At 65.6% G+C, this 56,226-nt stretch carries 54 protein-coding genes (1 of these 54 running past the window's edge); 17 read left to right on the plus strand and 37 right to left on the minus strand.

Annotated elements, in window-relative coordinates:
• Positions 1–91: 91 nt before the first annotated feature.
• The 4 genes from J0A90_RS13125 (at position 92) to J0A90_RS13140 (ending at position 5,349) form a co-directional block, all read left to right on the plus strand.
• On the plus strand, positions 92–937 hold the full coding sequence (locus J0A90_RS13125; RefSeq protein WP_233076766.1) for an ATP-binding cassette domain-containing protein: 846 nt from the start codon (positions 92–94) through the stop codon (positions 935–937).
• A 236-nt stretch (positions 938–1,173) separates the two neighbouring features.
• Positions 1,174–1,929, plus strand: coding sequence for a dipeptide/oligopeptide/nickel ABC transporter ATP-binding protein (locus J0A90_RS13130; protein WP_233076805.1), 756 nt, complete (start codon positions 1,174–1,176; stop codon positions 1,927–1,929).
• Positions 1,926–3,536 carry an ABC transporter substrate-binding protein gene (locus tag J0A90_RS13135; protein WP_233076767.1) on the plus strand — a complete coding sequence of 537 codons (1,611 nt, stop codon included), beginning with the start codon at positions 1,926–1,928 and terminating at the stop codon, positions 3,534–3,536. The genes J0A90_RS13130 and J0A90_RS13135 overlap by 4 nt, the downstream gene beginning before the upstream one ends.
• Positions 3,496–5,349, plus strand: a complete 1,854-nt coding sequence (locus J0A90_RS13140; protein WP_233076768.1) for an ABC transporter permease subunit — start codon at positions 3,496–3,498, stop codon at positions 5,347–5,349. Before J0A90_RS13135 ends, J0A90_RS13140 begins: the two co-directional genes overlap by 41 nt.
• Before the next feature lie 34 nt (positions 5,350–5,383).
• Here the strand turns inward: J0A90_RS13140 and J0A90_RS13145 are convergent, their stop codons facing one another.
• The 15 genes from J0A90_RS13145 to J0A90_RS13215 form a co-directional block, all read right to left on the minus strand.
• Positions 5,384–6,079, minus strand: coding sequence for a FadR/GntR family transcriptional regulator (locus tag J0A90_RS13145; RefSeq protein ID WP_035475432.1), 696 nt, complete (start codon positions 6,077–6,079; stop codon positions 5,384–5,386).
• Between the two features lie 53 nt (positions 6,080–6,132).
• A complete protein-coding gene (locus tag J0A90_RS13150) occupies positions 6,133–6,885 on the minus strand; it encodes an SDR family NAD(P)-dependent oxidoreductase (protein ID WP_207036564.1) in 753 nt (250 codons plus the stop codon).
• 17 nt (positions 6,886–6,902) lie between these two features.
• The gene (locus J0A90_RS13155; protein ID WP_207036566.1) at positions 6,903–7,736 is read right to left on the minus strand and encodes a sugar phosphate isomerase/epimerase; all 834 of its coding nucleotides are present in this window, start codon (positions 7,734–7,736) and stop codon (positions 6,903–6,905) included.
• Positions 7,733–8,641 (minus strand): NAD(P)-dependent oxidoreductase, encoded by a 909-nt coding sequence (locus J0A90_RS13160; RefSeq protein WP_207036568.1) that lies wholly within the window; start codon positions 8,639–8,641, stop codon positions 7,733–7,735. The genes J0A90_RS13155 and J0A90_RS13160 overlap by 4 nt, the downstream gene beginning before the upstream one ends.
• Before the next feature lie 9 nt (positions 8,642–8,650).
• Positions 8,651–9,910: a TRAP transporter large permease gene (locus tag J0A90_RS13165; RefSeq protein ID WP_207036570.1), complete on the minus strand. Its 1,260-nt coding sequence runs from the start codon at positions 9,908–9,910 to the stop codon at positions 8,651–8,653.
• The gene (locus J0A90_RS13170; RefSeq protein WP_207036572.1) at positions 9,907–10,470 is read right to left on the minus strand and encodes a TRAP transporter small permease; all 564 of its coding nucleotides are present in this window, start codon (positions 10,468–10,470) and stop codon (positions 9,907–9,909) included. Before J0A90_RS13170 ends, J0A90_RS13165 begins: the two co-directional genes overlap by 4 nt.
• Before the next feature lie 15 nt (positions 10,471–10,485).
• On the minus strand, positions 10,486–11,469 hold the full coding sequence (locus J0A90_RS13175) for a TRAP transporter substrate-binding protein (RefSeq protein ID WP_207036574.1): 984 nt from the start codon (positions 11,467–11,469) through the stop codon (positions 10,486–10,488).
• 148 nt (positions 11,470–11,617) lie between these two features.
• The gene (locus J0A90_RS13180) at positions 11,618–12,628 is read right to left on the minus strand and encodes a transketolase family protein (protein WP_207036576.1); all 1,011 of its coding nucleotides are present in this window, start codon (positions 12,626–12,628) and stop codon (positions 11,618–11,620) included.
• On the minus strand, positions 12,625–13,425 hold the full coding sequence (locus J0A90_RS13185; protein WP_207036579.1) for a transketolase: 801 nt from the start codon (positions 13,423–13,425) through the stop codon (positions 12,625–12,627). Before J0A90_RS13185 ends, J0A90_RS13180 begins: the two co-directional genes overlap by 4 nt.
• A 573-nt stretch (positions 13,426–13,998) precedes the next feature.
• Positions 13,999–14,670 (minus strand): GntR family transcriptional regulator, encoded by a 672-nt coding sequence (locus J0A90_RS13190; RefSeq protein WP_207036581.1) that lies wholly within the window; start codon positions 14,668–14,670, stop codon positions 13,999–14,001.
• Between the two features lie 104 nt (positions 14,671–14,774).
• Positions 14,775–15,908, minus strand: a complete 1,134-nt coding sequence (locus tag J0A90_RS13195) for an alpha-hydroxy acid oxidase (RefSeq protein WP_233076769.1) — start codon at positions 15,906–15,908, stop codon at positions 14,775–14,777.
• Positions 15,909–15,965: 57 nt separating this feature from the next.
• Complete coding sequence (locus J0A90_RS13200; protein WP_207036585.1) at positions 15,966–17,246, minus strand: TRAP transporter large permease; 1,281 nt, start codon at positions 17,244–17,246, stop codon at positions 15,966–15,968.
• Entirely contained in the window at positions 17,243–17,761 is a 519-nt protein-coding gene (locus tag J0A90_RS13205; RefSeq protein ID WP_207036587.1) for a TRAP transporter small permease, read from the minus strand. The genes J0A90_RS13200 and J0A90_RS13205 overlap by 4 nt, the downstream gene beginning before the upstream one ends.
• A 63-nt stretch (positions 17,762–17,824) precedes the next feature.
• On the minus strand, positions 17,825–18,766 hold the full coding sequence (locus J0A90_RS13210) for a TRAP transporter substrate-binding protein (RefSeq protein ID WP_233076770.1): 942 nt from the start codon (positions 18,764–18,766) through the stop codon (positions 17,825–17,827).
• A 364-nt stretch (positions 18,767–19,130) separates the two neighbouring features.
• Positions 19,131–20,222 (minus strand): GTP-binding protein, encoded by a 1,092-nt coding sequence (locus J0A90_RS13215; RefSeq protein ID WP_207036591.1) that lies wholly within the window; start codon positions 20,220–20,222, stop codon positions 19,131–19,133.
• Between the two features lie 201 nt (positions 20,223–20,423).
• Here J0A90_RS13215 and J0A90_RS13220 point away from each other — a divergent pair, with 201 nt between their 5' ends.
• Positions 20,424–21,608, plus strand: a complete 1,185-nt coding sequence (locus J0A90_RS13220; RefSeq protein ID WP_207036593.1) for an S-(hydroxymethyl)glutathione dehydrogenase/class III alcohol dehydrogenase — start codon at positions 20,424–20,426, stop codon at positions 21,606–21,608.
• 105 nt (positions 21,609–21,713) lie between these two features.
• On the opposite strand, the gene J0A90_RS13225 is transcribed toward J0A90_RS13220, so the two are convergent.
• The 6 genes from J0A90_RS13225 to J0A90_RS13250 all read right to left on the minus strand — a co-directional run bounded on the left by J0A90_RS13225 (position 21,714) and on the right by J0A90_RS13250 (position 26,152).
• Complete coding sequence (locus J0A90_RS13225; RefSeq protein ID WP_207036595.1) at positions 21,714–22,517, minus strand: metal ABC transporter permease; 804 nt, start codon at positions 22,515–22,517, stop codon at positions 21,714–21,716.
• 74 nt (positions 22,518–22,591) lie between these two features.
• Positions 22,592–23,386, minus strand: coding sequence for an ATP-binding cassette domain-containing protein (locus tag J0A90_RS13230; RefSeq protein WP_207036597.1), 795 nt, complete (start codon positions 23,384–23,386; stop codon positions 22,592–22,594).
• Positions 23,379–24,302 carry a metal ABC transporter solute-binding protein, Zn/Mn family gene (locus J0A90_RS13235; protein WP_207036599.1) on the minus strand — a complete coding sequence of 308 codons (924 nt, stop codon included), beginning with the start codon at positions 24,300–24,302 and terminating at the stop codon, positions 23,379–23,381. Before J0A90_RS13235 ends, J0A90_RS13230 begins: the two co-directional genes overlap by 8 nt.
• Positions 24,303–24,391: 89 nt before the next feature.
• Complete coding sequence (locus tag J0A90_RS13240) at positions 24,392–24,838, minus strand: nuclear transport factor 2 family protein (protein ID WP_207036601.1); 447 nt, start codon at positions 24,836–24,838, stop codon at positions 24,392–24,394.
• 4 nt (positions 24,839–24,842) lie between these two features.
• On the minus strand, positions 24,843–25,076 hold the full coding sequence (locus J0A90_RS13245) for a hypothetical protein (protein ID WP_207036603.1): 234 nt from the start codon (positions 25,074–25,076) through the stop codon (positions 24,843–24,845).
• Positions 25,077–25,225: 149 nt separating this feature from the next.
• On the minus strand, positions 25,226–26,152 hold the full coding sequence (locus J0A90_RS13250; RefSeq protein WP_233076771.1) for an oxidoreductase: 927 nt from the start codon (positions 26,150–26,152) through the stop codon (positions 25,226–25,228).
• A gap of 161 nt (positions 26,153–26,313) precedes the next feature.
• Between J0A90_RS13250 and J0A90_RS13255 the strand changes: the two genes are divergently transcribed.
• Positions 26,314–26,880, plus strand: a complete 567-nt coding sequence (locus tag J0A90_RS13255) for an HdeD family acid-resistance protein (RefSeq protein ID WP_207036607.1) — start codon at positions 26,314–26,316, stop codon at positions 26,878–26,880.
• Between the two features lie 63 nt (positions 26,881–26,943).
• Here the strand turns inward: J0A90_RS13255 and J0A90_RS13260 are convergent, their stop codons facing one another.
• A complete protein-coding gene (locus J0A90_RS13260) occupies positions 26,944–28,044 on the minus strand; it encodes an MltA domain-containing protein (protein ID WP_233076773.1) in 1,101 nt (366 codons plus the stop codon).
• 314 nt (positions 28,045–28,358) lie between these two features.
• Between J0A90_RS13260 and pdxY the strand changes: the two genes are divergently transcribed.
• The 8 genes from pdxY to J0A90_RS13300 all read left to right on the plus strand — a co-directional run bounded on the left by pdxY (position 28,359) and on the right by J0A90_RS13300 (position 34,914).
• Positions 28,359–29,231 (plus strand): pyridoxal kinase PdxY, encoded by an 873-nt coding sequence (pdxY, locus tag J0A90_RS13265; protein ID WP_035475467.1) that lies wholly within the window; start codon positions 28,359–28,361, stop codon positions 29,229–29,231.
• A gap of 3 nt (positions 29,232–29,234) precedes the next feature.
• Positions 29,235–30,107 carry a DUF72 domain-containing protein gene (locus J0A90_RS13270; protein WP_207036611.1) on the plus strand — a complete coding sequence of 291 codons (873 nt, stop codon included), beginning with the start codon at positions 29,235–29,237 and terminating at the stop codon, positions 30,105–30,107.
• Positions 30,108–30,209: 102 nt separating this feature from the next.
• Positions 30,210–30,614, plus strand: coding sequence for a MerR family DNA-binding transcriptional regulator (locus J0A90_RS13275; RefSeq protein ID WP_207036614.1), 405 nt, complete (start codon positions 30,210–30,212; stop codon positions 30,612–30,614).
• 517 nt (positions 30,615–31,131) lie between these two features.
• Positions 31,132–32,127: a DUF4062 domain-containing protein gene (locus J0A90_RS13280; protein ID WP_207036616.1), complete on the plus strand. Its 996-nt coding sequence runs from the start codon at positions 31,132–31,134 to the stop codon at positions 32,125–32,127.
• Positions 32,128–32,220: 93 nt separating this feature from the next.
• The gene (locus tag J0A90_RS13285) at positions 32,221–33,093 is read left to right on the plus strand and encodes a hypothetical protein (protein ID WP_207036617.1); all 873 of its coding nucleotides are present in this window, start codon (positions 32,221–32,223) and stop codon (positions 33,091–33,093) included.
• A 575-nt stretch (positions 33,094–33,668) separates the two neighbouring features.
• Entirely contained in the window at positions 33,669–34,214 is a 546-nt protein-coding gene (locus tag J0A90_RS13290; RefSeq protein ID WP_207036619.1) for a hypothetical protein, read from the plus strand.
• A 108-nt stretch (positions 34,215–34,322) separates the two neighbouring features.
• Entirely contained in the window at positions 34,323–34,634 is a 312-nt protein-coding gene (locus J0A90_RS13295) for a transcriptional regulator (protein WP_051896297.1), read from the plus strand.
• Positions 34,627–34,914, plus strand: a complete 288-nt coding sequence (locus J0A90_RS13300; protein ID WP_207036621.1) for a DNA-binding transcriptional regulator — start codon at positions 34,627–34,629, stop codon at positions 34,912–34,914. The genes J0A90_RS13295 and J0A90_RS13300 overlap by 8 nt, the downstream gene beginning before the upstream one ends.
• A gap of 73 nt (positions 34,915–34,987) precedes the next feature.
• Here J0A90_RS13300 and J0A90_RS13305 read toward each other — a convergent pair whose 3' ends face one another.
• The 8 genes from J0A90_RS13305 to J0A90_RS13340 form a co-directional block, all read right to left on the minus strand.
• Positions 34,988–35,899 (minus strand): hydroxymethylglutaryl-CoA lyase, encoded by a 912-nt coding sequence (locus J0A90_RS13305; protein ID WP_207036623.1) that lies wholly within the window; start codon positions 35,897–35,899, stop codon positions 34,988–34,990.
• 1 nt (position 35,900) lies between these two features.
• Positions 35,901–38,093 (minus strand): acetyl/propionyl/methylcrotonyl-CoA carboxylase subunit alpha, encoded by a 2,193-nt coding sequence (locus J0A90_RS13310; protein WP_207036625.1) that lies wholly within the window; start codon positions 38,091–38,093, stop codon positions 35,901–35,903.
• Positions 38,090–38,917: an enoyl-CoA hydratase-related protein gene (locus J0A90_RS13315; RefSeq protein WP_207036645.1), complete on the minus strand. Its 828-nt coding sequence runs from the start codon at positions 38,915–38,917 to the stop codon at positions 38,090–38,092. The genes J0A90_RS13310 and J0A90_RS13315 overlap by 4 nt, the downstream gene beginning before the upstream one ends.
• Positions 38,918–38,968: 51 nt before the next feature.
• Positions 38,969–40,576 (minus strand): carboxyl transferase domain-containing protein, encoded by a 1,608-nt coding sequence (locus tag J0A90_RS13320; RefSeq protein ID WP_207036647.1) that lies wholly within the window; start codon positions 40,574–40,576, stop codon positions 38,969–38,971.
• Positions 40,577–40,585: 9 nt separating this feature from the next.
• Positions 40,586–41,755: an isovaleryl-CoA dehydrogenase gene (locus tag J0A90_RS13325; RefSeq protein WP_207036649.1), complete on the minus strand. Its 1,170-nt coding sequence runs from the start codon at positions 41,753–41,755 to the stop codon at positions 40,586–40,588.
• A 147-nt stretch (positions 41,756–41,902) separates the two neighbouring features.
• The gene (locus J0A90_RS13330) at positions 41,903–42,370 is read right to left on the minus strand and encodes a MaoC/PaaZ C-terminal domain-containing protein (RefSeq protein WP_207036651.1); all 468 of its coding nucleotides are present in this window, start codon (positions 42,368–42,370) and stop codon (positions 41,903–41,905) included.
• 31 nt (positions 42,371–42,401) lie between these two features.
• On the minus strand, positions 42,402–44,093 hold the full coding sequence (locus tag J0A90_RS13335; RefSeq protein WP_207036653.1) for an acyl-CoA synthetase: 1,692 nt from the start codon (positions 44,091–44,093) through the stop codon (positions 42,402–42,404).
• A 4-nt stretch (positions 44,094–44,097) separates the two neighbouring features.
• Positions 44,098–45,495, minus strand: a complete 1,398-nt coding sequence (locus tag J0A90_RS13340) for a GntP family permease (protein ID WP_233076779.1) — start codon at positions 45,493–45,495, stop codon at positions 44,098–44,100.
• A gap of 724 nt (positions 45,496–46,219) precedes the next feature.
• Here J0A90_RS13340 and J0A90_RS13345 point away from each other — a divergent pair.
• The 3 genes from J0A90_RS13345 (at position 46,220) to J0A90_RS13355 (ending at position 47,517) form a co-directional block, all read left to right on the plus strand.
• Entirely contained in the window at positions 46,220–46,402 is a 183-nt protein-coding gene (locus J0A90_RS13345; protein ID WP_207036655.1) for a type II toxin-antitoxin system HicA family toxin, read from the plus strand.
• Positions 46,403–46,440: 38 nt separating this feature from the next.
• On the plus strand, positions 46,441–46,851 hold the full coding sequence (locus tag J0A90_RS13350; RefSeq protein ID WP_207036657.1) for a type II toxin-antitoxin system HicB family antitoxin: 411 nt from the start codon (positions 46,441–46,443) through the stop codon (positions 46,849–46,851).
• A gap of 240 nt (positions 46,852–47,091) precedes the next feature.
• Complete coding sequence (locus J0A90_RS13355) at positions 47,092–47,517, plus strand: hotdog fold thioesterase (RefSeq protein ID WP_207036659.1); 426 nt, start codon at positions 47,092–47,094, stop codon at positions 47,515–47,517.
• A 24-nt stretch (positions 47,518–47,541) separates the two neighbouring features.
• Here the strand turns inward: J0A90_RS13355 and J0A90_RS13360 are convergent, their stop codons facing one another.
• From J0A90_RS13360 to J0A90_RS13390, 7 genes are all read right to left on the minus strand, one after another.
• Positions 47,542–49,287 carry an AMP-binding protein gene (locus J0A90_RS13360; RefSeq protein WP_207036660.1) on the minus strand — a complete coding sequence of 582 codons (1,746 nt, stop codon included), beginning with the start codon at positions 49,285–49,287 and terminating at the stop codon, positions 47,542–47,544.
• 55 nt (positions 49,288–49,342) lie between these two features.
• A complete protein-coding gene (locus tag J0A90_RS13365) occupies positions 49,343–50,533 on the minus strand; it encodes an acetyl-CoA C-acyltransferase (RefSeq protein ID WP_207036662.1) in 1,191 nt (396 codons plus the stop codon).
• Between the two features lie 244 nt (positions 50,534–50,777).
• Positions 50,778–51,548: an SDR family NAD(P)-dependent oxidoreductase gene (locus tag J0A90_RS13370; RefSeq protein WP_207036664.1), complete on the minus strand. Its 771-nt coding sequence runs from the start codon at positions 51,546–51,548 to the stop codon at positions 50,778–50,780.
• Between the two features lie 92 nt (positions 51,549–51,640).
• A complete protein-coding gene (locus J0A90_RS13375; RefSeq protein WP_207036666.1) occupies positions 51,641–53,347 on the minus strand; it encodes an AMP-binding protein in 1,707 nt (568 codons plus the stop codon).
• A 40-nt stretch (positions 53,348–53,387) separates the two neighbouring features.
• The gene (locus J0A90_RS13380) at positions 53,388–54,527 is read right to left on the minus strand and encodes an enoyl-CoA hydratase/isomerase family protein (protein WP_207036668.1); all 1,140 of its coding nucleotides are present in this window, start codon (positions 54,525–54,527) and stop codon (positions 53,388–53,390) included.
• Complete coding sequence (locus J0A90_RS13385) at positions 54,524–55,354, minus strand: enoyl-CoA hydratase (RefSeq protein WP_207036670.1); 831 nt, start codon at positions 55,352–55,354, stop codon at positions 54,524–54,526. Before J0A90_RS13385 ends, J0A90_RS13380 begins: the two co-directional genes overlap by 4 nt.
• Positions 55,351–56,226, minus strand: partial view of an acyl-CoA dehydrogenase family protein gene (locus tag J0A90_RS13390; RefSeq protein ID WP_207036672.1) — the 3' portion only. It continues 291 nt past the right edge of the window; only the last 876 of its 1,167 coding nucleotides appear in the window; the start codon falls outside the window, past its right edge; the stop codon is at positions 55,351–55,353. Before J0A90_RS13390 ends, J0A90_RS13385 begins: the two co-directional genes overlap by 4 nt.

The raw sequence follows: 56,226 nt of genomic DNA on the forward strand, positions 1-56,226 counted from the left end.
CACCGAAGCCATGCATACGGCCATAGCGCACCGCTAAATCGTTATGTTATAACTTCGCGCTTCTCGGCCTTTCCAGCAGGAGCGTGGCGTGGTGCCCGAGCCCAATGAGCCCGTGTTACGGGTGGACAATCTGTCGGTGCGTCTCGGCGCGCAGCGCGTGGTGGATGGTCTCGATTTCACGGTCGGGGCGGGTGAGCGCGTCTGCCTGATCGGCCCCTCGGGTTCGGGTAAGTCGCTCACCGCGGCGGCGATCCTGGGCATCACCCCGCCCACGGCGAGCGTCGAAGGGCGTATTCGCCTTGGCGAATTCGATGTCGCCGGCGTGGCGGCGGCCCGGCGACCGCGTGCGCTGCGTATCGGCATGGTATTCCAGAACACCCAGGCGGCTCTGAACCCGCTGGTGAGCGTGGGCGCCCAGTTGAGCGAGCCTTTCGTGCGCTTCCACGGGCTACCGCGCCGGGCGGCGCGGGTCGCCGCCGCCGAGCTGCTGACGCGCATGCGACTGACGGCGGCTAATGAGCTGCTGACGCGCTCGCCCGCCGAACTCTCCGGTGGCCAGCGCCAGCGGGTCTGCGTGGCGCTGGCATTGGCCTGCAAGCCTTCACTGATCGTGGCCGATGAGCCGACCACCGCGCTGGATGCGTTGACCCAGGCAGAGGTGCTGACGCTGTTGCATGAGACCACCGGTGGCGCCGGGAAGCCTGCGCTGCTGTTCATCTCCCACGACATGGGGGCGGCCAGCCGACTGTGCCAGCGCGCGGTGATTCTGGAGCAGGGGCGGATGATCGAGAGTGGCCCGCTGGCGGATCTGGTTGCGTCACCCCGGCAGCGTTTCACCCGCGAGCTGGTGTCTGCGATGCGCAGCGCCGAGATGGCGCCCGAGATGCTGGCGGCAGCGGACGCCTGGCCCGCCGGTGCTGCGGTGGGTGAGCGATGAGACACCTCGATGATTGCCATCCGTCGAAACGCGACGAGGGCGTTCGCCCAGACGCCGATGGCTCTCGTATTAGCGCTGATGGCTCTTCTCTAAACGCTGATGGCTCTTGTTTAAACGCCGATGGCGCTTCTCTAAACGCTGATGGCTCCCTCCTGCGCGTCAGTGGGCTGAGCCGCTGGGTGGCGGGGCCACGGCGCTGGGGCTGGCGGCGCGAGCGGCAGCCGATCTTGAAGGCAGTGGATTTCGCCATCCGCCCGGGGGAGCTGATCGGTCTCGCCGGGGTCTCCGGGGCGGGCAAGTCGACGCTGCTCAATCTGATGCTGGGCCTGACGCGTGCCGACAGCGGCGAGATCTGGTGCCAGGGCCGGCGCATTCGGCCCGGCTCGGTGCGTGCGCTGCGCTGGTATCGCCGGGTGGTGCAGTACATCCCGCAGGACCCGGCGGCCTCCCTAGACCCGCGGATGCGAGTCCGTGAACTGGTGCGCGAGCCGCTGTTACATCTGGGTATCGAGGGCGATCACCGGCGGCGGGTAGGCGAGGCGCTGGCCCAGGTGAGGCTGGATGGCAGCTTTCTCGAGCGCCGCCCCGACTCGCTCTCGGGTGGGCAGGCGCAGCGCGTGGCGATCGCTCGGGCGATCGCGGTGCGGCCCCGGCTGCTGCTGGCGGACGAGCCGCTGAGCGGGCTCGACCTGCCGGTGCAGGCCATGGTCACCCAGGTGCTCAAGTCGCTCAATCATGACGCCGGCATTGGCCTTTTGCTGATCTCCCACGATCTCTCGGTGGTGTGCCGGCTGTGCCAGCGCACGCTGATCCTCGATGCCGGCGAGATCATCGAAGACCGCCCCACGGCGGCACTTTTCCGCCAGCCGGCCCAGGCGCATACCGCAGCGCTGCTGCGCGCCGCCACGACCTTTTCTACTGCCTTGTCCACGCCCGTACCGACCTCGGAAGCCGCCGGGCGCCGCCCCACGACCCAGGAGATCCCCTCGTGACCTTCCCTGCCACTGCGACTTTCGGCATCGCCGCGACGCCCCGGCGCGCCTCGACCACACGCCACCCGGTCAGCCTGCTGCGGCGCGCCCTGACGCTGCCGCTGATGGTGCTGTCGTTCTCTCTCCTCGCCGGCTGCGGGCAGGACGAAGAGACCTCGGCGGCGCGTGACGATGCTCCCGAGAAGACACAGACGCAGGATCGGCGCCTCCGCGTCGCCATGCTGCAGCCGCCGCGCTCCGGGCTCAATCCGCTCACCGATGATGCCTTCAAGCTGTCACGCTGGCGCACCGCCGAGACGCTGATTCGGCTTGATACCAATGGTGATCCGCAGCCGTTTCTGGCCACCGAATGGGATCAGCTCGACCCGCAGACCTGGCGTTTCACCCTCCGCCCGGACGTGACCTTCCATGACGGCACCGCGCTGACCGTCGAGCGCGTGGTGGCCTCGCTCACCGCCGCGACAAACGCCGTGCCCAAACCGCGCATCCTAGACGGGGTCGAGATGCATATCGAGGCGGACGGCGAGAACGCGATCATCGTGCGCACCGCGGATGCCGACCCGCTGGTGCCCAACCGGCTCTCCAGCCCGCAGCTGGCGATCATGGCGCAGCGGGCCTATGCCCAGGCGGGCCACGTCGACCCCACCCGCGCGGGCACTGGGCCCTTCGTGCTCACCGCGATCAATGGCACCCAGAGCGCCACCCTCGAGCGTTACGACGGCTACTGGGGCGAGCGTGCCGAACTCGCCGGCATCGACGCCGACTACGTGCCCGATGGCACTGCCCGCGGCGCCGCGCTGCGCACCGGGGCGGCGGATGTGGTCGAAGCGGTACCGGTGTCGCAGGTAGCGCTGATCGACCCCACGCTGATTCACGAAGTGCCGATGCCGCGCACCAACACCCTCTATCTCAACACCGCCTCCGGTGTGTTTACGGACCCGACCCTGCGTGCCGCGGCACGCGAGGCGCTCGACCGTGGCGCCATCGTGCGCACCGTCTACGAGGGGCGCGCCGATGTCGCCGAGGGGCTGCTGGGACCTGCGGTGGCCTGGGCAAGCGGGCTGCGCCAGCCTGTTCAGCGCCCCGCCGCCGCCGAGCCCAGCGGCGCCCGCATCACGCTGGCCACCTTCACCGATCGCGCCGAGCTGCCTGAAGTGGCCGTGCTGCTCGAACAACAGCTCGAGGCGGCGGGTTTCGATGTCGAGCAGGAGGTGCGCCAGTACGCGCATATCGAGCCCGACATGCTGGCGGGCAAGTTCGACGCCTTCATCCTGTCGCGGGCTACCCTGCTCGACTCCGGCGACCCGGTCGCCTATATGGTCAGCGACTTCTCCTGCGTGGGTTCGTTCAACATCGCTCAACTGTGCGACCCGGCGATCGACGCCGCGCTGGCCAAGGCCGGCGATCTGCCGCCAGGCCCGGAACGGCGTCAGGCGATCATCCAGGCCGAGGCGGCGATCCTGAAAACGGACGCCGCGATCCCCATGCTCCACGAGCGGGTGATCCAGGGCGAAGCCACCAATGTGGTCGGGGCACTGCGCGACCCGCGCGAGCGCGAGCTGATCGATGAGCACACCCACTTCCGTCAGGCTGACGATGCCCGCTAGTCAGACACCAAGTGCGACCCCGCGGTCTGCCGGGGTGGCATGGAACTGGGAGGCATGGCGCTGGGAGGCGTGGCAGCGCCTGCTGCCGACGCTGTCGCGGCTGGTGACGCTGGCCGGCGTGGTGGTACTGGTGGGGCTGCTGCCGTGGCTCTCCGGGCGTGACCCGGCGCTGAGCATTCTGCGTGCCCGCGCCGGCGATCAGAATCCGAGTGCAGAGGCGCTGGATGCCATCCGTGCCCAGCTCGGCCTGGCCATGGGGCCGTTCGAGAAGCTGGGCCACTGGCTGAGCGGGCTTACGCACGGCGATGCCGGTGTCTCCTGGATCTCCGGCACCCCGGTGCTGCCGGGCATGTTGCAGGCGTCACAGGTCTCGCTGACGCTGATGGCGGCAGCGCTGGGCGTGGCGCTGGTGGTCACCCTGCTGCTCTGCCTGCCGACGCTCAAGCGCGGGCTCGCCGGCGAGGCGACGCCGACCTCCGGTGCGCTGGGGGCGGCGCTCACCGCGCTGCCGGAATTCCTGCTCGCGGCGCTGTTGCTGGTGGTCTTTGCCGCCTGGCTCAACTGGCTGCCGCCTTATGGCTGGGGTGACTGGCGCCATCTGATCCTACCGGCGCTGGCCCTCGGCCTGCCCGGCGGCGGGCTGCTCGGGCGGTTGTTCAGCGATGCGCTGACGGCGGCATTCGCCGAGCGCTGGGTGGTGACCTGGCACGTGGCCGGCTTTGCGCGCCGGCGTATCGCCCTGGCGGCGATCCAGCGCACCCTGCCAAGCCTGCTGCCGCAGGTGGGGCTGGTGATGGTGGGGTTGACCGGCGGCGCGGTCGCGGTGGAGCAGGTGTTCTCCATTCCCGGGCTGGGGCGGGCCACCCTGGGGGCCGCCTCGGCCCAGGACCTGCCGGCGCTGCAGACCGGTATCCTGATTCTGCTCGTCATCGCCATCGTGCTGGGTGGCGCCGCCAATCTGTGCCGGACACTGCTGCTGGGGCGCACCCTGCGTGCCGGCGCTGTGCCAGTGGCGATGGCGCCAACTGAACCCGGACGCTGGCGCTGGCTGATACCTGCGCTCGCGGCGGCGGCGCTCGCGCTGATCATCGTCGCGGGGCTTTGGCGTGATCCGCTGAGTTCGGCTTACCTGCGGCTGCAGCCGCCGAGCCTGGCGCTGCCGCTGGGGGCCGATGGGATCGGCCGCGATATCCTGGCGCGGGTCAGCCATGGCGCGCTCTCGACCATGGGCATGGCGCTGCTGGCGGTAGGCATCACCTTTGTGCTTGGAGTAACGATGGGGCTAATGCCGCGTCTCGCCGCCGGGCCGATCGAGATCACCAACGCCACCCCGCCGGTGATCGCCGGACTGATCGTCGCCGGTCTGATGGGGCCGAGCGCCAGCGGTGCGGTGATCGCGATCACGCTGGTGAACTGGGCGCCATTGGCGGCTCACACCGCGGCGCTGGTGACCGAAACACTCGGCCAGCCGCACGTGCGCATCACCCCGATGCTCGGCGTGGGGCGGCTGCGGCTGCTCACCCGCTACCTGCTGCCGGCGGTTGTCGGCCCGGTGTTCCGCCACGCCATGCTGCGCCTGCCGGGCACCGCGCTGGCGCTGGCGGCGCTGGGCTTTCTCGGGCTGGGCCCACGGCCACCGGCGCCCGAGTGGGGGCTGCTGCTGGCCGAGAGCCTGCCCTATCTCGAACGCGCGCCCTGGGCGGTACTGGTGCCCGCGTTGGCGCTGGTGCTGATATCGATCCTGGCGGTCTCGCTCTCCAGCGCCGGGTCGCTGCCGCGGTGGCGTCGGGCGGCAGCGCCGGTTTCAGCCTGAGCGCCTGTGGCTACTCCACTCTGGCGAGTGGGCCTCAGCTACCCGCATACGAGCGCATCGTCTGCTGATTCCAGGTCTCGAAGTGATCGAACATGGCCTGACGCGCCAGGTCGGGGTCCCTCGCCTTGATCGCCGCGACGATGGCGATATGGGTTTCGTTGGTCTTCTTCAGCGACTGCGGGGATTGGCGCGCGAGCACGCGGCGGTGGTGAAGCACTTTTTTCAGCACCGACGAGAGTCCCTGGAAAATGATCAAAATGGCGGGGTTACCGGCCATGATCGCCAGCTGTTCGTGGAACTCGTAGTCGGCCTGGAGACCGTCGTTGATATCCGTGGTGGTGACGATGCGCTCGCAGAGCTGCTCCAGTGTTTCCAACTCCTGGGCGGTGTGATGCGTCGCCGCGGCCTGGATGATCTCGCGTTCGAACATTTCCCGCGCCGTTTCCATATGATCGACGGAGATATAGTTCAACTTCAGGGCCAGTTCGAAGTAGAGCTGGATGAAGACGGGTTCGGGCATTTTCAGGAAGGTGCCCGAACCCTGCCGGCGCTCGATGAATCCCAGGCTCTGGAGCACCGACAGCAGATTCCTGACCGATGAGCGATGCATCGAGAAGCGCTCGCACAGCGTTCTTTCCGGCGGCAGTTTCAGGCGTCCATCGCGGGACAGTTCCGATACCGAAACGAAGTCGTGCAATTTGGCCAGAAGGTCGGAATCAATCTCGCTCATAGGCGTTCCAGTCGCTGCCGTCGGTCGAAAGAGGTCGGCGGCAGCTTAGCATGTCAATGAATGTGCATACCGCCGTTCACATCGATCGTGGCACCGGTGATATAGCTGGAGAGGTCGCTGGCCAGGAACAGGAATGCGTTGGCGACATCGTCGGGCAGGCCGAGCCGCTTGAGTGGAATCCCTTCGAGGATCGGAGCCTTCATTTCCTCGGTCAACTTGCCGGCAGTGATGTCGGTATCGATCAGCCCGGGCGTCACCGAGTTGACGCGAATGCCAAAGGCCCCCAGCTCGCGGGCCATCGCCTTGCCCAGACCCAGCATTCCGGCCTTGGCGGCGCTGTAGTGGGGCCCGCCGAAAATACCGCCGCCGCGCTGCGCCGAAACCGAAGAGGTATTGGCGATCGCGCCACCGCCCGCTGCCTTCATGTGCGGCACCACGGCCTGGGACATGTAGAGCATACCGCGCAGGTTGACGTCTAGGATTCGGTCGTAGCCCTCGGGGTCGATCTCTTCGAACTTCACCGGCTGGGTGATACCGGCGTTGTTGATGAGCACATCGATCTTGCCGAATCGTTCGAGCGCGCGCTCGACCACGTCGCGGCATTCGTCGCGGCGGGTGACATTGGCCACCACCACCAGACAGCGCTCGGGGTCGAACGTCTGGCGTACCGCTTCGCAGGCCGCTTCGTCGATATCGGAAATGACGACGCTGGCGCCGTGTTCGTGGAACAGTCTGGCGGTCTTCAAGCCGATACCACGGGCACCGGCGGCGCCAGTGATGAGGCAAACCTTGTTGTCGAGAAGCATGCGGGTATCTCCAGGCATCATTGAAGGTTGTCGAGCCATTCGAGGGAACGGCCGAGTTTTTCCTCGATCAGATCGAGAGGTAGTGGCTTGGCGTCCCGCCAGGGTTGCGCCTGGGGGTCCCGGTGGAGCCGGAAGGGAAGTTCCAGCGAGAACGACCGCTCGGCGGCCACGAGGGCGCGGAGCACCCGGGCCTCGTCGATATCGCTGTCGCCGAGTTCGGTGAAGTCGTACCCGTCGGCCGTGCGGCGGCAGGGCTTGATATGGAAGTGATCCGCCAGCGGCAGGGCCTGCTCGATATCCGCCTCGGGTGGGCGTGCGGGCTGGTGCGAGAGCAGGTTGCCGCAGTCGTAGTTGATGCCGAAGGTCGCATCATCGAGGGTGGCCATCAGCGCCGGTATATCGCCGGCGTGATCGAGCATGTTGGGTTCGCCGTTGCCGGGGTTCTCGAGCAGGATGCGCACGCCATGGTGGCGCGCGATATGACCCATCCGCTCGGCATTGGCGAGAAAGCGTGCCCGGTTGCCGAGCGTCGCGGCATTGGTGATGACGAACTGGGCGCCGAGTGCCGCGGCGAATCGGCAGCGCGCTTCGAGTCGCGCCGGGGCGTTGTCGAACCCGAGATCGATATGGCCGGAGAAGTAGCGGCAGTGCTGATCGAGACCGCGCATCTCGCGACACAGATCGTCGGCCAGTGCCAGGGTCAGATCGGCATCGGTGAACGCCTCCACGTAGCCGTCGATGAAGGCGAACTCGACTTGGCGCACGCCGCAGCGGGCCAGGGACGGCAGGATGCGGTCGAAGCCGTAACCGTCGTAGGCCGCCGTGCTGACGGAACACGAAAGCGCGCTCATGCCTGGCTGTCTCCCTCGGGGTCGCAGCCGTTGAGCCGGCGATAGGTGCGGATCAACTGGCTGTCGTCCAGACGGCCTTCACCGCTCTCGGCCGTGGCCACGAAGAGCTGATGCGCGCTGTGGGCGAGAGGCGTATAGGCTCGCGACGAAGCGGCGGCGTCGCAGACGATGCCCAGGTCCTTGCAGAAGATATCGATGGCGCTGGTGACCTCCCCCGGCGGCGCGACCATTCGCGGGCCACGGTCGCGCAGCATCCAACTGGAGGCGGCCGACCCCTGGACCAGCTCGAGGGCGACCTGCCGGTCGATGCCGCTCTTCTCGGCCAGGGCCAGCGCTTCCGCCGCCGCTGCGATATGCACCCCGCACAGCAGCTGATTGACCGCCTTCATGGCCGCGCCCTGCCCGGGGCGATCGCCGACCTCGAAGATCGCCTGGCCGAGGATCTCGAACAGCACACGACAGCGCGCGAGTGATGGCGCCTTGCCGGCGGCCATGATGCTGAGCGTGCCGGCTTTCGCCCCCACCACGCCGCCCGACACTGGGGCATCCACGTAGTGAAGATCCGGCCGTACGGCCGCGACCTCGGCGGCTAGCGCTGCGGCATCGGCCGGCGCGACGGTGGACATCTGCACGATGCAGGTGTCCGCGGGCAGCTGGGATACCAGCCCGCCGGCGACGAGAACATCGGAGAACAGCAGCGCGCGAATCTGCGCGGCGTTGACCACCATGATCACCAGCGCCTCGACGCTGTCGATAGCGGCTTTGTGGCCGGACGCCTGGCGGTGAAAGGCGTCGGCACGCTCGCTCAGGGCGTCCAGAGCGAGTACCTCGAGCCCGGCCTGGTCGAGGTTCTCGGCCATGGGCCAGCCCATGGCACCCAGGCCTGCAACAGCGACTCTCTTCATCAGGATTCCTCAGTAAAGGATCAGTGCGGGCACGTACGAGACGAGCAGCAGCACGCTGATCGCGACGAGATAGAACGGAATGAGTTCGCGCACGACGCTGCCGATGCGCTCGCGCGCGATGGCCGAGGCGACGAACAGCGTGGTGCCGATAGGGGGTGTGAACAGCCCGATGCTCAGGTTCACACACATGATGATGCCGAGCTGGACCAGATCCATGCCGATGGCGTTGGCGATCGAGACCAGGGTCGGCCCCAGCAGCAGGATCGCCGCCGGTAGATCGAGGAACATGCCGATGAACAGCAGCAGCAGGTTGATCGCCAGAATGACCAGGATCGGATTGCCGAGGGTGTCCACCGCCCACTGGGCCACCGCCTGGGGCACACCACCGCTGGTGAGGATGTAAGCGATGATATTGGCGGCGGCGATGATCAGCATGACCATGCCGGTCGTCACCACCGTGCCCGAGAGCGCGGCGACCACGCGGGCGAGGGTCAGGTCGCGGTAGATCAGCGCACTGACCACCAGCGCGTAGGCCACGGCGATGATGCTGACCTCCGTGGGCGTGGCGATACCGGTGCGCAGCAGCACCAGAATGATCACCGGCATCAGCAGGGCGGGCAGTGCGGTGATCAGGATGCTCCGGACCTCCTGTGCGGTGTACTTCAAGGTGAGGCGGGGAAAGTTGCGGCGCTTTCCGGTCACGTAGCAGGCGGTCATCATCCCGATCGCCAGCATCAGCGCCGGCAGCACGCCGGCAATGAACAGCGCCGCGATGGAGACGTTGGAGACCGTGGCGAACAGGATCAGCGGGATCGACGGCGGCATCAGACCGGCGATCACCGACGACGAAGCGGTGACCGCGGCGCCGAAGGCCCCAGGGTAGCCCTCTCTCTTCTGCCAGGGGATGAGCATCGACCCCAGTGCCGACGCCTCGGCAACGGCAGAGCCGGAAACACCGCCGAAGATCGTCGAACCGACCACGTTGACCTGGCCGAGCCCGCCGGGGTACTTGCCGACCAGCATCGAGGCGAGCGCCACCAGGCGTTGCCCCAGCTTGCCGGACATCATCAGGCTGCCGGAGAGCACGAAGAACGGAATCGCCAGCAGCGGAAAGCTCTGGGTCGGCTGGAAGATCTTCATCACCACCATGCTCGAGGGCATCGAGCCGAACACCGACAGCGCCGTCCAGCCGCTGATCACCAGCGAATAGCCCACCGGCATCGCCATCAGCATGAGCAGCACGAAGGAGATCAACATGTTGACCGTCATGAGGCTTCCTCCCCGTGGGTCGCCAGCGACTCGGCGACCGGCACCCGGCGGTCGAGCGCGATGAGAACGTTGAGCAGGGAAACCAGTGCCAGGCCAGCGAAGCCGACGATGACCGACCAGTAGGACCACGACATGGCGATGCCGGTAATGGGCAGGCGCTGGCCGCCCGCGATGGCGACCACGTCCAGCCCGTGCCAGGCGATGAATGAGAAGGCGACGACTGCGAGCAGGTTGGTCGCGAGACCGATCACGCGTCGCAGCGGCGGCGGCAGCCGTTCGACCACCGCCTCGATCCCGATATGCTCGTTCTTGGCCGCGGTCGCGACGATCGCGCACATGGTGAGCCACGGAAACAGGATGTTGGGGACTTCCGACGTCCAGTCGAGATTCGTCTCCCACACGTAGCGCACGAACACGGCCGCCAGCAGTGTGGCGAACATCACCAGTAGCGAGAGAATGCCGAGCCACTTGAACAGGTGATGAATCGCGGCTTTCAGGCGCAGCGGGGGCGAACCGGGATGCCCCGGTTCGCCATGCCTTCCTGCGATGACATCAGACATGGCGAACGCTCCCGTTTACTGTGACGCGTTTTTCGCGGCTTCGACGACCATGTCGACCATCTTCGGGTACTTCTGCCGCCAGGCATCGTAGACGCCGCGCGTGGCCTCGATGAAAGGCGCCTGATCCACCTCGTTGAACGCCACCCCCGCCTGCTCCATCTTCGTGCGCAGCTCCTTGTCGGCGGCAAGCGAGGCCTGCCGGTTGTATTTTCCGGCTTCGATGGCGGCGTTCTGGATGACCTTCTGTTGCTCGGGAGAGAGGCCGTCCCAGACGATCTTGCTCATCAGCAGCGGCGTGGACTCGTACTTGTGGCCGGTGAGCGAGATGTACTTCTGTACCTCATAGAGCTTTGACGAATAGATGTTCATCAGCGGGTTCTCCTGGCCATCCACCACGCCCTGCTGCAGCGCGATATAGAGCTCGGAGAAGTTCATCGGGGTTGGTGTCGCCCCCAGCGCGTCGAAGATATCCACGGTCATCTCGTCCGGCGGCGTGCGGATCTTCAGCCCTTTCAGGTCGGCGGGCTTCTCGATCGGGCGGATATTGTTGCTGACGTGACGAATGCCGTTGTCCCACAGCGCCAGCAGCACCAGCCCCTGCTCCTGCGCCAGGCGCTTGAGTTCGTCGCCGACCTTGCCATCCATCACTGTCCAGGCGGTGGGCAATGAATCGAACAGAAACGGCAGCCCCAGCACGGAAAACTGCGGGACGATGCTCGCCACCGGGCCCTGACTGTTGGCGCTGAATGCCAGGCTGCCCATGCGCATCAGGGTCAGCGCTTCCATGTCATCGCCATACTGGGCGTTGCCGCCCACGTCGACGTGGATCTCGCCGTGAGTGCCCTCCTCGACGAGCTTGGCGAAGCGCTCGGAGGCTTCCCATTTGGGATTGCCCTCGGCGGCGTTGTGGGCCAGTTGCAGGGTCTGCGCTGCCAGCGCCGGCGTGTTGGCGGCGAGGGTAGCGGCGAGGGCGGCGGCGAGGGCGGCAGCCAGGGCCATGGTTTTCGGAATCGCTGTCGGAATCGCTTTCAGGATCGCTTTAATCATTGTCGTTGCGCTCATGGTTGCTGACGGGACTTGGGTTTCTTGACGGGATTTGGGTTTCTTGACGAGACGTGGTGAAGCCCTCGCTATGGCGCGTGCCGGCTCAGCTGGCGTAGGTGAGCGAGATGCGCGACGCCAGGGTCTTCACCATTGCCTGGGTCGAGATGCCATAGCGGTCATGCAGGGTGGGCAGTGCGCCGGCGTCGAGGAACGCATCCGGCAGCCCGATCTGGTGGAACTCCGGATGCACGCCGGCATTCATCAGGAGTGCGGCCACGCTCTCGCCCAGCCCGCCGATGACGGAGTGATTCTCCGCCACGTAGACGGGGCGCTGGGGATGACGCCGAATCTCATCGAGAATCGTCTGCGCATCCAGCGGCTTGATGGTGGGCGAGTGAAGCACTCCCACGTGCATGCCGCGCTCGGCGAGGAGGTCGGCGGCTTCGATGGCACGCATGGTCATCAGCCCGGAGGAAATGATCAGCGCATCCTCGCCATCCATGAGTCTGCGCGCCTTGCCGATCTCGAAGCGGTAGTCCGTAAAGCGATCGAGCACGCGAGGCACCTTGCCGCGCAGCAGACGCAGGTAGACCGGCCCATCGTGGGCGGCCATGGCATGGGTGGCCTGCTCGATATCCACCGCATCACAGGGGTCGACGATGGTGAGGTTCGGCATGCCGCGGAAGATCGCCATGTCCTCGGTCGCCTGATGGCTCGGCCCGTAACCGGTGGTGAGGCCCGGCAGCGCGCAGACGATCTTGACGTTGAGTTTCTCCTCGGCGATCGCCATGCAGATGAAGTCGTAGGCCCGGCGTGAGGCGAAGACGCCATAGGTGGTCACGAATGGGATAAAACCCTCGCGTGCCATGCCGGCACCGGCACTCATCAGCAGCTGCTCGGCCATCCCCATCTGATAGTGGCGCCCGGGATAGGCCTGGGCGAAGACGTGCAGGTCGGTGTACTTGCCCAGGTCCGCGGTCATGCCGACGATACGCTCATCGGCCGCGGCCGCCTCGACCAGGGCGTGGCCGAAGGGTGCCGAGGTGGTCGGCTGACCTTCCGCCGCCAGTGACGCGATCATCGCGGATGTCTTGAGTCGCGGTTGGGTACTCATGAGTGCTCGCTCCCTGCGGCGTCGGATGAATGGGCATAGGTATCGTCGAGTTGCTTCAGGGCGATGCGCCATTCGTCTTCGTCGACGCGTATGAAGTGGGTCTTGTCGCGGTCTTCGAGCAGCGGCACGCCGCGGCCCATCAGGGTGTCGCAGATGATGACGCAGGGCTTGCCGTCGGCGCTGTCCAGTGCGCTATCGAAGGCCTCGACCAGCGCGGCGAGGTCGTTGCCGTTCACCCGTAGCGCGGTCCAGCCGAAGGCGCGCCACTTGTCGGCGATGGGTTCATAGCCGAGCACGCTCGACGACTTGTCGTCGGCCTGCTGATCGTTGACATCGACGATGGCGACCAGGTTGTCGAGCTTCCAGTGGGCGGCCGAGGCGGCGGCCTCCCAGGTCGAGCCCTCGTTGAGTTCGCCGTCGGAGAGCAGGTTGAAGATGCGCGAAGGGCTCTGCTTGCGCTTCAGGCCGAGCGCCATGCCGACACCGATTCCCAACCCGTGGCCCAGCGAGCCGCCGGTGATCTCCATGCCGGGGGTGTAGGCCGCCATCCCCGACATCGGCAGCATGCTATCGTCGCTGCCGTAGTTCTCGATTTCGCTCTCGCTGATGACGCCTGCCTCGATCAACGCGGCATAGAGGGCGATAGCGTAGTGACCGATCGACAGCAGGAAGCGATCGCGCTCTTCCCACTCGGGGTCGTCGGCGCGCAGGTTCATGGCACGGAAGTAGGCGACCGCGAGGACGTCGGCGATGCCCAGGGCCTGGCCCACGTAACCCTGGCCCTGCACTTCTCCCATGAGGAGCGCATGGCGACGGATCCGATAGGCGCGTCGTCGAAGGGCGGGGATATCGGCGGGGGCGATCACGCGGTGGGTAGCCGGCTGCATAGAACGGGTTCCGTGAATTGGTTGACCAATTCACGGTAATGAGGGCCTGCAGTGAAAAGAAGACCAACTTTGGTCGCAGCAGCGCCATCATCTGAAGCGGATGAATCGACTCGACCCCGTCTGAACGGAAGAAGCTGCCACGCAATCGATAAAAAATGTTTATGTTTATCAGATGATTACGGGATTCTTGCGTGACGCCTGTCTGTTACGGCGAGGTACGTCCAGGCAGGGGGCTGGAAGGGATCGAATACGGCCAGGCTGAGACTAATGGTTAACCATTTAAGGCGTGCTGGCGGCAGGTACGAGACGAGAGCGCCTCGTGGTATCGATAGGAGGGGAATCGATAGAACTGGCACCGATAGAACCTCGGTGCCGCGGGGCGTTTTTACGTGACCGCCACCAGCACGCTCTTCAGCGCCGGGGCGCTGCCGCGGCGGCGTCGGGCGGCATGAGCGGGCGCGAGCCGGTTGGCCTCGTCTGGGTTCAGCCCTGATACGCCGAGTAATCGTGCGCCAGCGACTCGATGTTGTTGTCCATATAGGCCAGGTGCTCGCGCATGGCGGCTTCGGCTGCTTCGGCGTCGTGCTGCTCTAGTGCCGCGATGATCGCAGCGTGTTCCTGGATCAATGGCGGCACGCGCTGTGTCGATAGAAAGAGCGTTCTGACACGATTGATATGCAGCTGCACGTGGTAGATGGTCTGCCATACGGCGGGTTGGCCGGCGATCTCGGCGATCAGCTGATGAAAACCTTCATCGAGGCTTTCGATCTCGTAGAGCGGACGCTGCTGCTGTTCGACCAGTTGCTGGCGCTGCAGGTTGTGGCGTAGCTCGAGGCTCTGCGTGTCGGTGCACGACTTGGCCGCGTCCCGAACCAGGGCGCACTCGAGCACCGAGCGCGTGTAGTTTGCCGCTCTGACGATATCCGGCCGGATGGGTGAGACATAGGTGCCGCGCTGCGCCAGGATGTCGACGAGTCCATCGTAGCGCAGTCGCATGAGCGCCTCGCGCACCGGCGTGCGGCTGATGCCGAACTCCTCTGCCAGCGCCTTCTCGGAAATCTTCTCTCCCGGCTTCATCATCGTGGTGATGATCTTGTCGCGAATCTCGATGTAGGCCTGGTCGCTTGCGAATCCCTTCGACCACTGGTCTGCCATGCAAGCAACCTCTCTTTCTCGATGATAGGACGATCCGTCTGACAACGCGCCACACCGCGTATGGCAGGCACCCGTGCAGGCCGGGTAGCGCGCGAGCAGAGACCTCAGCGCGCCTCGCGCATGAGCGAATCATCCAGTTCTTCGAGTTTACTGCAACCCAGCAGTCCAAGATCGCGATCCAGCTCCGCATGCAGCAGTCGCAGTGCGCGATCGACACCGGGCTCACCCCCCGCGCCCAGGCCATAGAGCGTGGCACGCCCGAGCATGACGGCATCCGCCCCCAGCAGGCGAGCCTTGAGCACATCGCTGCCGCGCCTGAAACCGCCATCGAGCAGCAGCGTCATGGCATCGCCCACGGCGGCGCGCACCTCGGCGACGAGTTCCATTGGCGACACGGAGCTGTCGAGCTGCCTGCCACCGTGATTGGAGAGCACGATGCCATCGATGCCTTCCGCGCTGGCCTGGCGCGCCTCCTCGACCGACAGGATGCCCTTGATGAGTAACTTCCCGGGCCAGCGCTGGCGCAGCCACCGCATCTCCGCCCAGCTGAGCGATGGCATCAGATGACGACCAATGGCGGCGGCAGCGCCCTGGACCGAGGTCTCGCCGGGCGGAAGGAGATCGCCGAGATTCTGGAAGGTGGGCACGCCGTTCGGGTAGAGCACATCCTTGATCCAGCCTGGTCGGGTCAGGGTGTGGAGCTTGTTGTACCAGTCGAGTACCAGCGGGCGCGTGTAGTTGCGAGCATCCCATTCCCGGTTACCGTAGATGGCGCTGTCGGTGGTGATGACGAGCGTGTCGAAGCCCGCGGCCTCGCAGCGCGCCATCAGCTTTTCCACGTAGTCTCGGTCGCGGTAGAAATAGATCTGCATCCAGTTCCAGCTCTCGGTGACCGTGGCGACCTCCTCCAGTGCCGTGGTCGAGGCGTTACTCAGGGTGAAAGGGATCCGCCACTTGGCCGCCATACGGGCCAGCTTCATGTCGCCATCGCGGGTGATCATGCCATTGAACCCGGTGGGGGCGATGATCAGCGGCATCGCGATCTCTCGTCCCAGTACGTGGCAAGTCAGGCTGCGCTGGCTGACATCGGTCAGGGTCCTGGGGGTGAAGCGGTAGCGCTCGAAGATGGCTCGGTTGTTGGCCAGGCTGACTTCGTCGTCCGACCCGCCCTCGATGTATTCATAGACGAAATTGGGTAGACGCCGCCGGGCGATTGCGGCGAGTTCATCGATGTTCATGGCCCGCTCGAAGCGTCTGTGGCGGGGAAAGACTCTTCTCATGTCGTCTCCTGACGATTAGCGGGCATGCAGGACGTCTAGCGGTACCAGCACGAGCTGCGGGAACAGAATGAGCAGCAGTAATATGCCCAAGTAAACGATCAGCATGGGCCAGATGCCCCGGGTGATCTCCATCAGACTGATTCGACTGATGCTACAGCCGACGTAGAGCACGGTACCCACCGGTGGCGTGATCAGGCCGATGGAGAGATTGATGATCATCAGAATGCCGAAGTAGATCGGATCTATGCCCAACTGCTGCACCACCGGGATCAGTACCGGGGCGAAGATCAGCACTGCCGGTGTCATGTCCATCACGCAGCCGAACAGCAGCAAAATCACCATGATGATCAGTAACATCAGGGCGGGGTTATCGGTCAGGCTGCTCAGGCCCTGAGCGATCTGCAGCGGAACCTGGGCGACGGTAATGGCGTAGGCGGTGACGATCGCCGCCGAGGCGATCAGCATGACGATGGCGGTGGTCTTGGCCGTGCCGACCAGCACATCCAGCAGCTGGCTGGCTTTCAGCTCGCGGTGCAGCGAGGCAACGATGAACGCGTAGACGGCCGCCACCACGCCGGCCTCCGTGGGCGTGAAGACGCCGCCGCGTAGCCCGACGATGATGATCAATGGCAGCAGCAGGGCCCAGAACGCGCGCCTGAACGCGACCCCGCGGGTACGCCAGCCGGCCTTCTCCAAGCGAGCCATGTCGGCCTTGCGCGACACGGCCCACCAGGTCAGTGTCATCGCCAGCGCCATGATCAGACCGGGTACGATACCGGCCATGAACAGTCCGGTGATCGAGACGCCTCCCACCACTCCATAGAGAATTAGGGGAATACTCGGCGGCAGTACGGTACCGAGAATACCCACGGAGGCCACCAGCCCGGTAGCCCGATCCCTGGCATAGCCCTGGGCCACCATCATGGGGATGAGAATCGCGCCCAGCGCTGCGGTATCCGCCACTGCCGACCCCGAAAGGCCGGCGAAAATGACCCCGGAAAGGATGGCGACGTAGCCCAATCCGCCTTTCACGTGCCCGACCAGGGAGGAGGCGAAGGTCACGATGCGTGTCGAGATGCCGCCCGCGTTCATGATCTCGCCGGTCAGAATGAAAAACGGGATCGCCATCAGCGCGAAGTTGTTGGCGCCGGTGATGAAGTATTCCGCCAGGGTGGTGACGTCGAACATCCCTTGCGTCCACATCATGACCACGGCGGCGCAGAGCATGGCGAAGGCGATCGGCATGCCGATCAGCATGAGCGAGAAGAGCACACCCAGAAAGACGATGACGGTCATGATTCTGGGCTCCGCGAACTAGGCCGGCGCCACGCGGGCCCATGACGGCCCGTGATCACGAACGCGGCGGCCTGATAGATCAGGATCGAAGACATCAGCACGGCGGAGACCAGCCCTGCGTAGTAATAGTTGTTGATCGGAATCTCGGTCGCAGGTCCGGTCATGCCGCGATTGAGTTCGATCAACAGCAGCAGGCCTTCGACGATCAGCGCCATGACGCCGACGATGAGCACGACGGCGAAGCCGAACAGGAATTTCTGCATGCCGAGAGGTAGACGACCGACCAGCAGATCGACGCCGAGATGGCTGTGCTCGGCAACCGCGAGCACCGAGCCGAGAAAGACTACCCAGACGAACAGATAGCGCGCGACCTCGCTCGACCAGGTCAGGCCGCTGTCGAATGCGTAGCGCAATACCACATTGGCGAAGACGAAGCCGACCATCAGCACCAGTGCCACGGCGATGGCGAACTTGATCGGTTTGCCCAGCCATTCGAGATATCGATCGAATTGCATGATGTGCTCCCATCCCCGGTGAGAAGGGGCGCGCAGGCTGCGCGTCCCTTCATCGATAGGCGCTCACTGCTCGAGCTGCTGGTGCAGCTCATCCAGCCAGGCCTCGGCCCAGTCGTAGCGTTGGATGAAGTCGGCGTAGATCGGCTGCATGGCCGCTACCATGTCAGCGTGAAAGGCGTCGCTCGGTTCGGTGATCTCGAGACCGGCGGCGATCAGCTTGTCCTTTATCTCGGCATCGGTGCTGCGCATCAACGCCCACTCTTTCTCCATCGCGCGCTGAGCCGCCTCCCTGATCACCGCCTTGTCATCGTCACTCAGCGCATCGTAGAAGCGCTTGTTCATGAGATAGACGTTGGGGCTGAACATGTGGCGGCTGTCGAGCACGTGGCTCTGCACCTCATACCAACCGGAGCGATAGAGCGTGGCCAGCGGATTGTCCTGGCCATCGACGACACCCTGCTCGAGGGCGGGATAGACCTCGGACATGCCCAGGGTCTGCACGTTGGCGCCCAGCGCCTGACCGACCTGAACGTAGAGTGACAGATTGGGCATCCGCAGCTTGAATCCCTTGAAGTCGTCCAGGCTGGTGATCTTCTTGTTGCTGGAGAACACGCGGAAACCGTTGGCGGTCCAGGCCAGTGGCTCGGCACCGAGCTTGCGGAATATCGGGTCGATCTTTTGGCTGATCGGCCCGTTCAACAGTCTCTGTGCCTGGTCATAATCGCTGAACAGGAAGGGCCACTCCGGGAAGCCGATGCGTGGGTCCGCCGTCTGCAGCCCCATCCCCGAGATCGCCATCTCGATGCTGCCGGTCCTGACCCCATTGGTGTACTGCCTCTCATCCCCGAGCGAACTGTTCGGATAGATCTTGATCTGCATATCCGAGTGCGCTTCGACGTAGGGCTTGAACACGTCGCGGATGGCGACGTTCTGTGGGTGATCCTCGGCGAAGTAGCTCGCCACCTTGATCGTGGCGTCACTCTGTGCGGTGGCCGTGGTGCTCAACAGGAGCGTGGTCGTCGTTATAAAGAGTGTGGTCAAGCGCGAGAAAGGGCTCGCTTTTCGGATTCGTGTCATCGCGGGTGCCTTTTTCGTTGTTGGCAGGAAAGCGGCGTAAAGCGGCGCTCCGCTGGGAGGTGACCGGCAACTGATATACTAGTATCTCGATGCACGGATACGAGAGAGACCTTGGTCTTAGGAAAGAGGTTTCCGAACGACGCAAGCGGCCGCGTTCAGGCCCATCGCGTTACGCCTCGGCACCTTGTGCCTAGACCTAAGGCTACCGACAGCGCAGGGGGAGATACGCGGGGAGAGAGGGGTACCGGTGTCAGGTATCACGGCCTGTCGGTAGTGCTGGGAACTGGCGATGTCAGCTCACCGCCACCAGCAGGCTCTCCAGCGACTCGCGCGGGATATCCCGGGTAATGAACACCAGCCGCGAACGACGGTCTTCGTCTGGCCAGGCGTCGAGCTCCACCGGCGGATGGAAGATGTGCTGCACGCCGTGGATCACGGTGGGGCGCTCGCGCCCGGCAAGATTGAGGATGCCCTTGATACGCAGCATGTTCTCGCCCATCAGGGCCGCCATCAGTTCGAGCCAGGCCTCGAAGCGGCCGAGGTCGATCGGTGCCTCCAGGGTGAAGCAGTGGGCGTGTATGCGGTCGTCGTGGCGGTTGGGGTCGCGGGTGGGGTCGGGCGCGTCGCCGCCCACCGGCGTGAGCAGTGGCCCGGCACCCGTGGGGCCGGCACTAAAGGCCAGCCCGGACAGACTCGGTGGCTGGGCGTAGGCATCGATCCAGCGGGCGAGATCGGGGCGGGTGCCGTCCTCTCCCATCAGGCCCAGCCCGGTCAAGGCGCTGGCCTCGATCTCCCCCTGCACCACCTGGCGCTGGCCGGCTCCCGGATTGATCTCGGCCAGGCGCCGGGCGAGTGCTGCCAGCGTCTCGGCGGGGGCCAGATCGGCCTTGGTCAGCAGCAGGCGGTCGGCCACGGCGGCCTGCTTGAGCGCTTCCGCGTGCTGGTCGAGGGTGGCGCTGCCGTGGACGGCATCGATGGTGGTGACGATGCCATCGAGACGGTACTGGCCGACCAGCCTGGGTTCGGTCATCAGGGTGTGCAGTATCGGCGCCGGGTCGGCCAGGCCGGTGGTTTCGATCACCACGCGGTCGAACTGGCGCCGGCCCTCCCGGGCGTAGCGCCAGGGCGCATCGCGCAGCGTGCGGGCGAGGTCGCCGCGAATGGTGCAGCACAGGCAGCCGTTGTCCAGCGCTACCACTTCGGTCTCGTCGGTGGCGCTGAACAGGCGATGATCGAGCCCGATCTCGCCGAACTCGTTGATGATCACCAGGGTGCGGTCCATCGCCGGCTGGCGCACCAGACGATTGAGCAGAGTGGTCTTGCCGCTGCCGAGAAAGCCGGTCAGCAGGGTGACGGGGATGGGTGTCGTCGCGGTCTTGGGCATGGCGGTCGGACCAGAGAGTGGATGCGTGTCGTCGATGAGCAGCTTTGTGTCGGGATACCATAGCATGCCATTATTGTTATGTTATAACGTATCTATAGCGTGTCATGTCGGCATCATCACGTCGTTGGTGTGTCGGCCCGTCGCGGTGACACCCACGGGGTCGATATGACGTCGCCTCACTTTTCGTTGTCGGAGGTCCTCATGAAAACGCGTGCCGCCATTGCCTGGGAGCCGAACCGCCCGCTGGAGATCGAAGAGATCGATCTCGAAGGGCCCAAGGCGGGCGAGGTGCTGGTCCGAATCGTCACCACCAGCCTCTGCCACACCGATATGTTCACGCTCTCGGGTCGCGATCCCGAAGGGCTCTTCCCCTGTGTGCTGGGTCACGAGGGCGTGGGGATCGTCGAGGAGATCGGCAAGGGCGTGACCTCGGTCGCCCCGGGCGATCACATCATCCCGCTCTACACCCCGGAAGACCCCAACTGCCCCTACATCCAGTCCGGCAAGACCAACCTGTGCCAGACGATTCGCAAGACCCAGGGGCAGGGCCTGATGCCGGATGGCACCAGCCGCTTCTCCTACAAGGGCAAGATGCTGCGCCACTATATGGGCACCAGCACCTTCAGCGAGTACACCGTGCTGCCGGAGATCGCGGTGGCCAAGATCAACCCGCAGGCGCCGCTGTCCAAGGCGTGCGTGATGGGCTGTGCGGTGCCCACCGGTATCGGCGCGGTGCGCAACACCGCCAAGGTGCAGCCGGGGGATACCGTCGCCGTGTTCGGCCTCGGTGCAGTGGGCATGGCGGTGATCCAGGGCGCCAAACTGCAGGGCGCGGGGCGGATCATCGGGATCGACGTCAATCCGGCCAAGTTCGCCCTGGCCGAGTCGCTGGGCGCCACCGAGTGCCTGAATCCGAACGAGCACCCCGAGCCGCTGCATGAAGTGATCATCGACATGACCAACGGCGGCGTCGACTTCTCCTTCGAGTGTGTCGGCAACGTGCGCCTGATGCGCGCGGCGCTGGAGTGCTGCCACAAGGGCTGGGGCGAGAGCATCATCATCGGCGTCGCCGGGGCCGGTGAGGAGATCGCCACGCGGCCGTTCCAACTGGTCACCGGGCGGGTCTGGCGCGGTAGCGCCTTCGGTGGCGTGCTGGGGCGCTCGGAGCTGCCGGGCATGGTCGACGAGTGGCTGTCGGGGCGCTTCGACGTCGACCCCTACATCACCCACAACATGCCGCACGATCAGCTCAATACGGCGTTCGATCTGCTCCATCGCGGCGAGGCGATCCGCTCGGTGATCCACTACCAGCCGCAGGAGACGATGACCGGCGATCTACCCGGCGTGACCCTCGGCGACAGCAAGAAAACCCCCGAGCCGGCCTGATTGCCACCGATTTAGCGCAGCCCGAACTCGCATCAACGCCCGGCTCGTCAGAGTCGGGCGTTGGCGTGAGCGTGGCTCGCGTTATCGGCTCTCCGTGGCGCGGTGTCACAGGCGCAGCGCGCGGGTGGGCAGGCGGCTCAACGCATAGAGCCCGAAGCTCAGCGCGGCGATGCAGGAGGACGCGGGCAGGTTGGCATAGTAGGAGAGCAGCAGCCCGCCGAGCGATTCCAGCAGTGCCAGCAGCGCGGTGAGCCCCATCCCCAACCCGACACGACCACACCACGCCTGGGCCGCGGCGGCGGGGCCGACGAAGATGGCAAAGCTCAGCAGCGAGCCGATCACCGGCACCGCGATGGCCGCCGCGGCACCCACCAGCAGTAGAAAGAGCGTATCGAGAGTGGCCACCGGAATGCCCTGGGCGCGCGCCGCCTGCGGGTTGAGGCTGGCGAAGCGCAGCGGCCGAAAGATCGCGCCGAGGCCGATCAGCACGCCCGCCGAGGTGATCGCGATCCAGCGGATCTGCCCGGCATCGATGCCGAAGACACTGCCGAAGAGAATCCCGATCGCGGCATTGGCATTGGCGCTGTAGAGATTGACGAAGAGCGCGCCGAGCCCGAGCGAGAACATCAGGATCATGCCGACGCTGACGTCGCGCTCGCCCATGTCGCGCCCCGTCCAGGCCATGACCAGCGCCGCGCCCATGACGAAGAGCAAAAGCCCCAGCATGGGCTCGACCCCGACCAGCGAGGCCCCGGCGGCACCGGCAAAGCCGATATTGCTCAGCGCGTGGGAGGCGAAGGCCTGACGGCGCAGTACCACGAAATAGCCCACCAGTGAGCCCATCAGCGCAATCAGCGTGGTCGCCACGAAGGCGTTGCGCATGAACGCGAATTGCAAAAACTCGGGCATAAGAGAGTCGACCCTAGCGCGTAGAGATGGGGTAGCGATTGCGTAGAGAAAAGGCGTACATCTGAGAGAGCGCGTCAGGCGGCTGGCGCATCGGCGAAGACGAAGCGGCGCCCGCCGTCGCGGATGACCCGCACGGGTGTGGCATAGAGTTCGCTCAGCGTCTCGTCGCAGATGATCTCGTCGACGCCGCCGATGCGCCCGCGCCCCTGGGCGAGATAGAGCACCCGATCGCAGACGCGCAGCACCGGGTTGACGTCGTGGGTGCTGAAGATCACCGCGATGCCGCGCCGGGTGAGATCGGCGGCCACCGTCACGATCCAGTCGCGGGCGGCGGGATCGAGCTGCGAGAGCGGCTCGTCGAGCAGCACCAGCCTGGGGCAATTGACCAGCGCCTGGGCGATGAGCAGGCGCTGGCGCTGACCCCCGGAGAGCGTCGAGAGCCGGCGCGTGGCGAGATCTTTGGCACCCACGGTGTCGAGCGCGGCCTCCACCGCGGCCCGGGCACGCCGGCGGCTGCCGGGCAGCGGCAGACCCAGCCGATGCGCCTGGAAGGCGGCGCTGACGAACTCGCGGCCGATCAGGGCGTCATCGTGGGCGAGCGCCAGCGCCTGCGGCACATAGGCGATCTGACGGCGCATTCGGCTCGGCGTGCCACCCAGCACCCGGATCTCGCCGTGCCGCGGCGGGATCAGGCCCAGGATGGTCTCGAACAGCGTCGTCTTGCCCGCACCGTTGGGGCCGACCAGTGCGGTGAAGCTGCCGGGCGCGATCTGGAAAGAGACATGCTTGAACGCCAGCGCCGCGCCTTTACCCGCGGCCAGGCCGCGGGCTTCGATCGTCGCTGGGCTAGCGCTTGCGCCCTCAGCCACGCTTGGCGCCAGCCTCGGCCTTGTCCAGCGCCGCATGGATGGCATCGAGCTGGCGCACCTGCCAGGCGGCGTAGTCCTCGCCATGCAGCGGGATGGCGCTGACACCGACGGTGGGAATGCCGGCTTGCTTGGCCGTGGCGACCTGGCTCTCGGTCAGCCGGTTGTGCACCTGCTGGTTATAGATCAGCAGGTCGACCTTGCGCTGTTCGAGCGCCTGGGTGAAGGTCGCGACCTGGCGAGCGCTGGGCTGATGGTTGTCCATCGAAGCGAACTGAATGTCGTGGTAGCGGTTGGCGTAGCCGAGCAGCGCGATCATGTAGCTGTAGACCGGCACGGTGGCGGTCACGCTGAGGTTCGGATGGTCCGCGATCAGCGACTGCACGGCGCTATAGATCGGCGCCAAGCGCTGCTCGAAGGCCTTCAGGTTGGCGCGGTAATCCGCGGCGTGCTGCGGATCCAGGGATTCCAGCGCCGAGGCGACACGGCTCGCGGTGGCGAGCATGATCCGCGGCGAATAGAAGAGATGCGGATTCTTGTCGGCCATCACCAGATGGCTGCCGGCCTCGCTTGCACGAATCACCTGGCGCTGCTGGCTCTGGGTGCTCTCGAGCAGCGGCTCCATCCAGCCATCGAAGCCCAGGCCGTTGAGCACGACGAGATCGGCATCTTGTAGCTGCCGGGCGATCTGCGGATCGGCGCGGAAGGCGTGGGGATTGACCTCGGGGCTGTCGAGCAGCGAGACCACGTCGACGTGATCGCCGCCGATCGTCTCGATCATGCTGCCGTAGCTACTCTCCGCGGCGACGGCGTGAATGGCGGCCTGGGCTTGGGCGGTGGCGCTCAGGCAGAACAGTGCCAGCAGCGCGGTGGCCGAGCGCGTGAGGCGTGAGACATGTAAGCGATATGAAGGGAACATGATGACAGTGACTCCTGATGACTGATGGGGTGAAGGTGAATGGGTGAAGCTGGGGCGTGACCAAGGCCGGGGCTAGCGTTCAGGTCGTGTCATGCCAGTTGTGACGAGTGATGCGAGGTGATCTTCCACTCGCTCTCGATCTCCTCGAAGGTGAACAGAAAACGTGCCGGAATAGTGATCCGCTCACCCCCGTCGCGGTAGCGGAAGAAGTAATGCCCGCCCACCACCACGGTGCCCAGCTTGTGGCTGACCCGGCGGGCGTATTCTCCCAGCTCGCAGTCGAGCCCTTCGCGGGAGAGAAAGTCACGAAAGTAATCCTCGCGCGCGGCCTGGGTTCCGCGGATGGCGTTGGAGACGGTCGGCACCAGGATGGCGTCATCGGCGTAGAGCGCCAGCAGCGCGGTGGCATCGGCACGCGAGATGGCCTCGGCCCAGCGCTGGAGCGTGCGCGTGGCGCCGGCTTCGCACTGGGCCACGCTGCGTATAGTCCCCGCTGCCGGCGTGGATGCCGAGGTGGCCTCTGGGGTCTGGGTCATGGCGTCAGGCTTCCTGAGTGGTTGATTCGCGGGCGGCACGCTCGAACCAGGCGATCAGGCGTCGATGATGCGCCTGGCCGTAGTGCGCCAGAAGCTGCTGGGTGTGGTAGTCACGCGGATCGTTCAACGCCTGCAGCCGGGTCGCGATATAGCGCGGTGTCAGCGCGATGCCGCAGGCCACGGTGATGCAGTGGCGCCATTCGGCGTAGTCCTCGGGAATCGGGGCTGGCGCGAGCATGGGGGGACTCGATGTCGATCAGTTTTTTTATGTTATAACATAACGAATTTAGTGTGTGGAAATGGATTATCCCCATCCCCCATCCCCCATCCCCCATCCCCGATGTCGCTGGCACGGCAGGCATCCGGGCTGGGAGCATTCCGGATGTTCTAGCCGTGTTGCTGCCAGCTCGCTCCGGTCAGCTCGCAGGAGACCTGCCACAGCCGTTCTTCCACCGCGCGGTCTCGGGCGGCCTCGCTACGGTGGGCGGGCTTGGGCGCACCTCGGGTCTCGCCGAGCCCGTTGGGGCCGAAGTAGTCGCCGTTGTGGACATCCTCGGCGAGGGCCGCATGCAGCGTGGGCCGGGCGCCGTCGGCGGCGGACTGGCTGATCAGCGGCAGCAGCAGCTTGAAAGTGCGCCCCAGCAGCGGGCGGCTCTTCACGCCGCTGTCGAACAGCGCGGTGCGCGATAGCCCCGGGTGCGCGGCGACACTCACCAGCGGCCAGCCCTCGGCCTCGCTGCGCCGCGCCAGCGCCTGGGCGAACAGCAGCATGGCCAGCTTGGACTGACGATAGCCGCGCCAGGGATCGTAGTCGCGCGCGGCGTCGAGATTGTCGAAGTCGATCCGGCCGCTGCGGTGGGCCAGGCTGGAAAGCTGGACCACGCGGGCCGGGGTGGCCGGGCCAGCGGCCAGCAGCAGCGGCAGCAGCAGGCTGGTGAGCAGGAAGTGACCCAGGTAGTTGACCCCGAACTGACGCTCGAAGCCGTCGCGGGTGGTCTCACGGCTGGGCGGGGCGAGCAGGCCGGCGTTGTTGATCAATCGGGCCAGCGACTTTTCTTGTTGGCGCAGCAGCTCGGCGAAGGCACGTACGGAGTCCAGCGAGTCGAGATCGAGCAGCTCGAAGCGCACCTGCGCGTGCGGATGCTGCGACCGCACGGCGTGGCAGGCGAGGCGCCCGCGCTCTTCGCTGCGCGCTGCGATCACCACGCGATAGCCCGCTGCCGCCAGGCCCTTGGCGGTCTCCAGCCCCAGCCCGGCGGTGGCGCCGGTGACCATGGCGAGTGGCGCGTCGGCGGTGTGAGTCTTGGCGATCATCGAGCTGGCTCCGGTATCGGACTATCTTTTGAGTGTCAGCCTGCAGGCTGGGCCGTTGAGACCGCCCATCGCGGCACCTCTAGCGTGGCGGCAGGCGGACATATCAGCAAGCCTTGATACTCAGGGATACCCTGTTTCAGCAGTCACGAGGGGAGTGAAAGATGGCAACGAGAAGTCTGATCGGGCGTAGCTGGATCATCCTGATGGCGTTCGGTGTGGTCGCGGTGATCTTCGGTGCGATCGCGATCTTCAAGCCGCTGGGGGCGATCGCCGCGCTGACCTGGATCATGGGCATCCTGGCGCTGGCGGAAGGCATCACCACGCTGATGACCACGGCCACCGCCTATCGTGGCGCCGGCAAGGGCTGGCTGATCGGTTATGCGCTGTTCTCGGTGCTGTTCGGCCTGCTCGCGATCTTCGACCCGCTCTCCATGGCCAGCGCACTGCTGGTGCTGGTGGGCATCTGGCTGGTGATCGCCGGGGTGTTCCGCCTGCTGCTCGCGCTGCGCATTCGCCGCCCGGTGCCGGGCCAGGGCTGGACCGCCCCCGGCGAGGGCTGGACCGTGCTCAGCGGGGTGCTGGCACTGCTGCTGGGTATCCTGCTGATCGCCAGCCCGCTGAGCGGCCTGGTGGCCACCGCACTGTGGATCGGCGTCGTCGCGCTGATCTACGGGGTGATCCAGATCATCGCCGCGCTGCGCGTGCGCAAGGCGTTTTCCGGCCTTTGAGGGGAGCCCCGCCGTCGCCGGGTCGCGGAACGCCCGGCACGGCAGGGCCGAGCGTGTTTCCGCTCACTTGGGCATCAGCACCCACATCTCGCCGCGCTGCTTCATGCGGCTGGCGGCCTCGCCGGCGGCGTCACCGTGGCCCCAGTAGAAGTCCGCGCGTACCGCACCCTTCACCGCGCTGCCGGTATCCTGCGCCACCATCAGGCGTTGCAGCGGCTGCTGCGAGAGCGGCTGGGTGGTGGAGAGAAATACCGGCGCGCCGAGCGGGATCTCGCTGGGGTCCACCGCGATGCTGCGCTCCGAGGTGAGCGGCACCCCCAGCGCGCCAACCGGGCCGCTGCTGTCGGAGAGCGCCTGGTCGCCGGTCAGCTCGCGGAAGAACACCATGCGCGGATTGACGTTGAGCATCTCTTCCACCTGGCTCGGGTGGCGCCGGGCCCAGGCGCGCACGCCGGGCAGCGTGGCCTCGGCGGGGGTGATCTCGCCGCGGTCGATCAGCCGCTTGGCGAAGGAGCGAAACGGCTGGTTGTTGGTGCCGGCGTAGGCCACGCGCATGGTGGTGCCATCGGTCATCTCGATGCGCCCCGAGCCCTGGATCTGTAGATAGGCCGCCTCTACTGGGTCATCGACCCATACCAGCTCGGTACCGTTGAGGTCGCCGCTACGCATCAGCTCGCGGCGGGTCGGGCCGACGTGGGTGTGCTTTTTCCAGTACTTCGGATACTCGTAGAGCGGCGTCTGGTAGGGGCCGCCACGCACCCGCGAGCCGCGCAGGATAGGCTCGTAGTAGCCGGTGATCAGCCCGGTGGAACTGCCGTCGCTGTTGGTCACCCGGTAGGGCGTGAAGCGGGTCTCGAAGAAGTGCTGAATCGCCTGGGCGTTGAGCGGGTCGACCGACTTGGCATCGGCGCACACCCCGCGCCACAGCGGCTTGCGCGCCAGCCGGGTGCAGCTTTCGCGAAAGGCGCTCCACGCTGCCATCGGCTGATCCCGACTCCAGCCGGGGAGGTGCTGCCAACTGGTGACGCGATCCTGGCGCTCGACCCGGGTCTCGGCATCGCCGCTCGGTGCCACACTGGTGATCGGCGCGCTGCTGCAGCCGGCCACCACCAGCGCCAGCAGCAGGCTCCCCAGCAGTGCCGCATGCCGGCGCAGCGCCACCACCGGCCGGCAGCGCGAGCGAGGCGCCGAAAGAGACGCCGATAGCGGGCAAGACGACGCGGAAAAAGGCAGCGCTGGGGAAGACGACGCGGGTAAAGACAACGCGGAAGGAGAAGCGGCGGCGCGCTCGGCTGACAGCATACGGTTTCGATCCTTGAACACGGTAAGGTGGCGGCGCGGCGGGGCCTAGGTCGCCACTTCGCGAGCATATCGCCACCGCCTGCCAGCGTCGAGACGCCGCCGTGCCGAGGCCTAGCCCTGCCCCTCGTTCATTTGGGGCATTACACTGTGCTTTTTCCCCGCGGTAGGAACGCGCCATGACCCATGTCATCTCCATCCAGAGCCACGTCGCCTACGGCTATGTCGGCAACCGCGCCGCGGTCTTCCCACTGCAGCGGCTGGGGCTGGAAGTCACCGCCATCAACACGGTCCAGTTCTCCAACCACACCGGCTACGGCGCCTTCACCGGCGAGGTGTTCTCGCCCGCTCACCTGCGGAATGTGCTCGACGGGGTCGAATCGCTGGTCGGCCTCGGCGGCGTGGATGCGGTGCTCTCCGGCTACATGGGCGACGAAGGCATCGGCCGCGCGGTGCTCGATAGCGTCGACCGGGTCAAGCAGGCCAACCCCGAGGCGCTCTACTGCTGCGACCCGGTGATGGGCGATGTCGGCCGCGGCTTCTTCGTGCGCGAGGGAATTCCCGAATGGATGCGCGATCACGCCATTCGCCGCGCCGATATCGTCACCCCCAACCAGTTCGAACTCGGCTTTCTCGCCGGGCGCGAGATTCACACCCTGGACGATGCCCTCGCCGCCACCGCGGCGCTGCGGGCCCAGGGCCCGCGGGTGGTGCTGGTCACCTCGCTCGAGGTGGCGGACGACGACGCCGGCCATATCGGCATGCTGGTGGATGCCGCCGGCGGCAGCTGGCGCATCGCCACGCCCAAGGTCGACTTCGCCATTCCGCCCAACGGCGCGGGCGACTTCACCGCCGCCATGTTCCTGGCCCAGAGCCTGCGCGCCGGGCTCGGCGACGAAGGCCCGGCGCGGGCGCTGGAGCAGACCGCCGCCGCGGTGCAGATGCTGTTCGAACACACCCGCCGCGCGGGCACCCGCGAACTGGCGATGATCAGCGCCCAGCACGATATCGTCTCGCCGACGGTGACCCTGCACGCCGAGCGCCTGCGCTGACCGATGACCCTCGCGGAGACACCCCAGCCGCCGCTCTACCTGGGCATGGCGATGTGGGCCAACAACGACTGGCGCGGCAGCCTGCTGCCGGCCCACGGTGACGCGGGCCTGGCCGACTACGCCCGGGTGTTCAACGCGGTGGAGGGCAACACCACCTTCTACAGCGGCCTGCCCAAGGCGGAGACCATCGCCGCCTGGGCCGCGCAGGCGCCTTCGACCTTTCGCTTCTGCTTCAAGCTGCCGGGCCAGCTGACCCACGCCAAGCGTCTGCGTGAGATCGACGACGAGTTCGTCCGTTTCGTCGAGGGCCTCGGCCCGTTGGCGGATCGGCTCGGCCCGCTGATGGTGCAACTGCCGCGGGATTTCGGCCACGCCGAACTGCCGGCGCTGGCGCAGCTACTCTCGCGCTGGCCGCCGGGCCTGCCCTGCGCGGTAGAAGTGCGGGAGCTTGAATTTTTCCACAAGGGGTTGGCAGAACAGTCACTCAACCGCTTGTTGATAAGTCAAGACGTGGATCGCGTGATGCTCGATGTTCGCGCGCTATTTGCCACCCCCGCGGGGCTTGACAAAAAGCTCGCAGCCGCTCAAGGCGAAAAGCCGAAAGTCCCACTACACGTGCTCTCCACGGCGGTCAACCCTGTCGTGCGCTTCATCGGCCACTTCGATGAAGCGATCAATGCAGCGCGCTTCGCGCCGTGGATAGAACGGCTTAGCCTGTGGATAAAACAGGGGAAAACCCCTTTTCTCTTTGTGCATACGCCGGATAATCGCCAGGCGCCGGAGCTGGCGCGACAGTGCTACAGCCGGCTCGCCGAGCGGGTTGCGCTACCCCCGCTGGCCGAGTTCGCCGGTGACCGGCAGGAATCCCTGTTCTGAGTGGCATGCCCCCACTAGAAACATCGGCAGCACACCCTGCCTTGGTTGATCTTCACGTTAAGGTCAAATCCCGGTAGGGTGAAGAAAAGTTAACAACAGGCAATGCCCGTGTCCGGCCCAACCTACGCCATTGGCGAACTCGCGCAGCAGTTCGACGTCACCACCCGCACCATCCGCTTCTACGAGCAGGAAGGCCTGCTCTCCCCCGAGCGCCGTGGCAAGACCCGCGTCTATCGCGACAAGGACCGTGTGCGCCTCAAACTCGCCCTGCGTGGCAAACGCCTCGGCTTCTCGTTGATCGAGATACGCGAAGTGCTCGATCTCTACGACGACCGCAACCACGGCAGCGTGCGCCAGCTCGAACGCATGCTCGAAATCCTCGCCGACAAGCGCGCCAACCTCGAACGCCAGCTGGAAGACATCCGCGCCATGCAGCGCGAACTCGATCAGGTCGAAGCGCGGTGCCAGAGTGCGCTGGGCGAATTGAAGGAAGCCGAGCGTTCTTGAATCTGGCCTCTCTCGTTATGCCAAGCAGCCAGTGACACTCCCCACCTCCTAAATAATCCTCGGTTTTCGACGCACCAGCGCCCCTCCCTCTGACGCCACGACTGATTAATGCTTTCGTGGCGTTGTCTCTAATGTAATGCTTGGTTACTGTGCGTAGAACAGCACAAGAGATGGCCTACAGCGCCACAAGCTCACAAGGGACAGCCGCGCTGGGGAGATGGTAACCATCTTCATCCTCCATGGCTGGCGGTAGCGTGGTTGCCTTCACCAAAAAGCCAGTCGGACGACCCACCGCTATATGACTGTATCTATGCGCAGTCATATTGGACCGAGCAAAACGCGCGAGCACGCGAATTCTGCAAAACACGCCTAATTATCCCGAGGCTTCTTTTAAATAAATAAGTTAAGCGCAAAGTGCCTGGCTAGATAGGTCGATTAAACGCGCGAGCTTGTACAAGTGGCAAAACGAGCAGACTATCTAATACCTGTTAGGTGAACCTATCAACTACGAGATCTCATGGATAAAAGATATCAGGTTTTTGTAAGCTCAACATATGCTGATTTGAAAAATGAAAGGCAGCATGTAATTCAAGCTCTTATGGAGATGGACTGTATTCCGGCAGGGATGGAGTTATTTCCAGCTGCCGATGAAGAGCAATGGAACTTTATTAAAAAAGTAATCGACGATTGCGACTACTATTTACTGGTCATAGGTGGGCGTTACGGTTCAACAACAGATGATGGAATTAGTTATACGGAAAAGGAGTTTGATTATGCTGTTGATCAAGGTCTTAAAGTTGTTGCTTTGATTCATGGCGCCCCAGACAATATCCCTTTTGGTAAGTCAGAGACGGACCCAGAGCTTAGAGAAAAACTCTTCGCCTTTAAAGACAAAGTCATGACGGGGAGATTAGTTAAGTTTTGGCAAGCAGCATCTGAGCTTCCCGGCCTTGTAGCACTCAGTCTAACTAAAACTATAAAAATGTACCCTGCCGTTGGTTGGGTTAGGGCTAATCATGCGGCAAGTGAAGATATCCTCTCTGATATTAATCAGCTAAGAAAGCAAAATGCTGAGCTTCAAAATACAGTAAACGAACTAGGTGTCCAACAAGCCGCCGATATCAAAGGGATTGCAGATATCGATTCTGAGTTCACCATCAATGGTTCGTACTACATTCGGCGACGCGGTTCTTCTATTAGCCAAGAATATTTGTTTTCTTCTACCATAACATGGAGAAATTTGTTTGCTCTTATAGCTCCTTATCTAGTGGAAAATCCGAATGATGGTCTTGTTAAACGTAAATTGGCGGCTAGCTTGCTAGAGAGAGAGGGAAAATCCGGATCGACTATAAGCATTAACGATCAGGAGTTTAAGACTGTTACGATACAGTTAGAAGCATATGGCTTAATCACTACGTCTTACAACAAAACCACCCAAGGTGGCATGGCTTTGTTTTGGCGGCTGACTAAAAAAGGAAAGCAGTTAATGATAGAGAGCAGAGTGATAAAGTGAATGCACCTAAAAAACGCGTCAATTAGGACGTTCGCAAGCTCTTGCCTACTACGCGGACGTTATATACCAGGACGAATGTAGGAGTAATGCTAAATGCAGCACGCAAGATGCACGATTGATAATAAAGTATGGGAAGCCGAGCATTTCTCCGTTCTGCTTGAGCCCAATTTGGAGAATATGCGCCGTAATCTCGTGTGTGCCGAGTGCGGCGAATTTGCTTGGTTCCGTAGGGCGAGTAGACACGGTCGCCCCCCTCATTTCTGTGCTCATCATATGGATAATTGTGGGCTGCGAGTTGAGTATGTAGCAATAGGTGAACAACGTGATGATGCAACTACTCAGGAAGAAGAACTCAATGCTGGTGACAGCATAATTGTCCATCTCGACCAAGAGCATGGCGGACAGATTGATGTGAATGAGCTCCAGCACCCGCCGACGCCGGGTGTTGGATCAGGCGGCAGAGCTTTTGTCGTGCCTGGCGGCGAGAGAGAGACTGCGCAGCAGTTTACGATGAGAAGGATACTTCTGAGGCTTGTTCAGAGCCCAATGTTCCGCAATTCCAATAGGCAATTAATCCTTTACCGCAAAGACGAGGAAGTGTTGGTGTCTGGTGCGGTTAGGGATGTCGTCGCAGGGTTTATGGACATAACGACTGAAAGGCATTCTGAACGTCAGATGCTATATTGGGGGCCTATCGCATCGGCCGGCATGACGGCAGACGGGAAACTATGGTTGAACTCTTCAGATCGTCACCAAGGGGTCAGTGTCGCTATCTTTGATGATGTCGTGGACGAGTTTCTGAAAATGTTCGGTGTAAATGATCTGGAAGACCTTACAGGTGCTCATATCTTAGTGGCGGGAACTTGCTATTACGCCAGAACGGGCAAGCCAGTTATTTGGTGTGGGTCACCCCGGTATATAGTCGTAAGACGGTACCGAGATGCACGACTTCAGGTTGGCATTTGACGGGATTTTTATAAGAACCAGTTCTAAGCGATCCGCATAAGTGAAGCAGGTTTTTGTAGCGGAATTGGATTTGGTGCGCCTCTTTTTTAGGTGCCTGAAACGGAGCGTCAGTCGCGAATGTAATACCGCCGGCCTATAGCAGCCAGATGGCGACCGGAATCCTAAACCAGAACGAAAAGGCTTGTTAAAAGCATTAGTTTGATATCTCTCACGCAAGCAAATGACTCTCTTCTGCATGATGAGCATGGGGGTTTTATAAAGCATTATGGTGTAGATATTAACAGTAATAAAATTATTGACCTGAAAGTTATGGTTTCAGAAATATTTTCCCGCCTGCCGGATGTGGGTATGTTTAGTAATCTTTATGTGGGATATAAAATACAGCATGTCAGCAAGGAACTTGGTTTGCATAGATTCGGAAAAATCATGCACTGAGCGTAGAAATTAAAAAAAACAAGCACAGTTGCCAAGGCAAAGAAGTAACTAAAAAGAAATGGCTATGTTCGGTAAATGTCTGACGTGGCAGCTATTGCCTAGACTAGACTCATGCACGCGGGATCAACCGAGTACTGACGATGGATTGGCTGACGTTCATTTCGAGCCTCGTCCGGTCGCTGGCCTGGCCGGTGTTCGCTCTGATTCTTGCGCTTCTCTTCCGCGACCAGATCCTGCAGTTTGGGTCCTTCATCAAGAAGCTGCGGGCCGGGCCCATCGAGGCTGAGTTCGAGCATGACCTAGAACAGTTGCGCTCGCTGTCGCCAGGTCCCAGTGACGTCGTCGGTGTGCGTGGCGGTGAGGAGGAGACGTTTCTCACCGAGCTGGCCGAGCGGCATCCCCGTACGGCGATTCTGGAGGCATGGACCCGACTGGAGCGCGCGGCCCGCGCGTCGCTGTCGTCACGGGAAAGCGGCGATAGGAGCCCGGGCGAGGTATCAGCGGCTCGGCTACCGGAACTGCTGGTGCGGGCAGGGCTGATCGATCAGCCGCAGGTGACGCTGTATCACGAGCTGCGGCGTCTGCGTCGCGAGGTGGCTCGTGATCTGGAGCCGGCGAAAGAGGCAGCACGAACCTATGTCGAGTTGTCTCTCGCGCTCCAATCCCAGCTAGATCGCGGGGTCTAGAGCGATTGATCCATGAATGACTAGCGCGGCGCCACGCCGATGCCGAGCCAGTGCGTCGAATTCACCCCTGTTTTTGATATCCATACGGCGATGCCGTACACTCCTGCAATGCTATTCATCGAAACCTCAACGTTCACCAAGCTGTTGCCGAGCTACCTCACGGACGAAGAGTATCGTGGGCTGCAAACGTATCTGTTGCAGAAGCCGGATGCCGGCGATCTCATCAAAGGCTCGGCGGGTGTTCGTAAGGTTCGGTGGGCCCCAACCGGTTCCGGCAAGAGCGGCGGTATCAGGGCCATTTACTATTGGAAGAAATCCGATCACGAGATATGGATGCTGACGCTTTACGGTAAATCGGAGCGTGCGAGTATCCCTGGGCATATGCTCAAGCAGATAGCGGAGGCGATCAAAAATGCCTGATAGAGATATTGGAGCCGAAATTCTCGAAGGCATCCAGGAAATCAAGCAGTTCAAGAAAGGCAAGCTGGCGCTGCGAACGCAGGAACTCTCGGCACCTTCGCCGCCGAAAACGATCCGACTGAAGCTGAAGCTGTCGCAATCCGCCTTCGCGGGTTTGATGGGCGTCAGCGTGCGAACGCTTCAGGACTGGGAGCAGGGGCGGCGGGAGCCGCAAGGGCCGGCAATAGCACTACTGCGCATCGCGGAGCAGCACCCGGAAGTCTTCGAAAAGCTGCATTGAACAAAGTGATGTGCCACTTCCAACGGATAATCTTAGGCCTCGAGTCAAATCACTGACTCGGGGCCTTTTGCTTTCAGCGGCTCGTTCGCTTCGCCGCCAGCGCCACCCCCACCTTCGACCGATTTGGCTTGCCAATGGTCTGTGTTATCCACACCCCTGTCTCTGCCAAGTTATCCAGATCCACGCCGCTGTGGATGCCAAGGCCGTTGAGCAGGTAGATCACGTCTTCCGTGGCAACGTTGCCGGTGGCGCCCTTGGCGTAGGGGCAGCCGCCGAGCCCGGCGACGGCGCTGTCGATCACGCTGATGCCCTCTTCGAGCACGGCGTAGAGGTTGGCCAGCGCCTGGCCGTAGGTGTCGTGGAAGTGGGCGGCGAGGTTGTCCCTGGGGATATCCCGGCCCACGGCGTCGAGCAGGCGCTTGGCCGCGAGCGGGGTGCCGACGCCGATGGTGTCGCCCAGCGAGATTTCATAGCAGCCCATCGCGTACAGCGCCCGGGAGACCTCGGCGACCCGCTGCGGGGCGATGTTGCCTTCGTAGGGGCAGCCAAGCACGCAGGAGACATAGCCGCGCACGCGCACGCCAGCTTCCCGGGCGCGTTCGACCACCGGTTCGAAGCGCGCCAGCGATTCGGCAATCGAGCAGTTGATGTTCTTGTGGGAGAAGGCTTCGCTGGCCGCTGCGAAGACGGCGACCTCCTCGACGCCGCACTCGAGTGCGGCTTCCAGCCCTTTGAGGTTGGGCGTGAGCGCGGAGTAGACCACCCCCGGCCGGCGGCGAATGCCGGTCATTACCTCGCGGTGATCCGCCATCTGCGGCACCCATTTGGGCGAGACGAAACTCGCCGCTTCGATCCGCTTGAGCCCCGCCGAGCCGAGCCGCTCGATCAGCTCCAGCTTGGCGGCGGTGGTGATGGGCTCGGCTTCGTTCTGCAGCCCGTCCCGCGGGCCGACTTCGACGATACTGACGTGCTTCGGCATTGCCATGTCAGCTGTCCCCGTTCGTGTCGGCGTCGGCGTTGGCCATCGCCTCGGCATTGGTGAAAGCCAGCAGCTCATCTCCCTGGGCCACGGCGTCGCCCACCGCGACATGGAAGGCTTCCACCGCGCCGTCGGCGGGGGCGCTCAGGGTGTGCTCCATCTTCATCGCTTCCACCACCACCAGCGGCGTACCTTTCTCCACCGTCTGGCCAGGTTCGACCAGCAGCGCGACCACGGTGCCGTGCATCGGCGCGGTCAGCTTGGCTTCGGTCTCTTGCGGCAGATGGTCGGCACGGTCGGCGCGGCGCCAGATCAGGCGCGACTCTTGACCGGCGGCGGTGAGCACGATGGCGTCGCCTTCGCTGGCCGGGTCGAGCCGGGCGAAAAGGCGCTGGCGATGGCCATCCAGGGTGAGCGCCAGGGTGTCGTTGTCGAGGCGCTGACACTGCCCGGCGAGCCGGCTCGTCTCCTCTCCGCCGCGCTGTACCTGAAGCTGCCAGGTCGCCTGTGCTGGTTCTTGTGTCAGTCCCTGTGCCAGACCCTGTATTAGTCCCTGAGTGGCGATCACCTCATACGTGCCGCTGCCATCGGTCTCCTGGAAGGCGAGCCGCAGCCGGCGCGGCGCGTTGAGCCGCCAGCCGTCGCGACGTTGCCAGGGGTCGTCGGCGCGCGGCACCCTGTCAGTGTGGTTCTCGGCGAACTGATCCCTCGTAAGCTGATTCATGGCGAGCCGATCTATGGCAACCAGGGCCGCGCGGGCGATATCGGCGTCGGTGGCGCGGGGCGCGGCGAACAGCGCCTCGTGATGGTGCTCGATAAAGCGGGTATTCAGCTCGGCGGCGATGAAGTCCGGGTGGGTCACCAGCCGCTGCAGGAAGCGGCGATTGGTGGTCACGCCGCTGATATCCAGCGCGGCCAGGGCGCGGGCCATGTCGGCCAGGGCCTGGCCGCGATCCTCGCCGTGGACGATCAGCTTGGCCAGCATCGGGTCGTAGTGCATGGTCACCATATCGCCGGCCTCGACGCCGCTATCCAGGCGGATTCGCCCGTGCGAATCGTCGCTCGCCAGCGGCAGCGCGAAACGCAGGAGCTTGCCGGTGGCGGGGAGGAAGTCGTTGTCCGGGTCTTCGGCATAGAGCCGCGCTTCGATGGCGTGGCCGGTGAGCGTCAGTTCGTGCTGCGCCTTGGGCAGCGCCAGGCCGGCGGCGACCCGTAGCTGCCACTCGACCAGATCCTCACCGCTGATCATCTCGGTGACCGGGTGCTCGACCTGCAGCCGGGTGTTCATCTCCATGAAGTAGAACGGTGAGCCGTGCTCCTGCGTGGTCTCGGCGGCGGCATCCAGCAGGAACTCCACCGTGCCGGCGCCGACATAGCCGATCTCCTGGGCGGCGCGCACCGCGGCCTCGCCCATCTCGCGGCGCAGCGCTTCGGGCAGGTGCGGTGCGGGGGCCTCTTCGAGCACCTTCTGGTGGCGCCGCTGCACGCTGCAGTCGCGCTCGAACAGGTAGACGCCGGCGCCGAGGCTGTCGCAGAACACCTGTACTTCGACATGGCGCGGCTGGGTCAGATACTTCTCGATCAGCATGCGCTCATCGCCGAAGGCAGCGCGGGATTCGCGGCGGCAGCCATCCAGCGCCGCCTGAAACTCACGCTCGGACTCGACCACCCGCATGCCCTTGCCGCCGCCCCCGGCGCTGGCCTTGAGCAGCACCGGGTAGCCGATCTTGCCGGCCTCTTCCCGCAGCAGGGCGTCGTCCTGCGCTTCGCCGTGATAGCCGGGCACCAGCGGTACGCCGGCGCTGGCCATGCGCGCCTTGGCCGCGGCCTTGTCGCCCATGGCGGCGATGGCGCTGGCCGGCGGGCCGATGAAGACTAGCCCGGCGGCGTCGCAGGCGGCGACGAACTCGGCGTTCTCGGAGAGAAAGCCGTAGCCCGGATGAATGGCGTCGGCGCCGCTGCGTTGGGCGGCGGCGATGACCTTGTCGATAGCGAGATAGCTCTCGCCGGCCGCCGGCGGGCCGAGGCGGATCGCTTCGTCGGCCTCGCGCACGTGGCGGGCGCGGGCGTCGGCATCCGAATAGACCGCGATGGTACGCAGGCCGAGGCGCCGCGCGGTGCGGATCACCCGGCAGGCGATCTCGCCGCGGTTGGCGATCAGCACGGCGCGCAGCGGGCGGGGCGCAGTGGCGAGACTCATGAGCGCGGCTCCTTGTCGCCGCCGCTGGCCGCGAGCCAGGCGGGCGGGCGTTTGTCGAAGAAGGCGGCCAGTCCCTCCTGGCCTTCGGCGCTGACCCGCAGCTCGCTGATGGTGCGGCACGCGGCCTCGCGGGTGGCGTCGCTCTCCGGTTCGCGGGCGATCTGCGCGAGCAGCGCCTTGGTGGCGCGCTGGGCCTGGGGGGAGGCGGCGAGCAGGGTGTCGATCTGGCGGTCGATCTCTTCATCCAGCGCGTCGCCATTCACCACCTGGTGCACTAGCCCCAGCTCGCGGGCGCTGGCGGCGTCGATCACCTCGGCGGTCAGCGCATAGCGGCGCATCTGGCGGGCGCCGATGGCGCGCTGGACATAGGGCCCGACCACCGCCGGCGAGAGGCCGATCTTGACCTCGGAGAGGCAGAAGCGCGCCGCCATTGATGCGATCACCAGATCGCAGCAGGCGGCCAGCCCCACCGCGCCACCGTAGGCCGCGCCCTGCACTCGGCAGAGCGTAGGGCAGGGCAGAGTGTCCAGCCCGTGCATCAGGCGCGAGAGCTGGCGCGAGTCGGCCAGGTTGTCGTCGACGCTGTAGTCGACCATGCGCTTCATCCAGGCGAGATCCGCCCCGGCGGAGAAGTGCTTGCCGTGGGAGCCGAGCACCACCACCCGCACCTCGCCGCTCGCAGCCAGGGCGCGGAGGCGCTCGAGATGGGCATTGAGCGCGGCGATCAAGGCGTCGTCGAAGGCGTTGTGCACCGCGGGGCGGTCCAGCGTCAGCCGCGCGACGCCGCGGGCATCGATATCCAGTTGGCAGTGATGGGTGCTCATTTAGCCGTTTCCCTCTATCAGCTAAAGGTGGCGAGCGCAGCCCCTTTAGGATTACATCCTGAAGACGCCGAAACGCGTCTCTTCGATCTCTGCGTTCATTGCGGCGGAGAGTGCCAGGCCGATCACATCGCGGGTCTGCAACGGGTCGATCACGCCGTCGTCCCACAGCCGGGCGCTGGCGTAGTACGGGTGGCCCTGGCGCTCGTACTGTTCGCGGATCGGCGCCTTGAAGGCGGCTTCCTCGTCTTCCGGCCAGTCGCTGCCGTCGCGCTCCATCTGCTCGCGTTTCACCTGCGCCAGCACGTTGGCGGCCTGTTCGCCGCCCATCACCGAGATGCGCGCGTTGGGCCACATGAACAGCAGGTTGGGGTCATAGGCGCGGCCGCACATGCCGTAGTTGCCGGCGCCGAAGCTGCCGCCGATCAGCACAGTGAACTTGGGTACCTTGGCGCAGGCCACGGCGGTAACCAGCTTGGCGCCGTGCTTGGCGATGCCCTCCTGCTCGTACTTGGAGCCGACCATGAAGCCGGTGATGTTCTGTAGAAAGATCAGCGGGATCTGGCGCTGGGCACACAGCTCGATGAAGTGCGCGCCCTTCTGCGCGGACTCCGAGAACAGCACGCCGTTGTTGGCGACGATACCCACCGGGTGGCCGCACCAGTGGGCGAAGCCGGTGACCAGGGTGTCGCCGTAATAGCGCTTGAACTCGTCGAAGTCGGAGTCGTCCACCAGCCGCCCGATCACCTCGCGCACGTCATACGGCTTGCGCAGGTCGGTGCCGACGATGCCGTAGAGCTCCGAAGGGTCGAGCCTCGGCGGGCGGGATTCGCGCAGCGCCAGTTCGCCGCGCTTGCGCCAGTTGAGCCGGGAGATCGCGCGGCGGGCGAGCTGCAGCGCATGGGCGTCGTTCTCGGCATAGTGGTCGACCACGCCGCTGATCTTTGCGTGCACGTCCGCGCCGCCGAGATCCTCGGCGCTGATGGTCTCACCGGTGGCGGCCTTCACCAGCGGCGGGCCGCCGAGAAAGATGGTGCCCTGGTGGCGCACGATGATCGATTCATCGGCCATCGCCGGCACGTAGGCGCCGCCGGCGGTGCACGAGCCCATCACCACCGCGATCTGCGGGATGCCGGCGGCGGAGAGCGTGGCTTGGTTGTAGAAGATGCGGCCGAAGTCGTCGTGGTCGGGGAAGACCTCGTCCTGCTCCGGCAGGTAGGCGCCGCCGGAGTCGACCAGATAGAGGCAGGGCAGGCGGTGCTTGCGGGCGATCTCCTGGGCGCGCAGGTGCTTCTTCACCGTCAGCGGGAAGTAGGTGCCGCCCTTGACCGTGGCGTCGTTGGCGACGATCACGCACTCCACGCCGCTGACCCGGCCGATGCCGGCGACCACCCCGGCGGCGGGCACCGGGGTGTCGTAGACCTCATGCGCCGCCAGCGCGCCGATCTCGAGAAAGGCCGCGCCCTCGTCGAGCAGCTGGTCGATGCGCTCGCGCACGAACAGCTTGCCGCGGGACTCGTGCCGGGCGCGGGCCTTGTCGCCGCCGCCCCGGGCGATCTCGGCGCTCAGCGCGTGGAGCTTGTCGACCTCCGCCCGCAGCGCCTGGGCATTGGCCTGGAAGGCCTCGGCGCGGGGGTTGATCTGGCTACTCAGTATGGCCATGCGACCCTCCTACGCCGATTCGGAGAACAGTTCTCGGCCAATCAGCATCCGCCGGATCTCGCTGGTGCCGGCGCCGATCTCGTAGAGCTTGGCGTCACGCAGCAGCCGCCCGGTGGGGTACTCGTTGATATAGCCGTTGCCGCCGAGCAGCTGGATGGCATCCAGCGCCATCTGGGTCGCCTTCTCGGCGCAGTAGAGGATCACCCCGGCGGCGTCCTTGCGGCTGACCCGGCCGTGGTCGCAGGCGCCGGCCACGGCGTAGAGATAGGCGCGGCAGGCGTTGAGCGTGGTGTACATGTCGGCGAGCTTGCCCTGGATCAGCTGGAACTCGCCGATCGCCTGGCCAAACTGCTTGCGCTCGTGAACGTAGGGCACCACCACGTCCAGACACGCCTGCATGATCCCGATCGGGCCGGCGGCGAGCACCGTGCGCTCGTAGTCGAGCCCGCTCATCAGCACGCGCACGCCGCGGTTCTCCTCGCCCAGCACGTTCTCCGCCGGCACCTGGCACTCCTCGAACACCAGCTCGCAGGTGTTGGAGCCGCGCATGCCCAGCTTGTCGAGCTTCTGCGCGGTAGAGAAACCGGCGAACCCCTTCTCGATCAGAAAGGCGGTGATGCCCTTGGCGCCGGCCTCCGGGTCGGTCTTGGCGTAGACCACCAGCACGTCGGCGTCGGGGCCGTTGGTGATCCACATCTTGTTGCCGTTGAGCACGTAGTGGTCGCCTTGCCTGTCGGCGCGCAGGCTCATCGAGACCACATCCGAGCCGGCGCCGGGTTCGGACATCGCCAGCGCCCCCACGTGCTCGCCGCTGATCAGCTTGGGCAGGTACTTGGCCTTCTGCTCGTCGGTGGCGTTGAGTTTGATCTGGTTGACGCAGAGGTTGGCGTGGGCGCCGTAGGAGAGCCCCACCGAGGCGCTGGCCCGGGAGATCTCCTCCATGGCGATGCAGTGGGCCAGATAGCCCATGCCGCTGCCGCCGTCTGCTTCGGCCACGGTGATGCCGAGCAGGCCCATGTCGCCGAACTTCTGCCACAGGTCCGCGGGGAAGGCGTTGTCGTGGTCGATCTGGGCCGCGCGCGGGGCGATCTCGTCGCGGGCGAAGGCGTTGACCTGTTCGCGCAGCATGTTCAACTCGTCGTCGAGGCCGAAATCGAGCTCGGTGTAGGGGGCGTGCATCGGATGATCCTCCGCTGTCGATAGGCAAGAACGCGGGGTCGCGGGCCATGGCTCGCAGGCGCTCTCGGCTTTATACGTTGACGTTAACGTCAATATTCAGATAGGGCCAGAGCCCCTCGACCATGGTCTAGGCTCTTCGAGAAAGATCTAGGCCCGCCCAGCCTCCCCCGGGACCGCCGCCCGATCCAGCAGCAGGATCTTGCCGTCGGCCTCGGCGACGAGCTCGTCGCGCTGGTTGCGGCAGTGCCCCGCCAGCACCGCGATGCCGCCCTGATGGTGGGGCTTGGCGATCAGCTCGGCGATGCGCCACTCGGTGGTCAGGGTGTCACCGGCGAAGACCGGGGCCAGAAAGCGGCAGTCGTGCGCCAGATAGGCGACTGCGGTGGCATAGAAGTACATGCCGATAGAGGCGGTCATGTAGGCCGAGGTCATCGGCCCGTGCAGGATGCGCTGGCCGAAGCGCGTCTGCTGGGCGAAGGCGTCGTTGCTGTGCAGCGGGTTGAAGTCGCCGAACAGACCACAGGCCTGGACGATATGCGCTTCGGTGATGGTCAGGGTCTGGCCGAAGGTGTCATCGACGGCGATCTCGTCGAAGGCGTTGCCGACAAAGTTCATGCGATCACTCCAGGGCTCGCAAGGGGCGTGTTCATGGGGTCTCGTCGCGATCCAGCGTTCTCTCGTCATGATCCAGCGTTCGCAGTGCCTTGCGCACGATCTTGCCGGTGGCGGTCATCGGGAATTCGTCGACGAAGTGGATCTCGCGCGGGTACTCATGGGCCGCCAGGCGCGAGCGCACGTGCTGCTGCAGCGTCTCCACCAGCGCCGGGGAAGCGTCCCAGCCTTCGGCGAGCACCACGTAGGCGGCGACGATCTCGGTGCGCAGCTCGTCAGGCTTGCCTACCACGGCGGCCATGCGTACCGCCGGATGGCCCAGCAGGCAGTTCTCGATCGGCGCGGGGCCGATGCGATAGCCGGCGCTGGTGATGACGTCGTCATCGCGACTGAGAAAGCTGAAGTAGCCCTCGGCATCGCGCCGGCCCATGTCGCCGGTCAGCAGCCACTCGCTGGCGAACTTGGCCGCGGTCGCCTCCGGCTTCTGCCAGTAGTGCAGAAACATCACCGGGTCCGGCGCGCGCACTGCGATATGCCCGGTCTCGCCGTCGGCGAGCCGCCTACCCTCGGCGTCGACGATCGCCACCTCGTGCCCCGGTACCGCCTTGCCGATCGCCCCCGGGCGGTGCACGCCGAGCGCCGCGCAGGCCGAGAGCACCATGTTGCACTCGGTCTGGCCGTAGAACTCGTTGATGGTGAGCCCAAAGGTCTCCTGTCCCCACGCCAGCAGCGCCTCCCCCAGCGACTCGCCACCGCTGGCGACGCTGCGCACGTCGAGCTGCCAGCGGCGTTGCGGCTGCTCGACCCGGCGCATCAGCTTTAGCGCGGTCGGCGGCAGGAACAGGTTGCGCACGCGGTGGCGCTCGATCAGCGCGAACGCCGCCTCCGGCGAGAACTTGAGCATGCGGTGGGCGACGATCGGCACCGCGTGGTAGAGCGCCGGCAGCAGCACGTCGAGCAGGCCGCCGATCCAGGCCCAGTCGGCCGGCGTCCACAGGCGGTCACCGGGCTGCGGCAGCAGGTTATGGGACATCTCCACCCCCGGCAGATGCCCCAGCAGCACCCGGTGGCCGTGCACCGCGCCCTTGGGGCTGCCGGTGGTGCCGGAGGTGTAGATGATCAGCGCCGGCTCGTCGGGATGGGTGTCGCGGGTGACGAAGGCGTCGCTGGCAGCGGCTAGCTCGGCGTGGAAGTCGAGCGCGTCAGAGGTCGGCCGACCCGCTTCGGGCACGCCATCGACGGTGTAGATCGCCTGCAGCGCGGGTAGCTGGAGGCGGATCTCGTCGAGCGTCGCCAGGCCGCGGGCATCGCTGACGATGGCGCGCATGTCGCAGTCGGCGAGCCGGTGGAGCAGCGCCTCGGGGCCGAACAGGCTGAACAGCGGCACCGAAATCGCCCCCAGCTTGAAGCAGGCCAGATGCACCAGCGCGGTCTCGTGGCGCTGGGGCAGCAGCACCCCGACCCGGTCGCCGGGCTGCACGTCCTGGGCGACCAGGCTGTTGGCCAGCCGGTTGGCACCGCGCTGGAGCTCGGCGAAGGTGATCTCGCGGGCGCTGCCATCGTCACCGATCTCGATCATCGCCAGGCGCTCGGGGTCTTCCGCCCAGCGGTCGCAGCAGACGCTGGCGATGTTGAAGCGCGCCGGCATCTCCCACGCGAAGGTGGCGTGGAGGCGGTCGTAGTCGAGCCCTGCTGTCAGCAGTGCGCTGGGGTGGGCATCGTTCATCGGCTCAGAAACTCCCGAACAGGGTGCCCAGGGTGATCACCGCGACCAGCGTGATCATCGGCACCACGATGGTGACCATGGCGATGTTGGGGTAGGCCTGGCGGTGGGTGAGGCCGCAGATCGCCAGCAGCGTGATCACCGCGCCGGAGTGGGGCAGGGTGTCCATGCCGCCGGCGGCGATGGTGGCGACCCGGTGCATCAGCTCGGGATTGAGACCGACCGCATTGGCCATGCGCAGATAGTCGTCGCCGAGCACGCTGAGGGCGATGCTCATGCCGCCGGAGGAGGAGCCGGTGACCGCCGCCAGCACGTTCATCGACACCGCCTCGGAGATCAGCGGGTTGCCCGGCGCCAGGCTCAGCACCGCATCGCGGATGACCACGAAACCGGCGAGGCTGGCGATCACCGCGCCGTAGCCGACCTCGGAGGCAGTGTTGAACACCGGCAGCATCGAGCCGAAGCAGCCCTTGTTGATGGTGCCCTTGAGATCCGCCCAGTGGCGCCAGCGGCTGACGATCAGCCAGGCGCACGACACCAGCAGCGCGATGATGATCGCCCACAGCCCGAGCATGGCGCCGGGGTCGAGGGTGCCGAAGCGCGCCTCCGGCAGCCCGGAGAAGTCGAGACCGGGCAGAATGGCGTAGGTCAGCAGGGCGTTGAGGCCGATCACCATCACCAGCGGGGTGAAGGCGGCCAGGGTGCCGATCTCGGGTACGCCGGCCGCGGTCTCGAGAGGCTCGATCTGCTCGTCGGGGTGATGGCCGTAGCCCTCGCCCCGGCGCGCTGCCCGGCTCGCCCGAGACTGCAGCCACCAGGTACCCAGCCCCAGCATCATCGCCCCGGCGATGATGCCGAGCCCGGGCGCGGCGAAGCTGGTGGTGTGGAAGAACGGAATCGGGATCGCGTTCTGGATCGCCGGCGTGCCGGGGAGCGCGGTCATGGTGAAGGTGAACGAGCCCAGGGCGATGGCGCCGGGGATCAGCCGCTTGGGCGTTCCGGTCTCGCGGAACAGCGCCGCCCCGATGGGGAAGACCGCGAACGCCACCACGAACAGCGACACGCCGCCATAGGTGAGAATGGCGCAGGCCAGCACCACGGTCAGCACCACGTGGCGGGTGCCGAGGCGCTTGATGATCCAGCGCGCGATGGCGTGCGCGGCGCCGGAGTCGGCCATCAGCTGGCCGAACAGTGCGCCCAGGATGAACAGCGGGAAGAACTTGATCAGATAGCCGCCGAGCGCCTTCATGAAGGTATCGGTGTAGATCGGCAGCAGCAGCCCGCCATCACCGGAGAGCAGCACCGCCAGTGACGCCATCAGCGGCGCCAGCAGCAGCACGGTGATACCGCGATAGGCGAGTACGATCAGCAGGATCAGCGAGATGACGATAGCCAGGGTACTCATGGTGCCAGGCCCTTGTGTCGGGGACTCGTGGCGCAGGCACGCCGGAGCCGCGTTGTTATGATTGTGTGCGTTGTCAGCGCTGCGGGAGGCGCGCGTGGCGCGATGCCGCACAGGACGACATGACCATAGAGATCGATTAACGTTAACGTCAACGTGGTATCGCGCCAACTAGCCGAAAGGGGGAGACGCTTCGGACATACTTAGAGCGGTGCTCAGACCAACGCAGTGATCTACAGCCCGATCGAGATAGTCAGGGCCAATGGTCTTTCACCCTACGAGTATCTGCAGTCTGTTTTCGAAACCCTGCCGACCCTGTGCGCAAGACTGTCTCCGCTCTCTGCTGCCCTGGCATTGGACGGAAACATGGCCGGCCTGAGTCAGGTCGGTACAGCTGGGGTTTATGGAGTGCGAAAGACCGTAGTGCCCCTGTATCCGGCCGAATCATTACGCCTCTTCCACGGCGACAAAGCGCGGGGACGCGGCGGGGGTACCGCGCGCGGCCGCTCTTCGATGTGGGATCGGCTGTGAGGTGCGGGCGTAGATCGATGCCACGCCCTGGCTGATCACCGAGGTCGTGCACGACATGAGCGACACCGGCTACATCACCACACTCTCGCTCGAGATCGATACGGGCTAGAAAAGATAACCCTGGGCGCATAAAAAATTGGAAAGATACGCCCAGAGTTATAAGATTGACCCATACATACGGCAACAGGGGCGGGAGGTGAAAAGCAGAGACCTGATCAAGGAGTTGGAAGCCGATGGCTGGGTGCTGGACCGCATCCGAGGTAGCCACCACGTCTTCAAACACCCAACGAAGCCAGGAGCCGTGCCGGTTCCTCACCCCAAGAAGGACATGAAGATCGGCACGATCAACGCCATCAGGAAACAAGCCGGGCTCAAGTAGCCCGGCTATCTGCGACTCACCGCCCAGGAGGAACGAACATGCAATATCCGATCGCCATCGATTGGGGCGACGACACCCACGCCACCGGTATCGTCTTCCCCGACATTCCCGGCGCCATCACCGCCGGCGACAGCGTCGCTCACGCCTATGAAATGGCGGTGGAGGTCGCCCATATCCAGCTCGAGGAGCTGGTCAGCGCCGGCCAGCCGATCCCCAAGCCGGGCAGCATCGAGCAGCACCGCCAAAACCCCGACTTCGAGGGCTGGGGTTGGGGGTTGGTCGAGATCGACGTCACGCCCTACCTGGGCAAGACCGAAAAGGTCAACGTCACCCTGCCCGGAACGCTGGTCAAGCGAATCGACGACTATGTCAGCCTCCACGGCATCAAGAGCCGTTCGGCCTTTCTGGCGTCCGCCGCGCTCCACGAACTGGAGCATCGCTCCCGCTGATTAAGAGATCGCGGTCATCCGCGTCGGCACCCCTTGACCTCGCGGCCCCGGCAACTGCCGGAGCCGCGTTGTTGTGATTGTGAGCGTTGTCAGCGCTGCGGGAGAAGCGCGTGGCGCGATACCGCACGGGACGACATGACCATAGAGATCGATTAACGTTAACGTCAACGTGGTGTCGCGCCAACTAGCCGAAAGGGGGAGACTCCCCGCTGCCCTATCTGTCGATCAAGGAGACCATCGATGTCGATCTGGAAACGTTCCGCTTCCCTGGAAGTCCTCGCCACCCAGTGCCAGCAGACGCTGGTCGCGCATATCGGGATCGAGTTCACCGAGCTGGGTGACGACTGCCTGCGCGGGCGCATGCCGGTGGATGCGCGCACCCATCAGCCCTATGGCCTGCTCCACGGCGGCGCCTCGGTGGTGCTGGCGGAGACGCTGGGCAGCATCGCGGCGAACCTGTGTCTGGCCGACGAGAGCAAGATGGCGGTGGGGATGGAGATCAACGCCAACCACGTGCGCGCGGTGCGTGAAGGCTGGGTCGAAGGGTGTGCCCGGCCGCTGCATATCGGTGGCACCACCCAGCTGTGGGAGATCCGTATCGAGGACGAGCGCGGCCGGCTGGTGTGCGTGTCGCGATTGACCATGGCGGTGGTCAAGGCGGCCTGATAGGGGCCGCCTCGACAGGCGGTATCAGGGCGCCAGTTCGTCGCTCATCGCCTGGCGCATGCGGAATTTCTGTACCTTGCCGCTGACGGTCATCGGGAAGTCGTCGACGAATTTCACGTAGCGCGGAATCTTGTGGTGGGCGATGCGCTCGCGGCAGTAGGCACGCACGCCTTCGGCGTCGAGTTCGGCGCCTTCCACCAGGCGTATCCAGACCGCCACCGCCTCGCCGTAGTGGGCGTCCGGCACGCCGAACACCTGGGCGTCGGAGATCGCCGGGTGGGTGTAGAGAAACTCCTCGATCTCGCGCGGGTAGAGGTTCTCGCCGCCGCGGATGATCATGTCCTTGATGCGCCCGGTGATCGCCACATAGCCGTCGTCGTCCATCATCGCCAGGTCGCCGCTGTGCATCCAGCCGTGGGGGTCGATCGCCTGGCGGGTGGCGGCGTCGTTGTCCCAGTAGCCTTGCATCACGCTGTAGCCGCGGGTGCAGAGTTCGCCGCTGGTGCCGCGCGGGAGCACCTGGCCGCTGGCCGGGTCGATGATCTTCACCTCCAGGTGCGGGTGAATGGTGCCGACGGTGGCGACGCGCTTCTCCAGCGGCGCGTCGGGGCGCGTCTGCAGGCTCACCGGGCTGGTTTCGGTCATGCCGTAGGCGATGGTGACCGCTTCCATGTGCATGCGCTCGATCACCCGTTTCATCACCTCCACCGGGCAGTTGGAGCCGGCCATGATGCCGGTGCGCAGGCTGGAGAGATCGAAGTTGGCGAACTCGGGATGCTCGAGCTCGGCGATGAACATGGTGGGTACGCCGTAGAGGGCGTCGGCGCGCTCGGCTTCCACCGCGCGCAGGGTGGCCGCCGGATCGAAGGCGGCGTTGGGGTAGATCATGGTGGCACGGTGGGTGAGACACGCCAGGTTGCCCATCACCATGCCGAAGCAGTGGTAGAGCGGCACCGGGATCACCACGCGTTGTGCCGGCTGCAGGTTCATGCCGGCGCCGACGAAGTAGCCGTTGTTGAGAATGTTGTGATGAGTCAGCGTCACCCCCTTGGGCGCGCCGGTGGTGCCGGAGGTGTACTGGATGTTGATCGGGTCGTCGAACTGCAGTTCGGCCTGCAGCGCCGCCAGGCGTGCGGCGGGTACCGCCTCGGCGAGGGCGTGCAGCTCGTCCCAGCGCCACATGCCCGGGGTGGCGAGCTCGGGGTCGAGACACACCACCTGCTTGAGCTGGGGCAGGCTGGCGCAGTCGAGTCGGCGCTGCTCTGCGTTAGGAGCGGGGGCGTCGCGCAGCTCCGGGGCGAGCTGGCAGAGGATGTCGACGTAGTGGGAGCGGATCTCGCCGCCGGCGCGGTGGGCGCCCTGCAGCACCAGTACCGAGAGCCCCGACTGCAGCAGCGCGTGCTCCAGCTCGCGCGCTCGGTAGGCCGGGTTGAGGTTGACCAGGATCGCGCCGATCTTGGCGCTCGCCAGCTGGGTGAGCGCCCACTCCGCACAGTTGAGTGACCAGATACCCACCCGGTCGCCGCGCTCGACCCCCAGCGCCAGCAGGGCGCGGGCGATGCGGTTCGCCTCGTCGCGCAGCTCTGCGTAGGTGTAGCGCAGATTCTGATGGCAGCTCACCAGTGCCTCTCGGTCGGGGCAGTCGCTGGCGGCGGCGTCGAGACAGTCACCGATGGTCAGGCCCAGCAGTGGCTGCTCGCTGGTGCCGCTGACGTAGCTGGGCGCTGGAAATTGAGCATGCGCCGGGGCGCCCGGGTCGTGGCTGTGCATCTCTCTTCCTCTCTTCTTGTCTTTGTCCTGAACCGCCGCACTTTTCAGGCCGCGCCTAGCGCAGCCGTTCGATACCTACCGCCGTGGCTTCGCCGCCGCCGATGCAGATCGCCGCCACGCCCCGGGTCAGGTCGTGATGGGTGAGCGCGTTGAGCAGCGTGACCACAATGCGCGCGCCGGAGGCGCCGATCGGGTGGCCCAGGGCGCAGGCGCCGCCGTGCACGTTGACCCGTTCGTGGTCGAGAGCGAGCTCACGCATGGCCGCCATCGCCACCACCGCGAAGGCTTCGTTGATCTCGTAGAGATCGACGCTCTCCCGCGACCAGCCGAGCCGCTCGTACAGCTTGCGCACGGCGTGGATCGGCGCCACCGGGAAATCGCCCGGGCGCATGGCGTGGCTGGCGTGGCCGTGGAGACGCGCCAGCGGGGTCAGACCCTGGCGCTCGGCCTCGCGCTGGCGCATCAGCACCAGCGCCGCGGCACCGTCCGAGATCGAGCTGGCGTTGGCCGCGGTGACGCTGCCACCCTCGCGAAAGGCGGGCTTGAGCTGGGGGATGCGCTCGAGATTGGCCTTGTGCGGCTGTTCGTCCTGGTCGACCCAGCGGGTGTCGCGGCCGGCGGGGGCGTCGAGGGCGACGATCTCATCCCGAAAGACACCGCTCTCGATCGCCTGACGCGCGCGGGTCAGCGAGGCGATGGCGTAGGCGTCCTGGGCCTCGCGGTCGAAGCCGAAGGCCTGGGCGCAATCCTCGGCATAGGTGCCCATCAGCCGCCCCGGCTCGTAGGCGTCTTCGAGCCCGTCGAGAAACATGTGATCGAGCACCTGGGCATGCCCCATGCGCAGCCCGGCGCGCGCCTTGGGCAGCAGGTAGGGGGCATTGCTCATGCTCTCCATCCCACCGGCGATGGCGTGGGCGGCGTGACCCAGCGAGAGGGTATCGAACGCCTGCATCACTGCCTTCATGCCGGAGCCGCACATCTTGTTGACGGTGGTGCAGGGCGTCGACTCGGCCAGGCCCGCGCCGAGTGCCGCCTGGCGCGCCGGCGCCTGGCCCTGCCCGGCGGGGAGCACGCAGCCCATGATCAGCTCGTCGAGGCTGTCGGGTGCCAATCGGGCCTGTTCGAGGGCGCCGCGAATCGCCGCCGCGCCCAGCTGCGGGCAGTTGAGCCCGCCCAGGGCGCCCTGGAAAGCGCCCATCGGCGTGCGCTTGGCGCCGACGATGACGATCGGGTCCGGGGTGTTCATAGTCTGCTCTCTCATACTGGTGAGGGATCGATGCTCAGAGGGTGCTTACAAAATGCCTGCGCTCGACAATACGGCGTTGAAATCGACCTCACTGAACTAAGTTCAGAACGTCCGAAGGACGGCCCGAAGGGCGAGCGGAGCGAGTAAAATACTCATTTACCCCTTGTAAACTCCGCTTTTTCGGCCGATTTCGCCTTGTCTTGTCTTCGCTCGTCGAATTTGTAAACACCCTCTCAGCCGCTTTTCACCGCGCACTCATGCGGATGCCGCCATCCAGGCGAATCACCTCGCCATTGAGATAGCGGTTCTCGAGGATCTGACAGGCCAGCGCGGCGTACTCCTCGGCGTGGCCCATGCGCGGCGGGAACGGCACCTTGGCGTTGAGGCTTTCGCGCACCTCCTCCGGCATGCCCTGCATCATGGCGGTGTCGAAGATGCCGGGGGCGATGGCCATCACCCGGATGCCCGAGCTGGCCAGCTCGCGGGCGGCGGGCAGAGTCAGCCCGACCACGCCGGCCTTGGAGGCGGCGTAGGCGGCCTGCCCGATCTGGCCCTCGTAGGCCGCCACCGAGGCGGTGTTGATCACCACCCCGCGCTCGCCGTCGTCCTCCGTCGCCGGGTTCTCCTGCATCGCCGCCACCGCCAGGCGCAGCATGTTGAAGGTGCCGATCAGGTTGATGTCGACCACCCGGCGGAAGCGTTCGAGATCGTGCACGCCGCGCTTGCCGTGGATCTTCTCTGCAGGCGCCACCCCGGCGCAGTTGATCAACCCGTGGAGAGCGCCGAAGTGGTCGCGGGTGGCGGCGATCACCCGCTCGGCATCCGCCGCCTGGGTGACATCGGCGGTCACCGCCAGGGCGTTCGCCCCCAGCGACTCGGCGTGGGCCTGCGCCGCTGCCTCATCATGGTCGGCCAGGGTCACGTGGGCGCCGGCCGCCACCAGCCGCTGGGCGGTGGCGGCGCCCAGGCCGGAGCCGCCGCCGGTGACGATGAAGGTGTGGTCGGCCAGTTGCATGCGTAAAGCTCCTTGGGCTGTGTAAAAAACAACCTGCGCGCGCTGACTTTTTTCAAACCCTGGCGCGGCGGTGGACGCGCCGCGGGGCAGGATCAGGGGTTGCCGGGCGGCTGGCGCAGTTCGGGGAAGTCGCTCTCGCGGTACTCGTCGTGGGCGCCATTCGGGTCGGCGGCGGCGGTCGCTGCATGGGCGCGCAGCTCGACCCGGCGGATCTTGCCGGAGATGGTCTTGGGCAGTTCGAAGAATTCCAGCCGGCGGATACGCTGGTAGGGGGCCAGCCGGGCGGCGGCGAAGCGCAGGATCGAGAGCGCGGTATCGCGGTCGGCTTCGAAGCCCTGGCGCAGGGTCAGATACGCCTTGGGCACGTTGAGACGCAGCTCGTCGGGGGCCGGCACCACGGCGGCCTCGGCGACTGCTTCATGCTCGATAAGCAGCGACTCCAGCTCGAACGGGCTGATGCGGTAGTCGGAGCTCTTGAACACGTCGTCGGCGCGGCCGATGTACCAGTAGTAGCCGTCGGCGTCGCGGCGGGCGACATCGCCGGTGCGGTAGTAGCCCTCGTCGAGCACCTGGCGCATGCGCGCGTCGTCGTCGCGGTACTCCTGCATCAGGCCCACCGGGCGCTCGTCGAGGCGGATCGCGATCTCGCCCTCGTCGCGCTCCTGGCCATCGGCGTCGAGCAGCGCGATGCGATACCCCGGCAGCGGCCGCCCCATCGAACCGGCGCGCATCGGCTGCCCCGGCGGGTTGCCGATCTGGGCGGTGGTCTCAGTCTGGCCGTAGCCGTCGCGAATCTCCAGCTTCCAGGCCCGGCGCACCCGCTCGATCACTTCGGGGTTGAGCGGCTCACCGGCGCCGACCAGCGCGCGCAGCTGGGTCCGGTAGCTGGCCAGATCCTCCTGGATCAGATGCCGCCACACCGTCGGCGGGGCGCACAGGGTGGTGACCCCGTAGCGCGCGATGGCGTCCAGGGTCGCTGCGGCGGAGAAGCGCGCGGCGCGGTAGACGAAGATGGTGCAGCCGGCGTTCCAGGGCGCGAAGACGTTGGACCAGGCGTGCTTGGCCCAGCCCGGTGAGCTGATGTTGTAGTGGATGTCGTCCGGGCGCAGGCCGATCCAGTAGAGGGTCGAGAGCGACCCCAGCGGATAGCTCTGATGGGTATGTACCACCAGCTTGGGCCGCGAGGTGGTGCCGGAGGTGAAATAGAGCAGCAGCGGCTCGTCGGCCCGGGTCGGGGCGTCCGGTGTGAAGTTGTCATCGGCGTCGAAGGCGTCGTCGTAGGCCTGCCAGCCGGGCACCGCGTCGCCCACGGCGATCCGTGTCAGGCTGGGGTCGAGCCCGTCGAACTTGGCCGTATGGGCCTGACCCACCACCAGGTGGCGGATATTGCCGCGCTGCAGGCGGTCGGGCAGGTCCTGCGCGGCCAGCAGCGTGGTCGCCGGCACGATCACTGCGCCGAGCTTGATCGCCGCGAGCAGGGTCTCCCACAGCTCGACCACGTTATCCAGCATCAGCAGCAGGGCGTCGCCGCGCTTCACCCCCTGGGCGCGCAGATGGTTGGCGAGCTGGTTGGAGCGCCGGCGCATGTCATCGAACGAGCGCTCGAGCTCACCGCCGTCTTCGTCCACCAGCCACAGCGCGGTGCGGCTATTGCCCGCGGCCTGAACGTCGAAGACATCCAGGGCCCAGTTGAAGTGGGTCAGGCGTGGCCAGCGGAAGTCCCGGTAGGCGCGGGAATAGTCTTCGCGCTGGGCGAGCAGGAAATCGCGGGCGGCGAAGAACTCGGCGGTGGCGGACATGGCGATCGGCTCTCCTGGTGGTGGCGCGGGCGGGCGACGCTTACCCGATGACGTGGTCGTGCAGCTCGCGTAGCGGATGCGCCTGCCGCGGCCACGCCGGGGCGAGGCAGGCCTCGAGGTCGGCCGCCGGCACCGCGCCGTGGGCGTGGCGCCAGGCCGGCGCGTGGTCCTTGTCGATCAGCAGCGCACGCACGCCCTCGGCAATATCGCCGTGATTGGCGCAGGCCAGCGACAGGTCGAGCTCGCTGCGCAGCGCCTCGGCCAGCGAGACCCGCCGGCAGCGCGCCAGCTGGCGCAGGATCAGCCGTGCCGAGAGCGGTGAGCCGGCGGCCAGGCTGCGCGCGGCGCGGGCGATCCAGGCATCGTCGCTGTCGCTGGCGGCGATGATCGCGGCGATCAGATCTTCGTCGCAGTCGGCGTCGGTCAGTGCGGCGATCGCCTCCTGGCGCGGGGCGACCTCGGCGGGCGGGACGAGCTCGCGGCTCGCCGCGGCGTGGGTGCGCAGCACCCGGTCGAGTGCCGGGCGCGGCCGCGACCAGTCGGCCTCGAGCAGATCGTCGATCACCGCGTCGCGGCGTTCGGCGGCGATCAGGCGGTCGGCGAGACCGACGAACAGGGCGTCGCTGGCGTTGAGGCGGGCGCCGGTCAGGCCGAGGAAGATGCCACTGGCCCCCGGCATGCGGTTCAGGAACCAGCTCGCGCCCACGTCCGGGTAGAGGCCGATGGTGATCTCCGGCATCGCCAGCATCGAGCGCGGTGTCACCACCCGATGCGAGGCCCCGGCCAGCAGCCCCATGCCGCCGCCCATGACGATACCGTCACCCCAGGCGACGATCGGCTTGGGATAGGTGTGGAGGGCGTGGTCGAGGCGATACTCGTGGGTGAAGTAGCGCGCTACGGCGCCATCCGCGGCCTCGGGGTCGCGGCCGGTGCGGCCCTCGGCGATGGCGTTATAGAGCGCGACCACGTCGCCGCCGGCGCAGAACGCCTTGCCACCGGCGCCCTCCAGCCACAGCGCGACTATCTCGGGGTCCGCGGCCCAGGCGTCGATCTGCGCCTGGATGGCCTCGATCATCGCCAGCGACAGCGCATTGAGGCTCTTGGGGGCATCAAGGACGATGCGCCCGAGACGGTGGCCGTCGGCGGTGGCCAGGGTGTCGAATTGCACCGGCGCGCTCATGCCTGATCTCCGTCGCGGGTGTCATCGCCGGCGCCCGAAGTCGGGGCCTCGCGCCAGCGCGGCGGGCGCTTGTCGAGGAAGGCGCCGATGCCTTCCCCCGGGGCGGCGGTGTCGAACAGTTCCATGAACAGTTCGCGCTCCATGCGATAGCCGTGGGGCAGGCCGTGGTCGCGAGCGTTCATGATCAGGCGTTTGCAGCGCGCCAGCGCGTCCGGGCTCTGGCCGCCGCTCTGCTCGGCCAGGGCCAGCGCGGTGGGCAGCGCCTGGCCGGCGTCGACCAGCTCCTCGACCAGACCGATGCTCAGCGCGCGCTCGGCATCGATCCGCTCGCCGCACAGGATGATGCGCTTGGCCCAGCCTTCGCCGACCAGCCACGGCAGGTGCTGGGTGCCGCCGGCGCAGGGCAGCAACCCCACCTTGGCTTCGGGCAGCGCCAGCTTGGCCTGGCGCTCGGCGATCCGGATGTCACAGGCCAGCGCGCACTCCAGCCCACCGCCCATGGCGTAGCCGTTGATCGCGGCGATGGTGACTCCGGGGTAGGCGCTCAGGGTCTCGAAGGCGCGGCCGAAGCGGGTCGCCATCTCCAGCGCGGTGGCCTTGCCCTCGGTGAAGCGCTTGAGGTCGGCCCCGGCGGAGAAGAACTTGTCGCCGGCGCCGGTGATCACCAGCGCCGGCGGCTGGGGCTCGGCGGCCAGCGCGTCGAGATGCTCGGCAAGCGCCGTCAGTGAGCCCTCGTGCCAGGTGTTGGCGGGCGGGTTGTCGATGGTCAGCACGGCGATAGCGCCACGGCGTTCCAGGCGCAGGCCGTCGGCGGCGTGGTCGGTCATGTCAGGGTCTCCAGGTCGTCCTTGTCGAGCAGGCGGCGGGCGATCACCAGGCGCATGATCTCATTGGTGCCTTCGAGAATCTGGTGCACCCGGCAGTCGCGCACGTGACGCTCCAGCGGGTAGTCGCGCAGGTAGCCGTAGCCGCCGTGGAGCTGCAGGGCCTCGTTGCAGATGGCGAAGCCCTGGTCGGTGGCGAAGCGCTTGGCCATGGCGCAGTAGAGCGTGGCGTCGGGGTCGCCGCGGTCGAGCTTGCTCGCCGCCAGGCGCACCATCTGGCGCGCGGCGACGAGCTGGGTGGCCATGTCGGCGAGCTTGAACTGCAGCGCCTGGAAGCTGGCCAGCGTCCGGCCGAACTGTTCGCGCTCGTTCAGGTAGCGGTGGGCGGTGGTGAGCGCGGCCTGGGCGGTGCCTACCGAACAGGTGGCGATGTTGATACGCCCGCCGTCGAGGGCGCGCATGGCGATACGGAAGCCTTCGCCTTCGTCGCCGAGGCGGTGGTCCGCCGGCACGCGCACGCCATCGAAGCTGATCGCCCGGGTGGGCTGGCTGTTCCAGCCCATCTTGGTCTCTTTCTTGCCGTAGTCGATGCCCGGCGTGTCCGCCGGCACGGCGAAGGCGGAGATGCCGCCGGCGCCGCTATCGGGGGCACCGGTACGGGCCATCACCACCAGCAGCTGGGTATCCCCGGCGCCGGAGATGAACATCTTGTTGCCGTCGATCACGTAGGCGTCGCCGGCGCGGCGCGCCCGGGTGCGCAGCGAGGCGGCATCGGAGCCGGCGTTGGGTTCGGTGAGGCAGTAGGAGCCGAGCTTCTCACCGGTGAGCATCGACGGCAGCCAGGCCTCGCGCACGGCCTCGGTGGCGTAGCTGGC

This window comes from Salinicola sp. DM10 (assembly GCF_017306975.2).
Taxonomy (GTDB): Bacteria; Pseudomonadota; Gammaproteobacteria; order Pseudomonadales; family Halomonadaceae; genus Salinicola.

What these genes read in the sequence shown, in the direction of transcription:
- J0A90_RS13140 (WP_233076768.1), top strand. Translation starts at nt 3,496, where the DNA reads ATGAGCACACCCACTTCCGTCAGGCTGACGATGCCCGCTAGTCAGACA.
- J0A90_RS13145 (WP_035475432.1), bottom strand. Translation starts at nt 6,079, where the DNA reads ATGAGCGAGATTGATTCCGACCTTCTGGCCAAATTGCACGACTTCGTT.
- J0A90_RS13150 (WP_207036564.1), bottom strand. Translation starts at nt 6,885, where the DNA reads ATGCTTCTCGACAACAAGGTTTGCCTCATCACTGGCGCCGCCGGTGCC.
- J0A90_RS13155 (WP_207036566.1), bottom strand. Translation starts at nt 7,736, where the DNA reads ATGAGCGCGCTTTCGTGTTCCGTCAGCACGGCGGCCTACGACGGTTAC.
- J0A90_RS13160 (WP_207036568.1), bottom strand. Translation starts at nt 8,641, where the DNA reads ATGAAGAGAGTCGCTGTTGCAGGCCTGGGTGCCATGGGCTGGCCCATG.
- J0A90_RS13165 (WP_207036570.1), bottom strand. Translation starts at nt 9,910, where the DNA reads ATGACGGTCAACATGTTGATCTCCTTCGTGCTGCTCATGCTGATGGCG.
- J0A90_RS13170 (WP_207036572.1), bottom strand. Translation starts at nt 10,470, where the DNA reads ATGTCTGATGTCATCGCAGGAAGGCATGGCGAACCGGGGCATCCCGGT.
- J0A90_RS13175 (WP_207036574.1), bottom strand. Translation starts at nt 11,469, where the DNA reads ATGGCCCTGGCTGCCGCCCTCGCCGCCGCCCTCGCCGCTACCCTCGCC.
- J0A90_RS13180 (WP_207036576.1), bottom strand. Translation starts at nt 12,628, where the DNA reads ATGAGTACCCAACCGCGACTCAAGACATCCGCGATGATCGCGTCACTG.
- J0A90_RS13185 (WP_207036579.1), bottom strand. Translation starts at nt 13,425, where the DNA reads ATGGGAGAAGTGCAGGGCCAGGGTTACGTGGGCCAGGCCCTGGGCATC.
- J0A90_RS13190 (WP_207036581.1), bottom strand. Translation starts at nt 14,670, where the DNA reads ATGGCAGACCAGTGGTCGAAGGGATTCGCAAGCGACCAGGCCTACATC.
- J0A90_RS13195 (WP_233076769.1), bottom strand. Translation starts at nt 15,908, where the DNA reads ATGAACATCGATGAACTCGCCGCAATCGCCCGGCGGCGTCTACCCAAT.
- J0A90_RS13200 (WP_207036585.1), bottom strand. Translation starts at nt 17,246, where the DNA reads ATGACCGTCATCGTCTTTCTGGGTGTGCTCTTCTCGCTCATGCTGATC.
- J0A90_RS13205 (WP_207036587.1), bottom strand. Translation starts at nt 17,761, where the DNA reads ATGCAATTCGATCGATATCTCGAATGGCTGGGCAAACCGATCAAGTTC.
- J0A90_RS13215 (WP_207036591.1), bottom strand. Translation starts at nt 20,222, where the DNA reads ATGCCCAAGACCGCGACGACACCCATCCCCGTCACCCTGCTGACCGGC.
- J0A90_RS13220 (WP_207036593.1), top strand. Translation starts at nt 20,424, where the DNA reads ATGAAAACGCGTGCCGCCATTGCCTGGGAGCCGAACCGCCCGCTGGAG.
- J0A90_RS13225 (WP_207036595.1), bottom strand. Translation starts at nt 22,517, where the DNA reads ATGCCCGAGTTTTTGCAATTCGCGTTCATGCGCAACGCCTTCGTGGCG.
- J0A90_RS13235 (WP_207036599.1), bottom strand. Translation starts at nt 24,302, where the DNA reads ATGTTCCCTTCATATCGCTTACATGTCTCACGCCTCACGCGCTCGGCC.
- J0A90_RS13240 (WP_207036601.1), bottom strand. Translation starts at nt 24,838, where the DNA reads ATGACCCAGACCCCAGAGGCCACCTCGGCATCCACGCCGGCAGCGGGG.
- J0A90_RS13245 (WP_207036603.1), bottom strand. Translation starts at nt 25,076, where the DNA reads ATGCTCGCGCCAGCCCCGATTCCCGAGGACTACGCCGAATGGCGCCAC.
- J0A90_RS13250 (WP_233076771.1), bottom strand. Translation starts at nt 26,152, where the DNA reads ATGATCGCCAAGACTCACACCGCCGACGCGCCACTCGCCATGGTCACC.
- J0A90_RS13255 (WP_207036607.1), top strand. Translation starts at nt 26,314, where the DNA reads ATGGCAACGAGAAGTCTGATCGGGCGTAGCTGGATCATCCTGATGGCG.
- pdxY (WP_035475467.1), top strand. Translation starts at nt 28,359, where the DNA reads ATGACCCATGTCATCTCCATCCAGAGCCACGTCGCCTACGGCTATGTC.
- J0A90_RS13270 (WP_207036611.1), top strand. Translation starts at nt 29,235, where the DNA reads ATGACCCTCGCGGAGACACCCCAGCCGCCGCTCTACCTGGGCATGGCG.
- J0A90_RS13275 (WP_207036614.1), top strand. Translation starts at nt 30,210, where the DNA reads ATGCCCGTGTCCGGCCCAACCTACGCCATTGGCGAACTCGCGCAGCAG.
- J0A90_RS13280 (WP_207036616.1), top strand. Translation starts at nt 31,132, where the DNA reads ATGGATAAAAGATATCAGGTTTTTGTAAGCTCAACATATGCTGATTTG.
- J0A90_RS13285 (WP_207036617.1), top strand. Translation starts at nt 32,221, where the DNA reads ATGCAGCACGCAAGATGCACGATTGATAATAAAGTATGGGAAGCCGAG.
- J0A90_RS13290 (WP_207036619.1), top strand. Translation starts at nt 33,669, where the DNA reads ATGGATTGGCTGACGTTCATTTCGAGCCTCGTCCGGTCGCTGGCCTGG.
- J0A90_RS13295 (WP_051896297.1), top strand. Translation starts at nt 34,323, where the DNA reads ATGCTATTCATCGAAACCTCAACGTTCACCAAGCTGTTGCCGAGCTAC.
- J0A90_RS13300 (WP_207036621.1), top strand. Translation starts at nt 34,627, where the DNA reads ATGCCTGATAGAGATATTGGAGCCGAAATTCTCGAAGGCATCCAGGAA.
- J0A90_RS13305 (WP_207036623.1), bottom strand. Translation starts at nt 35,899, where the DNA reads ATGGCAATGCCGAAGCACGTCAGTATCGTCGAAGTCGGCCCGCGGGAC.
- J0A90_RS13310 (WP_207036625.1), bottom strand. Translation starts at nt 38,093, where the DNA reads ATGAGTCTCGCCACTGCGCCCCGCCCGCTGCGCGCCGTGCTGATCGCC.
- J0A90_RS13315 (WP_207036645.1), bottom strand. Translation starts at nt 38,917, where the DNA reads ATGAGCACCCATCACTGCCAACTGGATATCGATGCCCGCGGCGTCGCG.
- J0A90_RS13320 (WP_207036647.1), bottom strand. Translation starts at nt 40,576, where the DNA reads ATGGCCATACTGAGTAGCCAGATCAACCCCCGCGCCGAGGCCTTCCAG.
- J0A90_RS13325 (WP_207036649.1), bottom strand. Translation starts at nt 41,755, where the DNA reads ATGCACGCCCCCTACACCGAGCTCGATTTCGGCCTCGACGACGAGTTG.
- J0A90_RS13330 (WP_207036651.1), bottom strand. Translation starts at nt 42,370, where the DNA reads ATGAACTTTGTCGGCAACGCCTTCGACGAGATCGCCGTCGATGACACC.
- J0A90_RS13335 (WP_207036653.1), bottom strand. Translation starts at nt 44,093, where the DNA reads ATGAACGATGCCCACCCCAGCGCACTGCTGACAGCAGGGCTCGACTAC.
- J0A90_RS13340 (WP_233076779.1), bottom strand. Translation starts at nt 45,495, where the DNA reads ATGAGTACCCTGGCTATCGTCATCTCGCTGATCCTGCTGATCGTACTC.
- J0A90_RS13350 (WP_207036657.1), top strand. Translation starts at nt 46,441, where the DNA reads ATGCAATATCCGATCGCCATCGATTGGGGCGACGACACCCACGCCACC.
- J0A90_RS13355 (WP_207036659.1), top strand. Translation starts at nt 47,092, where the DNA reads ATGTCGATCTGGAAACGTTCCGCTTCCCTGGAAGTCCTCGCCACCCAG.
- J0A90_RS13360 (WP_207036660.1), bottom strand. Translation starts at nt 49,287, where the DNA reads ATGCACAGCCACGACCCGGGCGCCCCGGCGCATGCTCAATTTCCAGCG.
- J0A90_RS13365 (WP_207036662.1), bottom strand. Translation starts at nt 50,533, where the DNA reads ATGAACACCCCGGACCCGATCGTCATCGTCGGCGCCAAGCGCACGCCG.
- J0A90_RS13370 (WP_207036664.1), bottom strand. Translation starts at nt 51,548, where the DNA reads ATGCAACTGGCCGACCACACCTTCATCGTCACCGGCGGCGGCTCCGGC.
- J0A90_RS13375 (WP_207036666.1), bottom strand. Translation starts at nt 53,347, where the DNA reads ATGTCCGCCACCGCCGAGTTCTTCGCCGCCCGCGATTTCCTGCTCGCC.
- J0A90_RS13380 (WP_207036668.1), bottom strand. Translation starts at nt 54,527, where the DNA reads ATGAGCGCGCCGGTGCAATTCGACACCCTGGCCACCGCCGACGGCCAC.
- J0A90_RS13385 (WP_207036670.1), bottom strand. Translation starts at nt 55,354, where the DNA reads ATGACCGACCACGCCGCCGACGGCCTGCGCCTGGAACGCCGTGGCGCT.